49 protein-coding genes (1 of these 49 only partly in view) are annotated in these 56580 nt (G+C 69.1%); 22 read left to right on the forward strand and 27 right to left on the reverse strand.

Annotated elements, in window-relative coordinates; translation table 11 throughout:
* The first annotated feature begins 1615 nt into the window (after window positions 1–1615).
* Window positions 1616–2227, forward strand: coding sequence for a hypothetical protein (locus AB0C19_RS16130; protein ID WP_357185329.1), 612 nt, complete (start codon window positions 1616–1618; stop codon window positions 2225–2227).
* A gap of 105 nt (window positions 2228–2332) precedes the next feature.
* Here AB0C19_RS16130 and AB0C19_RS16135 read toward each other — a convergent pair whose 3' ends face one another.
* The 4 genes from AB0C19_RS16135 to AB0C19_RS16150 form a co-directional block, all read right to left on the reverse strand.
* The gene (locus AB0C19_RS16135) at window positions 2333–2872 is read right to left on the reverse strand and encodes a hypothetical protein (protein WP_357185331.1); all 540 of its coding nucleotides are present in this window, start codon (window positions 2870–2872) and stop codon (window positions 2333–2335) included.
* Window positions 2873–3264: 392 nt separating this feature from the next.
* Window positions 3265–4758 carry a glucose-6-phosphate dehydrogenase gene (gene zwf / locus AB0C19_RS16140; RefSeq protein WP_357185334.1) on the reverse strand — a complete coding sequence of 498 codons (1494 nt, stop codon included), beginning with the start codon at window positions 4756–4758 and terminating at the stop codon, window positions 3265–3267.
* Window positions 4759–5451: 693 nt separating this feature from the next.
* Window positions 5452–5586 carry a hypothetical protein gene (locus AB0C19_RS16145; protein WP_258395732.1) on the reverse strand — a complete coding sequence of 45 codons (135 nt, stop codon included), beginning with the start codon at window positions 5584–5586 and terminating at the stop codon, window positions 5452–5454.
* Window positions 5587–6031: 445 nt separating this feature from the next.
* Window positions 6032–6490 carry a hypothetical protein gene (locus tag AB0C19_RS16150; protein ID WP_357185338.1) on the reverse strand — a complete coding sequence of 153 codons (459 nt, stop codon included), beginning with the start codon at window positions 6488–6490 and terminating at the stop codon, window positions 6032–6034.
* A 328-nt stretch (window positions 6491–6818) separates the two neighbouring features.
* Between AB0C19_RS16150 and AB0C19_RS16155 the strand changes: the two genes are divergently transcribed.
* Window positions 6819–7367, forward strand: coding sequence for a hypothetical protein (locus tag AB0C19_RS16155; RefSeq protein WP_357185341.1), 549 nt, complete (start codon window positions 6819–6821; stop codon window positions 7365–7367).
* 114 nt (window positions 7368–7481) lie between these two features.
* Here the strand turns inward: AB0C19_RS16155 and AB0C19_RS16160 are convergent, their stop codons facing one another.
* The 8 genes from AB0C19_RS16160 to AB0C19_RS16195 form a co-directional block, all read right to left on the reverse strand.
* Window positions 7482–8735, reverse strand: coding sequence for an iron-containing alcohol dehydrogenase (locus tag AB0C19_RS16160; RefSeq protein WP_357185344.1), 1254 nt, complete (start codon window positions 8733–8735; stop codon window positions 7482–7484).
* 1 nt (window position 8736) lies between these two features.
* Window positions 8737–8877 (reverse strand): hypothetical protein, encoded by a 141-nt coding sequence (locus tag AB0C19_RS16165; protein WP_357185347.1) that lies wholly within the window; start codon window positions 8875–8877, stop codon window positions 8737–8739.
* On the reverse strand, window positions 8874–10334 hold the full coding sequence (locus tag AB0C19_RS16170; RefSeq protein ID WP_357185350.1) for an NAD-dependent succinate-semialdehyde dehydrogenase: 1461 nt from the start codon (window positions 10332–10334) through the stop codon (window positions 8874–8876). Before AB0C19_RS16170 ends, AB0C19_RS16165 begins: the two co-directional genes overlap by 4 nt.
* A gap of 245 nt (window positions 10335–10579) precedes the next feature.
* On the reverse strand, window positions 10580–11656 hold the full coding sequence (locus tag AB0C19_RS16175; RefSeq protein ID WP_357185353.1) for an ABC transporter ATP-binding protein: 1077 nt from the start codon (window positions 11654–11656) through the stop codon (window positions 10580–10582).
* Window positions 11656–12723, reverse strand: coding sequence for an ATP-binding cassette domain-containing protein (locus AB0C19_RS16180; RefSeq protein WP_357185356.1), 1068 nt, complete (start codon window positions 12721–12723; stop codon window positions 11656–11658). Before AB0C19_RS16180 ends, AB0C19_RS16175 begins: the two co-directional genes overlap by 1 nt.
* Window positions 12723–13634 carry a carbohydrate ABC transporter permease gene (locus AB0C19_RS16185; protein WP_357185361.1) on the reverse strand — a complete coding sequence of 304 codons (912 nt, stop codon included), beginning with the start codon at window positions 13632–13634 and terminating at the stop codon, window positions 12723–12725. Before AB0C19_RS16185 ends, AB0C19_RS16180 begins: the two co-directional genes overlap by 1 nt.
* Window positions 13634–14584, reverse strand: a complete 951-nt coding sequence (locus AB0C19_RS16190; RefSeq protein WP_357185364.1) for a sugar ABC transporter permease — start codon at window positions 14582–14584, stop codon at window positions 13634–13636. The genes AB0C19_RS16185 and AB0C19_RS16190 overlap by 1 nt, the downstream gene beginning before the upstream one ends.
* Window positions 14581–16014, reverse strand: coding sequence for an extracellular solute-binding protein (locus AB0C19_RS16195; protein WP_357185367.1), 1434 nt, complete (start codon window positions 16012–16014; stop codon window positions 14581–14583). Before AB0C19_RS16195 ends, AB0C19_RS16190 begins: the two co-directional genes overlap by 4 nt.
* A gap of 378 nt (window positions 16015–16392) precedes the next feature.
* On the opposite strand from AB0C19_RS16195, the gene AB0C19_RS16200 reads away from it, so the two are divergent.
* The 3 genes from AB0C19_RS16200 to AB0C19_RS16210 all read left to right on the forward strand — a co-directional run bounded on the left by AB0C19_RS16200 (window position 16393) and on the right by AB0C19_RS16210 (window position 18636).
* Window positions 16393–17136 carry a GntR family transcriptional regulator gene (locus tag AB0C19_RS16200; protein ID WP_357185370.1) on the forward strand — a complete coding sequence of 248 codons (744 nt, stop codon included), beginning with the start codon at window positions 16393–16395 and terminating at the stop codon, window positions 17134–17136.
* Window positions 17137–17225: 89 nt separating this feature from the next.
* Window positions 17226–17795, forward strand: coding sequence for a DJ-1/PfpI family protein (locus AB0C19_RS16205; RefSeq protein WP_210781253.1), 570 nt, complete (start codon window positions 17226–17228; stop codon window positions 17793–17795).
* Window positions 17796–17814: 19 nt separating this feature from the next.
* Entirely contained in the window at window positions 17815–18636 is an 822-nt protein-coding gene (locus AB0C19_RS16210; RefSeq protein WP_357185374.1) for an alpha/beta hydrolase, read from the forward strand.
* 144 nt (window positions 18637–18780) lie between these two features.
* Here AB0C19_RS16210 and AB0C19_RS16215 read toward each other — a convergent pair whose 3' ends face one another.
* Window positions 18781–20352, reverse strand: coding sequence for an LPXTG cell wall anchor domain-containing protein (locus tag AB0C19_RS16215; RefSeq protein WP_357185377.1), 1572 nt, complete (start codon window positions 20350–20352; stop codon window positions 18781–18783).
* A 195-nt stretch (window positions 20353–20547) separates the two neighbouring features.
* On the opposite strand from AB0C19_RS16215, the gene AB0C19_RS16220 reads away from it, so the two are divergent.
* Entirely contained in the window at window positions 20548–20889 is a 342-nt protein-coding gene (locus tag AB0C19_RS16220; protein WP_357185380.1) for a VOC family protein, read from the forward strand.
* 37 nt (window positions 20890–20926) lie between these two features.
* Here the strand turns inward: AB0C19_RS16220 and AB0C19_RS16225 are convergent, their stop codons facing one another.
* Together AB0C19_RS16225 and AB0C19_RS16230 are read right to left on the reverse strand one after the other, a co-directional pair.
* Complete coding sequence (locus tag AB0C19_RS16225; protein ID WP_357185383.1) at window positions 20927–21436, reverse strand: DUF2199 domain-containing protein; 510 nt, start codon at window positions 21434–21436, stop codon at window positions 20927–20929.
* Between the two features lie 284 nt (window positions 21437–21720).
* Window positions 21721–22965 carry a PQQ-dependent sugar dehydrogenase gene (locus tag AB0C19_RS16230; RefSeq protein ID WP_357185386.1) on the reverse strand — a complete coding sequence of 415 codons (1245 nt, stop codon included), beginning with the start codon at window positions 22963–22965 and terminating at the stop codon, window positions 21721–21723.
* A gap of 180 nt (window positions 22966–23145) precedes the next feature.
* Between AB0C19_RS16230 and AB0C19_RS16235 the strand changes: the two genes are divergently transcribed.
* On the forward strand, window positions 23146–23655 hold the full coding sequence (locus AB0C19_RS16235; RefSeq protein WP_357185389.1) for a hypothetical protein: 510 nt from the start codon (window positions 23146–23148) through the stop codon (window positions 23653–23655).
* 44 nt (window positions 23656–23699) lie between these two features.
* On the opposite strand, the gene AB0C19_RS16240 is transcribed toward AB0C19_RS16235, so the two are convergent.
* Window positions 23700–24116, reverse strand: a complete 417-nt coding sequence (locus AB0C19_RS16240) for a hypothetical protein (RefSeq protein ID WP_357185392.1) — start codon at window positions 24114–24116, stop codon at window positions 23700–23702.
* 237 nt (window positions 24117–24353) lie between these two features.
* Here AB0C19_RS16240 and AB0C19_RS16245 point away from each other — a divergent pair, with 237 nt between their 5' ends.
* The 4 genes from AB0C19_RS16245 (at window position 24354) to AB0C19_RS16260 (ending at window position 28188) form a co-directional block, all read left to right on the forward strand.
* Window positions 24354–25589: a low temperature requirement protein A gene (locus AB0C19_RS16245; RefSeq protein ID WP_357185395.1), complete on the forward strand. Its 1236-nt coding sequence runs from the start codon at window positions 24354–24356 to the stop codon at window positions 25587–25589.
* 193 nt (window positions 25590–25782) lie between these two features.
* Window positions 25783–26112 carry a hypothetical protein gene (locus AB0C19_RS16250; protein WP_357185398.1) on the forward strand — a complete coding sequence of 110 codons (330 nt, stop codon included), beginning with the start codon at window positions 25783–25785 and terminating at the stop codon, window positions 26110–26112.
* 77 nt (window positions 26113–26189) lie between these two features.
* On the forward strand, window positions 26190–26747 hold the full coding sequence (locus AB0C19_RS16255) for a hypothetical protein (protein WP_357185401.1): 558 nt from the start codon (window positions 26190–26192) through the stop codon (window positions 26745–26747).
* A gap of 1 nt (window position 26748) precedes the next feature.
* On the forward strand, window positions 26749–28188 hold the full coding sequence (locus tag AB0C19_RS16260; RefSeq protein ID WP_357185404.1) for an NAD(P)/FAD-dependent oxidoreductase: 1440 nt from the start codon (window positions 26749–26751) through the stop codon (window positions 28186–28188).
* A 97-nt stretch (window positions 28189–28285) separates the two neighbouring features.
* Here the strand turns inward: AB0C19_RS16260 and AB0C19_RS16265 are convergent, their stop codons facing one another.
* A complete protein-coding gene (locus AB0C19_RS16265; RefSeq protein WP_357185407.1) occupies window positions 28286–28894 on the reverse strand; it encodes a helix-turn-helix domain-containing protein in 609 nt (202 codons plus the stop codon).
* Between the two features lie 181 nt (window positions 28895–29075).
* Here AB0C19_RS16265 and AB0C19_RS16270 point away from each other — a divergent pair, with 181 nt between their 5' ends.
* Window positions 29076–29849 (forward strand): alpha/beta hydrolase, encoded by a 774-nt coding sequence (locus tag AB0C19_RS16270; protein WP_238685057.1) that lies wholly within the window; start codon window positions 29076–29078, stop codon window positions 29847–29849.
* A gap of 93 nt (window positions 29850–29942) precedes the next feature.
* Here the strand turns inward: AB0C19_RS16270 and AB0C19_RS16275 are convergent, their stop codons facing one another.
* The 5 genes from AB0C19_RS16275 to AB0C19_RS16295 all read right to left on the reverse strand — a co-directional run bounded on the left by AB0C19_RS16275 (window position 29943) and on the right by AB0C19_RS16295 (window position 37184).
* Window positions 29943–30935 (reverse strand): DUF1152 domain-containing protein, encoded by a 993-nt coding sequence (locus AB0C19_RS16275; protein WP_357185411.1) that lies wholly within the window; start codon window positions 30933–30935, stop codon window positions 29943–29945.
* Between the two features lie 57 nt (window positions 30936–30992).
* Complete coding sequence (locus AB0C19_RS16280; protein WP_357185414.1) at window positions 30993–33185, reverse strand: UvrD-helicase domain-containing protein; 2193 nt, start codon at window positions 33183–33185, stop codon at window positions 30993–30995.
* A 318-nt stretch (window positions 33186–33503) separates the two neighbouring features.
* Complete coding sequence (locus AB0C19_RS16285) at window positions 33504–34058, reverse strand: hypothetical protein (protein WP_357185417.1); 555 nt, start codon at window positions 34056–34058, stop codon at window positions 33504–33506.
* 128 nt (window positions 34059–34186) lie between these two features.
* Window positions 34187–36034 (reverse strand): glycoside hydrolase family 15 protein, encoded by a 1848-nt coding sequence (locus tag AB0C19_RS16290; protein ID WP_357185420.1) that lies wholly within the window; start codon window positions 36032–36034, stop codon window positions 34187–34189.
* 145 nt (window positions 36035–36179) lie between these two features.
* The gene (locus AB0C19_RS16295; RefSeq protein WP_357185423.1) at window positions 36180–37184 is read right to left on the reverse strand and encodes a LacI family DNA-binding transcriptional regulator; all 1005 of its coding nucleotides are present in this window, start codon (window positions 37182–37184) and stop codon (window positions 36180–36182) included.
* 139 nt (window positions 37185–37323) lie between these two features.
* On the opposite strand from AB0C19_RS16295, the gene AB0C19_RS16300 reads away from it, so the two are divergent.
* Genes AB0C19_RS16300 through AB0C19_RS16315 form a run of 4 tightly spaced genes read left to right on the forward strand, consistent with a single transcriptional unit; the run spans window position 37324 to window position 42852 of the window.
* Window positions 37324–38631, forward strand: coding sequence for an extracellular solute-binding protein (locus tag AB0C19_RS16300; RefSeq protein ID WP_357185426.1), 1308 nt, complete (start codon window positions 37324–37326; stop codon window positions 38629–38631).
* Window positions 38628–39626, forward strand: a complete 999-nt coding sequence (locus AB0C19_RS16305) for a sugar ABC transporter permease (protein ID WP_357185429.1) — start codon at window positions 38628–38630, stop codon at window positions 39624–39626. The genes AB0C19_RS16300 and AB0C19_RS16305 overlap by 4 nt, the downstream gene beginning before the upstream one ends.
* 2 nt (window positions 39627–39628) lie before the next feature.
* Window positions 39629–40489, forward strand: coding sequence for a carbohydrate ABC transporter permease (locus tag AB0C19_RS16310; RefSeq protein WP_181539431.1), 861 nt, complete (start codon window positions 39629–39631; stop codon window positions 40487–40489).
* A 38-nt stretch (window positions 40490–40527) separates the two neighbouring features.
* A complete protein-coding gene (locus tag AB0C19_RS16315) occupies window positions 40528–42852 on the forward strand; it encodes a glycoside hydrolase family 3 N-terminal domain-containing protein (RefSeq protein WP_357185434.1) in 2325 nt (774 codons plus the stop codon).
* An 89-nt stretch (window positions 42853–42941) separates the two neighbouring features.
* On the opposite strand, the gene AB0C19_RS16320 is transcribed toward AB0C19_RS16315, so the two are convergent.
* From AB0C19_RS16320 to AB0C19_RS16335, 4 genes are all read right to left on the reverse strand, one after another.
* Complete coding sequence (locus AB0C19_RS16320; protein WP_357185437.1) at window positions 42942–43244, reverse strand: transcriptional regulator; 303 nt, start codon at window positions 43242–43244, stop codon at window positions 42942–42944.
* Window positions 43241–43702 carry a hypothetical protein gene (locus AB0C19_RS16325; RefSeq protein WP_357185440.1) on the reverse strand — a complete coding sequence of 154 codons (462 nt, stop codon included), beginning with the start codon at window positions 43700–43702 and terminating at the stop codon, window positions 43241–43243. Before AB0C19_RS16325 ends, AB0C19_RS16320 begins: the two co-directional genes overlap by 4 nt.
* Before the next feature lie 136 nt (window positions 43703–43838).
* The gene (locus AB0C19_RS16330; protein ID WP_357185443.1) at window positions 43839–44699 is read right to left on the reverse strand and encodes an oxygenase MpaB family protein; all 861 of its coding nucleotides are present in this window, start codon (window positions 44697–44699) and stop codon (window positions 43839–43841) included.
* A 101-nt stretch (window positions 44700–44800) separates the two neighbouring features.
* Entirely contained in the window at window positions 44801–48883 is a 4083-nt protein-coding gene (locus AB0C19_RS16335) for a tetratricopeptide repeat protein (RefSeq protein WP_357185446.1), read from the reverse strand.
* Window positions 48884–48957: 74 nt separating this feature from the next.
* Here AB0C19_RS16335 and AB0C19_RS16340 point away from each other — a divergent pair, with 74 nt between their 5' ends.
* Both AB0C19_RS16340 and AB0C19_RS16345 read left to right on the forward strand, forming a co-directional pair.
* Complete coding sequence (locus tag AB0C19_RS16340; RefSeq protein WP_357185449.1) at window positions 48958–49119, forward strand: hypothetical protein; 162 nt, start codon at window positions 48958–48960, stop codon at window positions 49117–49119.
* The gene (locus AB0C19_RS16345) at window positions 49116–49754 is read left to right on the forward strand and encodes a hypothetical protein (RefSeq protein WP_357185452.1); all 639 of its coding nucleotides are present in this window, start codon (window positions 49116–49118) and stop codon (window positions 49752–49754) included. The genes AB0C19_RS16340 and AB0C19_RS16345 overlap by 4 nt, the downstream gene beginning before the upstream one ends.
* A gap of 52 nt (window positions 49755–49806) precedes the next feature.
* Here AB0C19_RS16345 and AB0C19_RS16350 read toward each other — a convergent pair whose 3' ends face one another.
* Window positions 49807–50853 (reverse strand): SMP-30/gluconolactonase/LRE family protein, encoded by a 1047-nt coding sequence (locus AB0C19_RS16350; protein ID WP_357185454.1) that lies wholly within the window; start codon window positions 50851–50853, stop codon window positions 49807–49809.
* A gap of 321 nt (window positions 50854–51174) precedes the next feature.
* Here AB0C19_RS16350 and AB0C19_RS16355 point away from each other — a divergent pair, with 321 nt between their 5' ends.
* From AB0C19_RS16355 to AB0C19_RS16370, 4 genes are all read left to right on the forward strand, one after another.
* Window positions 51175–52500, forward strand: a complete 1326-nt coding sequence (locus AB0C19_RS16355) for an SWIM zinc finger family protein (protein WP_357185457.1) — start codon at window positions 51175–51177, stop codon at window positions 52498–52500.
* A gap of 50 nt (window positions 52501–52550) precedes the next feature.
* Window positions 52551–55043, forward strand: coding sequence for a DUF6493 family protein (locus AB0C19_RS16360; RefSeq protein WP_357185459.1), 2493 nt, complete (start codon window positions 52551–52553; stop codon window positions 55041–55043).
* 113 nt (window positions 55044–55156) lie between these two features.
* Complete coding sequence (locus tag AB0C19_RS16365) at window positions 55157–55672, forward strand: SigE family RNA polymerase sigma factor (RefSeq protein WP_357185462.1); 516 nt, start codon at window positions 55157–55159, stop codon at window positions 55670–55672.
* Window positions 55669–56580, forward strand: the 5' portion of a protein-coding gene (locus AB0C19_RS16370; protein WP_357185465.1) for a hypothetical protein. It continues 258 nt past the right edge of the window; only the first 912 of its 1170 coding nucleotides appear in the window; the start codon lies at window positions 55669–55671; its stop codon lies beyond the right edge, outside the window. Before AB0C19_RS16365 ends, AB0C19_RS16370 begins: the two co-directional genes overlap by 4 nt.

Genomic DNA, 56580 nt, shown 5'->3' on the forward strand with positions numbered 1-56580 from the left:
TCTTAGAGTGACCACCCTCTATACCGGAGCTCCGCTGCTTTACGCCTCAGACACGCCTTGACGATCCGCCCAACCGCTTAACTGAACGGCGTTGGTACTAGACGCCGTCGTCTTGGCCCACCGAGCGGCTCCTGCTTATTCGCAGCTCACGGACTGCGTCCTGCGACTCAGGTCGATTCCATAGAGGAAGCGGGTCCGATTCGATCATTCTTTGTCCCCGCTCGACCGAAATAGAGTCATGCGAAGTGGAGCTGCGAGGCGCACGGATGAAAATTCCCAATGTCGTGCACCTGGCATGAGCCGACGTCGTTGACCGTGACGGCGGGGCCCTCAGCCGTCCGGCGTATTGCGGCGCCGGGGTAAGACGTCTAGCGTCACGTCCAGCGGGTACCCATGTTCAGCCTAAAGGAGCACTCGGTCACCGGAAGTCTCATCGTGCCCGTCGCGCACAATGGATCCGAGCGAGAGGTGCTACATGGACTGTGTTCTCACGGGCCCTGGCCATCGGCTGCAGGATACGCATTTCATTTGGCTTGAGATAACGAGCAACTGCCAGCTCGAATGTCGGAAACTGCAACCCCGTCGTAAACCCGCCGCCCTGTAATCCTACTGCTGGCTCCCTCCACGGCCAGAGCCTGAGCCTCGACCGCCAGGACCCGTCTGTGGTCCATACTCGAGATAGTAAACGGTTTCCGGTCCCCTTCTTGCCTAAGCGTTTGAGTGGGGAAGGGGCCGGGAGGCACGATACTGCCCGGTGTGTGACCCCGATCCTCGCAGGCATCTGGAAGCTCCCAAGGGCGGCCACCAACCGAAGACGATAGTCATCTGCGCGGACTGCCCGATCGACCGCCGCTCGAGGGTGTGGGCGCGGCTGAGGTGATCCTCGACATCTCCGCTGAGCCTGCCCCCGGTTACGCCTAGCAGAAATGCAAGAGGTGTCTCATGGACCACCAGCTTTCCGAAAGTCAGAAAAATGAGTATCTAAATGAGATTCGAAAATTCTTGGCATGGGCGGCTAGCGATGGCCTTGGCCGTATGTCAATGATCCTTCGCATGACTCTTCCATCTGTGCACACTGATGCCCAAGGGCTAGTAGAAATGCGTGAGTATCTGGACGTTGTTCGCAGAGAGGGGTTGACCCCCGACGTCGGCATACCAGTGATTAAATTGCTCATTCAGACGGGGAAGCATGTGGAGGAGTTCGGCGCCCCGATGCCGTCCCATGAAGCGGTCTCCCATCTATCGGCAGGCAGGCTTGGTCATGGTGGCGGATCGTTGCTCTAGCTGCACAGTGCCGCTATCGAAGCGCAGGTGCACCAATACTTTGACCTGCGAGCCAGTCAGCGATGGCCCGTGGGCGTTGTTGACCATCAGGTAGTCAATGAGGTCGTGACCGCCGTCACCGGGCGTCTCGACCTAACGCTGAAGATCCGCGGCAGTCAGCCCGTTCAGACGGCCGATGTAACTCGAGCGATCCCGCGTCGGAGGTGCATGTGCCGTCATCGGCAAGAGGCGGCCAGTGATCGGGCCGTAACGACGGCCCGCATGAGGTACGAGCCAGTCGCGCTCCCGTCCCGCGTGGCTGAGGCAGCGCCTGACGTTGTGGGAGGAACCGTTGCCTGACAAGAAGACCTACGAAGCCACCACCCCGGACTGGGCGCGCATCCGGGCCTATGCCAAGCGCGTCGCCGGGGAGACCCGCAAGGCGAGGGAAAGCGCCATCTCCTACACCACGACCGAATACCAGACGCAGACAAAGCAGGTGGAGGTCAGATACGGCCTCTTCGATTTGTTCACCAGGGTCGAGAACAGGTCGGAGCGGGTCGCGGTGGCCCGACGGGTGGACGTCGTCGGATCCCACTGGCTGCTCGATCGACGTCACCATCACATCCAGCGCAACACCAAGCACCGGAACGTCACGCAACAAGAAACCACCCACGAGCAGCACTACGTGGTCCTGCTGCCGGACGGTGGGTTGAAGAAGATAGTGGTATGGGAAGAGGAGTTCCTCCGCACCGAGAACGGCAAATCGACCTTTTTTACCACCCGCAAGCACTTGGTGGCCGACCTCGACGATCGCGACGTGCGAGCGATGGATTTCGAGAAACGCCACACTTCGTACAGTGCCGACCGCATCCAGACCTGGGGCGACCACGAACTCGGCAAGCGGTTACTTACCCACGCTAAGGGCGTCGGACTTACCCAGGCCTTGAAACGCCTGCTCTGATGCGGCCGGAATCGGTCACAAAAGGCGTCGCTCTGAGCTGGCGACAAGATCCGGAACCTTTGTCGGCCGGGAACGCCCCGTAGCCGGACGGCACAGGCCGGATGCCTACCGCCCGGCCGTTGCGCGGGCGATCAGGGGAAGCCCGTGGTCGGGCAGGACAACGATGAACTGCCACGGTCCGTGCTCGACCCTGGCAAGCCCGACCCTTCTGTTGACGCTAAGCGCCGCGACCATGGCGGGGCCGCCTTCGACGGAATGCTCCAGTTGGACGTAGTGCTTGGCCAGGCTGACGGCGGGGCCGTTGATCCACAGCTTGATCTCGGCACCTCGGTGCAGAGCGTCGAGCAGTTCGTCGCGCGTTGGTCCCGCCGCAGCCGCCAGGACCCGGTCGTAAAGGCGTTCCTGATCGCAGGGGCGGGTAGGGGCGACGGCGGCCTGCTGCCGGCAGGTCGGGCAGGCTGCGGCGTCCTCGCGGTCGAAGAGGTGCCGGCACAACTCGATCTGGTCCTCGACGAGGCCGCACAGGGTTTCCTCGCTGTTCCAAGCGTGCTCCACGCCTGGTCTGAGCAGGTGGACCGCAGCCGCGAACTCGGCCGGTACGCGTGCGATGGCGAACGACCAGCCTTCTTGATCAGCAGACATCACGGCGCGAGGTTACCGAACCAGGGTTGAGGCGGGGCACCTCTGCCGCCAGGACCCAAGGAGCACGCTGGAAAAAAAGCCTCCCGGGGCGCAGCCGAGTGACCAATCCGGTGATCTGACACCTGCACCACCCGGCCCCGATGCCGAACGGCCCCATCGACGCCGCCCGCCGGTCCGAAACCCCGGCTCTGCCGCCCGTCGACGTCGCTACATCGTTCAGGCGCAGGCTGGCCCTTGTGGTGCCGTTGGACGCAAATCGCAGCCAGAGTCACTGACCCGTCCGCAAGGCCGGCCATCGACTCCGATGACCGGCTCACTGAGAGGACCGCGCTGCGCGTCGGTGGTGAGACCAAGCGATAGGGCTCAGCAGCGCGGTCACACTCGTTGTGGCAGGGTCACGCGGAGTTGCGCCACTTGCGGCCGTGCCGGCCGATGAGTCGGTCGGCGTCGGTCGGGCCCCAGGAGGCGGCCTCGTAGGTGGGGATCGGCGAGTTGTCCTTCTCCCAGTTGTCGATGATCGGGTCGACGATCCGCCAGCACTGCTGCACCTCGTCGCTGCGGATGAACAGCGACGCGTCACCGATCAGCGCGTCCAGGAGCAGACGCTCGTACGCCTCCGGGGACTCCTCGGCGAACGTCTGGTCGTAGGAGAATTCCATTGTGGCGGTGCGGACCCGGAAGGAGTGGCCCGGCACTTTGGCACCGAAGCGCAGCGAGATGCCCTCGTTCGGCTGAATCCGCAGGATCAGCGCGTCAGCATCGAGACCGGTGAGCTGGTCGGTCGGGATCGGCAGGTGCGGCGGCCGCTGGAACTGTAGCGCCACCTCGGTGAGCCGGGCCGGTAGGCGCTTGCCGGTGCGGACGTAGAACGGCACTCCCGCCCAGCGCCAGTTGTCCACGTTGAGCCGCATCGCGGCGTAGGTCTCGGTCCGCGACAGGGGGTCGACGCCGGCCTCCTCGCGGTAGCCGGCCATCAGCTCCTCGCGGGTGCCGCCCCGGGTGTACTGTCCCCGGACCGCCGCCTCGGCGATGTCCCGGTCGGTGGGGAGCCGGATCGCCTGCAGCAGCTTCACCTTCTCGTTGCGCAGGCCCTCAGCCTCGAATGAGGCCGGCGGCTCCATCAGTGCCAGCGCGAGCACCTGGAGCACGTGGTTCTGCACGATGTCCCGCATCGCGCCGGCGTCCTCGTAGAAGCCGCCGCGGCTGCCGACGCCGAGGGTCTCGGCGACGGTGATCTGCACGTGGTCGACCCAGGAGCGATCCCAGATGGGCTGGAAGATCGAGTTCGCGAAGCGAAGCGCCAGCACGTTCTGGACAGTGTCCTTGCCCAGATAGTGATCGATGCGAAAGACCTGGCGCTCGTCGAACGCGCTGTGCACGACGCCGTCGAGCTCGCGGGCCGTGACCAGGTCGCGCCCGTACGGCTTCTCGATGACCAGGCGGGAGAATGAGCCTTCGCGTGGCTGGTTGAGCCCGACACCGGCCAGTCCGTTGATCACCGGCTCGAAGGCCCCGGCCGGGGTGGACAGGTAGAAGAGCCGGTTGCCGGACGTGCCCCGCTGTGCGTCCAGCTCGTCGAGGGTCTCGACGAGCCGCTTGTAGGTCTCCGGGTCGTCGTAGCCGCCGGCCACGTACCGTACGCCGCCCTGGAGCTGGCGCTTGCTGACGAGGGTGCGTTCGCCGAGGGCGCTCTCGGCGAACTGCTCGTCGGTCATCGACGTACGGGCGACGCCGACCAGCGCGAACTGGTCCGGGAGCCGCTCGTGCCGAGCCAGGCTCTCGATGGCGGGCAGCAGCTTACGCCGGGTCAGGTCACCGGAGGCGCCGAAGATCACCAGCGTGGCCGGCGGGGCACTCCGCTCCTGGATGAGCTGAGATGCGTGGTCCATGGTCTGCGTTCCTCCGGGCACAAGGGGTGTGGGATCGGGGGCGGTGCTGTCCTGCCAGGGATAGCGCGGGCTGTGGCGGTAGTGTCCGGGGCCACGCGGCGTGCCCCGTTGGTCACGGAGCTTGAGCGTCCCATGCTCGGCTGATGGGTAGGCGATCCGGTGCGGTCTGTCGGCGTACGTGATGGTGGTACGAATGATCGTGGCCAGATAGCCCGCGGAGGTCAACGGTCTCGCCGACGGCGGCGCCGCGGACCGCCAGCGGGCGGTTGCGGCGTTGCGCTGGTCTGGTGGTGGTGGCCCATCCTGATGCCGGTCTCATTGAAGGGCTGTTCGTATCCGCCTGTGACCGGAAGATGACCGGCAGAGTGCTCGCCCCGCAGCACCAGGCCGCAGCGGATTCTTGAGGTGCCCAACGCGAGCGGGAGCGGCGTCGGTGGGCAGTGGGGGACCTCATGCTCGCTGCGTCAGCCAGCTCCACCGCAGCGGTTTTGCCTGCGGCTCTCATCTCGGAATGGGGCGTAGCTCATCATCCGCGGTCTGCTGGTCCTCGCTCGGCGTCCCAGCGCCCGCCGGATCCTCTGGGACTCTGCGACTGGCCCGCGGTTCTACGGCAGCAGCGGCAGGTGGGGACGTGACGATTGTCAGTCCCCACCGTCATTGCCGTACTCGGAGAATGGAGCGATTCTGCCGGCGTCAGCGCCCGGTGGACACGATGTTTGAGGATTGCCCGTTCTGCTCGTCGCGCTTCAGGCGCTTCGCAGTCTGCTTCTCCTTGATCGTCTTGCCCTTCTTCTTGACGTTCGCCTTGCTCGTCGAGTCCTTGGACATGATCGAACCTCCTGGAGCAGGTCGGTGAACGTGCAGCGTGGTACTCGCCTGATCGCGGCGGCAGGTGACAGGAGACCCGCGGCGGGCGCGAAGTCCTTCTCTGCACGCCGACCCTACGCTGTTCCAGCTCTTGCCGACGTTGGGAAGCGCATCGACGATCGTGGGGCGATAGTTCGTGCCGCCTCACCGCTGCGGTAGGCGGGTCGCGATAGCGCGGCCGGCGCGGCGGTCCTCGCCCACAGGGGCGTATTCCCAGGCCGCCTCCGGCGGGGCGCTCAGGCTGCGGGGATGGGTGGCCACCCCGTCGACCCTCGACCAGGCAGTAGCAGAGCAGACCTGCCTGCGGTGACAAGCGCATTCGTCCGGTAAGGGGCGCTCCAGCTTGTCATCGGAGGGCGTGCCCGCTCCACCGTGTGCGGGTCAGCGGCGGACGGGCGGCACGGCCTCAGCCTGCGGCCGCAGCGGTGATGTAGGTGTGGAACGCCGCTACTTGTTCATCAGTGACAACTGGTTCGAAGTCCAGGTGCTCGCTCGGAACGATGCTGGTACCGGTACCGGTGACTGTTACGAACCAGGCGCCTTCGTGGCCGAACCAGCGCGCCTGCGCCAGGACACCGATGTCGGCGCTCTCGGAGGGGTCATCCCGATCCGCCACGAAGACGATGCGAACCCACTGCCCGTCCTGGCCGTAGGGCGGCTGGGGAACGTGCAGGGTGAGATTGTCCGCGCCGAGGCTTTCACCGAATAGGCGAGCTGCACCGGCCTGGGCCAGTGCCCAGAGATCCGCTGTCTTATCAGTGCGGCCTACCTCCACCTCGCCGTCCGGACCCTCGACCAGTACGGCGTATGAGCGGTCAGGCTCGTGCCGCACCCGTGCTCGCACCTGCATCCTGGGGTCGCTCATCAGTCAATGATGCGGCAGCCGCCCTAACGGCAGCGCCGCCGTACAGCTTCTTTCCAGTCATGCCGGTCGACGCTTGCCGGCGGAGGGCGCTATCGGCCGACGACCGAGCCGCCCAGGAGCACCCGGCCGTAGTTGGTGCCGGTGGACGCTCTCGGTCACGATCGTGCCGGCGTGTCCGCAGTGGTCTTACGTGGTGCCGGTGGACATCCACCCCCTCGCCGCGGGGTATGCCTTGCGCGCGTCTGCGATCGTTGGCGGCGGATGTGCGGCAGAGGTTGAGTGACGATCGTGGCGGGTCTTGCGGGTCCGCGCCAGGTTTGGATGGTCGATGGTTGTCTTTGCCCAGCAGCTTCCGGCGCTGATCGGCGTGATCGTGGGAGCCCTCGCCTCTTACCTTGTCAGCAGCGCGGGGGAGCGAGCACGTTGGCGACGCAGCCAGGCGGTCCGTTGGGATGAGAGCCGCATGCGGGTGTATGCCGAATATGGCGGCTCCGTCAAGCGGTGGGCCTACCTGTCGTGTCGCATCGCGGCAGCACGAGGGTTCGACCACTCCGCAGCCCACCTGACCCCGGAAGAGGGACTCCCGCTCCTGGCCGCAGCGGAGGACGATCGTGGAGCGCGGTGGGAATCGATGCTGCTATTGGGCAGCCCGGAGACTGTTGCTGCTGCCCGTGATTGGCATCAAGCTGTCCACCGTCTCGATTGGTACGCACGTGGACGATTGACGGATGCCGAGCAGTGGCTGCCGGCGATTCGGGAGATGGAGAAGTACCGCGACAGGTACTACGAATGCGCGCGGAACGATCTCGGTGTAGGTGGCGGGTCGCTACCGCCGCCGGCATGGCCTCCTTCATGGGTTCCCGAGACCGGGACATGATCCAGCATCCCTGGGCTGGATTGCCGGGGACGCTCTACCGAGGGGGCAGCTACGTCCGGCGCGATGACGTGGCCGAGCACGCCGAGCCCCAGGGTGGGGGCAGTCAACTCGTCGTCATGTGGAGGGCCGGTCACTGTCTCCACTGGAAGTCAGGGCGTGTCGGTTCCGGTCCCCGGTCCAGGCCGCTTCGAGGATCGCGGTCAGGCTGGCGGTGTCGGTCGGGCCCGGATGGTTCTGGATCAGGCGGGTGACGCCACTGGCCATCTCCGCGAAGCGCGGGAGGTCGGCGCGTGCCACGCCGATGTCCGCCAAGGTGCGAGGGATGCCGATGTCGGCAAGGAGCCTGTCGAGCCAGGTGAGGAACGTGTCTGCGGCCTCGGCGTCGGAGGCGTCGGTCACGTCGAGCCCGCACACCCGGGCGAGGATGGCCAGCCGGTCGCTGATCGCATCCCTGGCCGCGTCCAGCGCGTAGGGCAGGAGCAGCCCGACGCCCACGCCGTGCGGCGTGTGCGTGGCTGCGCCGATGGGGTACTGGAGAGCGTGCGGGGCCGCGTTGCCCGCATGGGAGAAGGCGAGCCCGGCGAGCATGGACCCATAGGACATGTCAGCGCGCGCGTCCGTGTCGCCTCCGTCAGTGACAGCACGGCGCAAGCTACGGGCGATTCGCTCCGCGGCGCGGAGCGCGTAGTGGTCGGTGATCGGGTTGCGGCCGAGGAACACCTGCTCCACTGGGTCGCGCGGGCCGTGGGCCCGGGGTTGCGCGGTGTAGCTCTCCACGGCGTGACAGAACGCGTCGATGCCCGAGTGGGCGGTGACGGTCGCCGGGCAGCTGTAGGTGAGTTCGGGGTCGACGATGGCGAAGTCGGGCACGATGTGGACGCTGGAAACCCCCACCTTCAGCTCGCGGTCCGGGTCGGTCAACACCGAGACGGGTGTGAGCTCGGAGCCGGTGCCTGACGTCGTCGGGACCGCGACGAGAGGCATCGTCGGCCCCGGCACCTTCGACTCACCGTAGAAGTCGCGTGGGCTCCCACCGTGGCGCCGGATGACGCCGACGATTTTGGCGAGGTCGATCACCGTGCCACCCCCGACGGCGAGGATCACGTTGGCGTCCACCTCGGCGGCGGCCGAGACGGCCACTGCGACATCGGAGAGTGGCACGTCTGGAGTCGCGTCGGAGAACACCTCGACGGCCTTGACCCTCTCCCGCACGGCGGCCACGATCTCGGCCACGCCCGGCTGCCCCAGGAGAATCTGGTCGGTCACGATGAGGACTCGCGAGCCACTCTCGGCCACCACTCGTGGGATGTTCTGCGCGACCCCTTCGCCCACTATCAGCTGGCGTGGTCCGCGGACGGTCTCAAGCATGTCAGTGCCTCTCCGGAACGTCGGCGGCGATGAGCGGGGCGGACGTCCAGGTCATCTGCGAGACCGGGACGGCGTCGGCGAGGTTGGCCGCCCGGGTGGCGCAGGCGCGCGCGGCGGGCGCCCGGAGCGGCAGGCCGTTCACGGGAGGTCGATCGCCACGTAGGTGAGGTCGAGGTATTCGAGGATGCCCTCGTGCGACCCCTCCTTGCCGATCCCGGACTGCTTCACGCCTCCGAACGGAGCTGACGGATCCGATATCAGGCCACGGTTGATGCCGAGCATCCCCGTGTCCAGCCCTTCGGCGAACCGGAGCGCCCGCTGGAGGTCACGGGTGAAGACGTACCCGGCCAGGCCGTGCTCGGTGTCGTTGGCCTTCGCCATCACCTCGTCGTCGGACGTGAACGAGATGATCGGCGCCACCGGGCCGAAGATCTCCGCCTTCAGCATCCGGGCGTCCTCGGGCACGTCGACGAGGACCGTAGGCGGGTAGAAGTGGCCCGGGCCATCGGGACGCTCGCCGCCCACCAGGACCCGGGCGCCGCGATCGACCGCGTCGGCGACCAGCTCGTCGATCTTGGTGACCGATGCCTCGTCGATCAACGCCCCGACGTTCACGCCGTCGTCGAGACCGTGGCCCACCGAAAGCGCGCCCATCCGCTCGGCGAAGCGCGCCGCGAACTCCTCGCGTACGGGCTCCTCGACGTAGATCCGGTTGGCCGCGATGCAGGACTCCCCGATGTTGCGCATCTTGGCCACCATGGCACCGTCGAGCGCGACGTCCAGGTCAGCGTCGGCACACACGATCAGGGCCGCGTTGCCGCCCAGTTCCATGGACGTGCGCAGCACGTTGTCCGCAGCCTGCCGTAGCAGTACGCGCCCGACCTCGGTCGACCCGGTGAACGAGAGCTTGCGGGTCCGACCGTCGGCCAGCAGTGCGGAGACCACATCGCCGGAACGCTTGGTGGTCACCACGTTGACGACGCCCGGAGGAACGCCGACCTCCTCCATGATGCGGGCCAGGAACAGCATGGTGAGCGGCGTCTGGCCCGCTGGCTTGGTGATCGTCGTGCAGCCCGCGGCCAACGCTGGAGCGATCTTGCGGGCACCCATGGCCAACGGGAAGTTCCAGGGCGTCACGAAGACGCACGGTCCGACCGGCTTCGGCACGGTGAGGATGCGATATCCACCCGCGGGAGCGATGCTGTAGCGACCCTCGACGCGCACCGCCTCCTCGGCGAACCAACGGAAGAACTCGGCGCCGTACGCCACCTCTCCCCGGGCCTCGGCGAGCGGCTTGCCCATCTCGAGCGTTATCAGCCGGGCAACCTCCTCGGATCGCTCGGTCAGTGCCCGGTACGTAGCGGTCAACAACTCTGATCGTTTGCGCGGCGGGGTCGCCGCCCACTCCGCCATCGCCTTGCTCGCCGCACCCAAGGCGGCGAGCCCGTCGACGACGTCGGCGTCCGCCACCTCGGCGATGGTCTTGCCGGTGGCCGGGTCCTCGACGGCAAAGGTGGCTCCGCTTGCGGCGTCGCGCCAGGCGTCGCCGATCCGCAGCCGCCGATGCTCGGGGGCCAGCACGTTCATCGGGTCACTCATCGCGTCGCCTCCTGTGATCTTCTTCGTGATGTCCGGCGTGCCTCAGCGATCGCGCTGTGCGCGGAGACGGACGGGTCACACGCCCTCGTCGGGGGAGAGGTTGCTGGGCGGGGCGAAGCCCGCGCCGCCGATCGCCTTCGCGGGCCACTGTCGTCTCAGCGTCGTCACGCCGTGCTCGCTGGTGACGGTCCACAGAGGCTCGATCACCGGGTGCGGGCGCATGTCGCCGTCGCCGCCGGGCGCCGTTACCGTCCCGCCTCGGACAGCGACAGCCCGGTGCCCGCATCGAACAGGTGCGCACGATCCAGGTCGACAGTGACGAGCAGCCGCTCGCCCGGCGTACCGGTGACTGTGGGTCGTGCCTTGACCTTGAGGATCTCCGTCCCCACTCGGACGTCGACCACCGTTCGGTCACCGAGTGGCTCGAGCCCGTAGAGCTCACCCGACAACGACGCGTGCCCACGTTGCTCGACGGACAGGTCCTCCGCCCGCAGGCCCAGCAGCAGCTCACGACCGTCCTCGGCCGTGGTCCAGCGGGGCCGCGGTAGCGTCCAGCCTGCCGCACCGACCAGACGATCTCCCTCGGCGTGGCAGGCCAGCAGGCTGATCGGCGGGCTCCCGACGAATCCCGCGACCCACTGGTTGGCGGGACGCTCGTACACCTCGGTCGGCGTTCCGACCTGTTGCACCTTCCCCTCCTTGAGGACCGCGACCTGGTCGGCCATGGACAGGGCCTCGACCTGGTCGTTCGTCACGTAGACGAAGGTCGCTCCGAGGCTCCGGTGGATGCGGGTGAGTTCGGTGCGCATCTCGACGCGGAGCTTGAGGTCGAGGTTCGTCAGCGGTTCGTCCATGAGGAACGCGCGGGGGCGACGGACCAGCGCCCGGGCCAGGGCGACACGCTGCATCTCACCGCCCGACAACTGGGCGGGACGACGCTGCAGCAGACGTTCGATGTGCAGCAGGCTCGACATCTGCTCGACGGCAGCGGCGATCTCACGTGAGGAGCAGCGGCGTGCCCGTAGCGGCGAAGCGATGTTCTCGTACACAGTGTGTCGCGGGTAGAGGGCGTAGCTCTGGAAGACCATGGCCAGGTCGCGTGCGGCCGGGGTGTCACCGGTGGCGTCCCTGCCGTCCAGATGCACCGACCCGGCGTCAAGCTTGTCGAGGCCGGCCATCGCTCGCAGGGTCGTCGTCTTGCCTGCCCCGGAGGGCCCGAGTACGACGAAGAACGAGCCGTCCGGCACGTCCAGCGTCACCCCGTCGAGGGCCTGGACTTTTCCGAAGGACTTGCGCAGCCCGTGCACTGCCACGGTTCCCATCAGGCCACCAGCTCTTCCGTGCTCACGTCGTAGACCGCCGGGGTCCCGCCGGTGTGCCGCAACCCGACCGTTGCGTCAGCCGCGAAACGGACAGTCGGTGGCATGCGAACCCGTACGTCGCGCTGGCCGCCGTGGTCGACCACGTAGATGATTTCGTCGCCCAGCCACTCCGCCGAGACCACGCGGGCCGGGACCGACTGTTCCGCCCCTGGTGCGGTGACTTCCAGCGCCTCCGGCCGGACGCCTGCGACCAGGCGACGGTCGCGCGGCAGGCCTGGCGGTGGCGCGAGGGCCAGTCCGCCCTCACCGCGCAGCTTCCCGTCGGCCACCTCCACCTCGATCAGGTTCATCGGTGGGGAGCCGATGAAAGCGGCGCAGAAGAGACTCGCGGGACGGTCGTAGACCTCCAGCGGCGTGCCGATCTGCTCGACGCGGCCCTTGTTGAGGATGGCGATTCGGTGACCGAGCGACATCGCCTCGACCTGGTCGTGGGTGACGTAGACCATCGTCGCCCCCAGCTCCCCCTGCAGGTGCTTGATCTCGGTACGCATGTCCGCCCTCAGCTCCGCGTCCAGATTGGTGAGAGGTTCGTCCATGAGGAATGCGCGCGGCCGCCGCACCAGGGCGCGAGCCAGCGCGACGCGCTGCTGCTCCCCGCCGGACAACTGGCGCGGTCGCCGGTCCAGGAGCGGACCAAGCCTCATCAGCCGGGCAGCCTCGGTGACCCGCTCGTGCACCTCCGGCTTGGGCAGTCCCTCTGCCCGCAGCGGGAACGCCAGGTTGTCGCGGGTCTTCAGATGCGGGTAGAGGGCGTAGAACTGGAACACCATGGCGATGTCGCGCTCGGCGGGCGGCATGTCGTTGACCAACGTGTCGCCGATGCGGATGTCGCCCGTCGTCTGCCGCTCCAGGCCGGCTATGGCCCGCAACGTGGTCGTCTTGCCGCAACCCGAAGGGCCGAGCATCACGAACAGCTCGCCGTGACCGATGGACAGGTCCACGTGTTCGACCGCTACCGTCCCGTCGGGGTAGCGCTTGTGCAGTGCTGTCACCTCGATGCCTGCCATCAGCGTCGCACCGCCCCGAGCGTCACACCGGCGATGAGGTGCTTGCGCACCAGGTACGCGAAGACGAGCACCGGCAGGGCGAACACCACGGAGGCGGCGGCCACGAGACCCCAGTCCGTCGTGGTGCCGCCGATGAGGCCGGCGATGGCGGGTGGGGCCGTCCGGACGTCGTCGCTGGAGGTGAGGAATGTGGCGAACACGAACTCGTTCCACGAGAAGATGAGTGCGAAGACCGCCGTCGCGGCGATGCCGGGCACGAGCAGGGGAAGGGTGAATCGCCGGAACGCCTGTAAACGGGTGTAGCCGTCGAGCATGGCGGCATCCTCGTACTCCGCGGGCACCTCGTCGACGAAGCCCTTCATCATCCAGATCGTGAACGGGACGTTGAACGCGCTGTAGATGAGGATCAAGCCGAGCTTGTTGTCGATGAGTCCGACTTGGCGGTACATGAGGAAGATCGGGATCACGACCACCACGGGCGGCATGAAACGCGTGGACAGGATGAAGAACAGTTGGTCCTTCTTGGCCTTCACGGCGAAGCGTGAGTAGGCCCAGGCCGCCGGGACTCCCAGCACGGTGGCCAGCACCGTGGAAGCTCCGGCGACCACGACGGAGTTGAGGAACGAGACGGACAAGGCCGAGCGACCGCCGTCGGGGGAGACGAACACGTCCTTGTAATGGTCCAGAGTGACTGTGAAGTCGAACAGCTTCGCCGGGATGGCGTAGACGTCCCGGTTCTCCTTGATGGACGTCTCGATCATCCACAGCACCGGGAAGAGCATCACGACGGCCAGCACGGTCAGCAGCGTGACCTCCAGCACGGAGCGGCCTCGGCTGCCAAGGCGGCGCGCGGGGGGCGTGTGATCCCGGGCAGGACCTGTGGACACGGCCTCGTCGACGGAGACGGCCATCAGCCCTCCTTGAGCTTGTTCAGGTAGCGCAGGTAGAACTGCGTGAGGACGATGACGACGAGGACCATGAGGATCCCGTACGCCGAAGCGGTTCCGGTGTTGAAGCCCAGGAACGCGACCTTGTAGATGTGGAACGACAACGTCTCGGTGGAGACACCCGGGCCACCGTTGGTGAGGATGTAGACGAGGTCGAACAGCCGGAACGCCTCGATGGCCCTGAACATCACGGCAATGAGAAGCAGTGGCCATACCAGCGGAAGAGTGATGGTGCGGAACCGGAACCATTCGGACGCCCGGTCGATCGAGGCGGCCTCGTACAGGTACTTGGGAACCGCGGTGAGGCCCGCGAGTGCGATGAGCATGATGAACGGCGTCCATTGCCAGGTGTCGACCACGATCAGGGACAGCAGTGCCGTCCGCTGCCGGGTGAGCCACTCCACCTGCCCCAGGCCGATCGAGCCGAGCATGCTGTTGACCACGCCGAACTGCGCGTCGAGCATGAAGCGCCAGAACAGCCCGACCACGACCGGCGACAGCATCATCGGGACCAGGAACAGAGTGGTCAGCGCTCCTCGCCCATGTGTGCGCCGCGAGATCAGGTAGGCGATGCCGAATCCGAGCACGGTCTGTAGGCCGACCGCACCGACCACGTAGATCAACGTCGTCAGGGCCCTCGTGTGGACCTGCGCCGACGTCAGGATGGCGGTGTAGTTCCCGAATCCGATGAAATTGGCGGGCCCTCCGCGGGTGGCCGAGTAGTCGGTGAAAGACAGGTACAACGCCCACAGCAACGGGAACACCGACATGGCGAGCAACAGCAGCATCGCGGGGGAGATGAAGGTGACGGCGAGCCAGCGGTCGCTCAGCCGAGGGGACCGACCCCGGGCAGGTGGGCTCGCGGACGCCACCTGCCCGGGATCGTCGGTCGTCAGAGGGACGGGGTCACTCACAGTCCGCCGCCACCCTTGCGGTTGCCGGAGTCGAGGACGCTCTGCTGCTCCTTGGCGATGTCGTCGAGCGCATCCTTCGGCTTCTTCGCACCGTTGAGAGCCGCGTTCACGTTGGTGTTCTCGATGTCGACGAGGCGCGCGTACTCGGGCACGTTCCACATGTCCCGCATCCGCGGAACCGAGTCGGTGTACACCTGGTTGAACGGCCCGGCGTTGAGGAACTCGGGCGACTCCAGGGCGTCCGTACGCGATGGCACGCCACCTGCCGCGGCCCACTTCTTCTGGACGTCAGCCCGCTCGAACCACTTCATGAAGTTCAGGGCCTCGGTCTGGTTCGCCGTGGCCGAGTAGGCCGACACGTGCATCCCCATGCCGCCGAGAGGGACCAAATTCGTCTTCTGGCTCGGCAGGGTGGCAAAACCCAGCTTGTCGAGGATCTGCTCCCGGGTGGTGCCGAGCGTCGACTGCTTCGGATCGAGCAGGCCGCCGCTCGCGGCGATCCAGTTGAACGCGATGCAGGCCTTGCCCTGGGCGACAGCCGCGTTCACCTCGTCGATGAACCAGTTGCCGGAGCCCTTGGCGGTCAACGGCTTCATCTTGTTGACCAGGACGTCCATCGCCTCCTGGCCCGCTGCGTCGTTGATGACGCCATCGATCTTGCGAGTCTTGGAGTCCCAAAGGTTGCCGCCGTAGACACCGTTGACAGTGTTGTAGGTGACGGCCGCGGCATCGGAGCCGTTGGCCTGGTGGAAAGCCAGCCCGCTGACGCCAGGGTTGTCCGCCTGGCACTTCTCGGCGGCTGCGATCATCTGGTCCCAGGTCTGCGGCGGCTTGTCGCCGATCAGGTCCTTGCGGTAGATCATCGTCCAGGTGTCGCCGAGCAGCGGCAGTCCGTACAGGCTGGCGTTCTCGTCGCGCTTGCCGGTCTCCGCCTGGGGAAACTGGCCGTAGGCCGCCAGGAGGTACGGGTTGTAGGCCGCGACGTCGATGTTCTCCTTGACGAAGTCGGTGAGGTCGAGGATGTTGCCGTTCGTCACGGCCTCGCCGATGTGTTGCGAGTCCAGGATCGCGATGTCGAAGTCGGTCTTGCGCGCCGCGAACTGGGTGAACATGGCGTCGTGCCAGTTCGCGTTCGGCACGGTGTTGACCTTGATGGTCGCGTTCGGTCGTTCCTTCTTGTACTCCGCGTTCGCGAAGGCTTCCAGTGCCTTGGCGGGCGGCCAGTCGAACCAGATGAAGCTGAGGGTCAGCGGATCCTTGGTGAGCTCCGGGATGGTCGCCGGCGCCTTGGGGGCGCTCGCCTTCTCGCCGTCGTCCTTGCCCTCGCCGCAAGCCGTCATGGTCGTGGCCACCAACAGCATGGCCGCCGTCGCCAGCTGCACCTTCCGGCCGGGATCGGACAATCGTCCTATTCGCTTCGGATACCGCATCTTCTTGCCTGCTTTCTGGATGGGGACTTCTAAGGCCTCGCTATGTGCTTCGCCGAGCAGTTGCTGGGTTGTTCAGGCGTGTTGCCGGGCCGTCGCGGGGACCGGCGTCACGAGTACACCGCGATGTACTGGGTCTCCCTGCCGTCGAGAAGTCCGTCGGTCCAGCTGCGACCCGGTGACGACCCGAGCAGGACGTCGAGCATGCTCATGGGAGTTCCAGGTGATCGAAGTAGAGCGGTGGCGGGCGGTGCCGCGATGTGCAGGATGGCGGGCGTTCGTCACTTTTCCTATACGATCGCGTGGGGGCGTCAGCATGCCGCAGCGTTGTGACTGATGTCAATAGGTTCGCGAAGGCGCAGGAAGGGACCTCACGTCACGATGGACGACGAAGCGATGATCGTGCGGGGCCGCAGGGCCGTGACGGGCGCAACGCCGCCGGGAAGATCTGGCGGCCGGCTTGCCGACGAGGTGTACGACACGCTGCTCGGACAGCTGATGTCGCTACGGATCGAGCCTGGCTCCCGCGTCACGATCGACGTCCTGGCTCGGGAGCTGGGGGTCTCACAGACGCCGATCCGAGACGCTCTGAACCGCATGGAGGCCGAGGGTCTGGTAGTGCGCGTACCCCATGCCGGCTACCGCATCCCTCCCCAAATCACCCGTCACCGATTCGAGGACATGCTCGAGGTCCGCCTGCTCCTCGAGCCGGCGGCGGCGCGCAGGTCCGCCGAACGCGCATCCTCGGAGCAGGTGGCCGGCCTGCGACGGATGCTGGAGGAGATGGCGGAGCTGGAGGGGGGCAACGGGCCCACGGCCTATGGCGCCTTCGGGCTACGCGACGCCGCCTTTCACGATCTCGTCGCCCTGAGCGCGGAGAACCAGGTCATCCGTGAAGCGCTCGCTCGCCTGCACAGCCACGTGCACCTCTTCCGGCTTCACCACGACACCCAGGTCACTCACCTGGCGATGGCCGAGCACGAGGAGGTGGTGGCCGCGATCGCCGCGCGTGACCCGGACGCCGCCGCGTACGCGATGCGTCGGCACATCTTGCGGTCCGGCGAGCGTTTTCGACGGTTGTTCGACGAGATCGAGGGCGCGGGCGCAATGGCGGTAGAGGCTTGACGAGCGCGCTGGGCCCAGGAATGCTAACTCAATCCTGATCGGATCGGATTGGATCCACCTCACCCGCCCCTAGATGCGAGGAGAAGCAGGTGCCCAGAGCGCTGCTCCTGACCGGCGATGCCGCCGAGGAGCTCGACACCATGTATCCCTACTACCGCGTGCAGGAGGGCGGCTGGGACGTCGACGTCTCGTCACGGACGATGCGCGACGTGCAACTGGTCATCCACGAGTTCGACCCCAACTCCGATGCCTACGTGGAGAAGAACGGCCGCAAGCTGCCGGTCGACGTGCCCTGGGCCCAGGTCGACGTCGAACGCTACGACGCCCTCATCATTCCCGGGGGACGCGCCCCCGAGTGGATCCGGGTCGACGCCGACGTCAGGCGCATCACCGAGCACTTCTTCGCGCGCAACCTACCCATCGCACTGGTCTGCCACGGCGCGCAGGTACCAGCGGTGTACGGGCTGCTGAAGGGTCGAAAGACGGCGTGCTTTCCCCCCATCACCGGGGACATGGAGAACGCGGGCGCGACGGTCATCGACGCTCCCGACGTCGTGGACGGCAACCTCGTCTCCTGCCGGGGGTGGCCCGACATGCCGCAATTCGGCAGGGCGATGATGGAGCTCTTCTCGAAGTCCGTCGACCCCGCATCGGCATGAGCGCACCGGGCCTGCCCTGGTGACCGCACTTCGGACCGTCACAGTCGACGGTTGCCCCGTCCACGTCCTGGATAGCGGCTCGGGGCACGCGGTGCTGATGCTGCACGGCTCCGGACCCGGCACGACCGGGTCCGGCGCCTGGGCAACGACGGCGCAGGCGCTGGGCACGTCCTGGCACCTGGTCGCTCCCGACCAGGCGGGGTTCGGACGTACACCCCTCCCGGCGGGCTCCAGGGCTGGGCTCCGGCTGTGGACGGAGCAGGCCGCGGGCCTGATGGATGCTCTCGGTATCGAGTACTACGACGTGGTGGGTCACTCGATGGGCGGTGCTGTGGCGCTGGCGTTGGCGGCCGCGCGCCCTGAGCAGGTCACCCGTGTCGTGGCTGTCTCGACGATGGGCGCCCCCGGGGCGCCGCTGTCCGCCGAGCTCGACGCGGTCTGGGCCGCCCCCGCCGGCCCGATCGGGGCCCGAGACATGCTGGGTCGCCTCGTTCTCGACCAAGTACTCGTGACCGATTCGGCCGTCGACGCCCGTGCAGCCGCGATGCGAGCGGGGGCGGCCGCATTCGCGTCGTTGTTCCCGCCGCCCAGGGCACGATGGGTCGACGAGCTCACCCTCTCGGCGCAAACGCTGGCAGCGGTGCGCGCGCCCGTGCTGCTCGTTCACGGCGCCGAGGACCGGGTCACCCCGCTCGAGACGGCAGCCCAGCCACTGCTCGACCACCTGGCCGACGTCCGTCTGCACGTGTTCGGCCGATGCGGGCACGTGCCGTCGATCGAGCACCCGCAGGAGTTCAGGCAGCTGCTGTCGTGCTTCCTCCGCCCGGACCGAGGTCACTAACCGCTGCGGCAGGCTGCGCGACCTCAGGGCCGAGTGCTCTTGAGCGCCAGGGCGACGACCGTGCGGAGTCACGGCAGGTGCCGAGGGCGAGCCCGTGCCCCGCCGACCTGAGGTCGACGGGGCACGGTTGGTGCAGGGAGTGGATCAGGCGACGAAGCGGGTCTTGCGGCGGCGGGCAGCCACGAAGCCCGCAGCGCCGGCGGCGAGCAGTACGCCACCGATGCCGGCGGTCAGGCCGGCCTTGGCACCGGTGATCGGCAGCGGGCCATCGGTGTCCCCGCCTCCCTGGCCGTCATCCCCACCGGGACTCTCGCTCCCGCCGTCAGCGCTCGCGATGATGGTGATCTTCGCGCTGTCGTTGGCTGGGTTGAGATCCACGCCCGTGTCGAAGGTCAGCTGCACCTGGGCGGCCCGGGTGCCGGCCTCGTCGAGGCGCAGCTCGAACTCGTACTCGATCTTCTCGCCCTGCGCCAGGCGTCTGTGCTCGACGCAGCGGTACTCCTTGGCGCCGAGCTTCCCAGGCACCCAGTCGCCGCGGCTCGAGCAGGTCATCGGAACGCGTACGGCCGTGACGCCACTCGGCAGCGAGAGCACGGTACGGGCCCGGAGGTCCTTGGCTCCGTCGACGTTGACAGCCGCCGGGCCGTTGTTGACGTAGCCGACCTTCAACGGCACCGTGGCGCCGACCTTTCCGGTCGCGGTCGCCGGCGTCCCGAGCGCCGCCACCTCAGCCCCCTGGTCACCGCTGACGAGAAGTCTCATCACCGTATTGTCGTCTCGGTCGTTGATGTCTGTCTGCCGCGACCTACTTTGCAGACCAACCGGCTCAAGCCTCAGCTCCTCCTCGGTGCCCTGCTGCCCAAGTCGCGTTGGGTTGTGGGACTGGAACTCCTCCCAGTCTGCCGGCGTGTGCCAGCGCGCCGAGCCGGTGTGACCGTTCGGGGCCGAGTCGTCGGCCGGCACTGTGAAACCGAAGCTGGAGTCCAGTCGTGCGGCGCCGCCCGGCTCGATGGTGTTGGGGAACCGGCAGGCGAAGGCGTGGCGGAAGGCGTCGGCGGGGCTGTACTCGCAGTTCTTGTACCGCTTCGACGGGCCGAAACCGTAGCCGCCTTCGAAGTACAGCACCACGCTGTGGACGGCCTTCTCGCCGCGGTTCGCCACCGTGAGCGGGACGTCGAGCGTGCCGCCGAGGACGCCTGTCAGCTGGAGCCCCTGCTCGACGCCGGCGAGATCCACGCCCTCACCGATGCTGACTCTCGAGCGGTGGGTGGCCGAACCGCCGTCACTATCGGTGATGGTGAACTTGATTTCGCCCTGCTGGTCGGGCTTGGCGCTCTTCTTCGCTCGCACGACCAGGTTGACCATGGTGATGTACGTGTAGTAGTCGTTTTCTTCTGCCACCACCTTGCAGGTGAGGATCGCACCAGACTCGGTGCAGGAGTCAGCACCGCCGTCGTTCCTCACGTCGGCGAAGCCAGCGACCTTGCTCCGGTCCACCTTGACGGTGTATTCGCCCCACTCCATGGTGCTGGTGCGGGTGCGGGCAGAGAGGTTCGATCCTTTTGCAGGGCCGCCGGGGGCGACAACCACATCTCTGGCGTAGAAATCGAGGTCCTCGGCGGCAGGGGCGGCGAAGGCGGGGATGGCGGAGGCCGCGATGAGCGCGCCTACGACCCCGAACCCGGCAAGCCAGCGCCGGGCGAGTTGCTTGGGCATTACCGGGTTCCTCCGTGGGATTGATCAGTGGAGCCCGTGGAGCTTATGAGGCCGTTAGGGCTGGTGCTGCCCCGCTCAAGCGCCAACGGCGGAGATGGGCCGAACGGAGGGCCAGCATCGCCGTAAGGTCGGGTGCCGCATCAGGGCGATTGTCATTTTTCTGATCCTCCGGGGTCGAGCCCCTAGCATGGCGTCATGACCGTAGATCTGTTCGCGGGCATCCCCGTTCGCGACTACGCCGCCGCGGCGGCCTGGTACGAGCGACTCCTCGGGGCCCCGCCGTCGTTCCTACCGAACGACACCGAGGCGGTGTGGGAACTCGCCGAGCACCGGTACGTGTTCATCGAGGTGCGGCCCGACCACGCCGGGCACGCCATGCACACCGTCTTCGTCAGCGACTTCGACGCCCGCATCGCCCAGATCGTCGAGCGCGGCCTGGAGCCGGCCGTGCGCGAGACCTACGACAACGGCGTCCGCAAGGCGACTTTCCGCGACCCGGACGGCAACGAGATCGGCATCGGCGGCGAGCCGGTCTGACGCAGGCCGGCGGCGTGGAGGAACCCGGACATGGAAGCTATCCCCGTGGGTGGAGGAGCAGCTCCGCGATCTCCTGTACGCGTTTCATAGTGATACCGCTGCGTTGTTCCACTGCCAGCGGGTGGTCGGTTGGTTCGAGTACGACATGTGGACGAGTGCCGACTGGCCCGGAGTGCACCTCTGTCTTCAGGTTCAGCGTTCCCACGGGGTACACCGGAAGCTCGGTGGACAGCCAACCGAAATATGCCGGTTCCTGCTCCCGGCCTGGGGTGGTCCACAGGTCCAGAGTGCGACGGAAGCTGTCCCTGCTGAGCGACACCCATACGCCCCAGTCGAAGTCGTCTTCGGCGTCGAGGACGGGGATGACCAGCCGGGCCCGGACGAAGTAGTGCTGCGCCTGGATGACGCAGGTCTCGTCTTCGAGAACGCTGCCCTCGTCGCTGGCGAGATCGTCGCGCCAGTACGCCGGCGCTTCGGCCCCGTAGGAGAATGGGAGGCCTTCGTGGCGCCGGCCGCAGCGGCGGCAAGAGAACTCTTGATCAACCATGGCGCGACGGTACAGCCCTCCTACCGGGCCGGAAAGCGGGTGGGCGGCCGCCCCTTGAGCCGCCGCACCCTGATCCCGACCGTACGAGCTGGTGGGGCGCGACCAGCTCCGAGCGGGGGCGGCGTCAGCCTGATCACGGCTGCGACGATCCGTCACAACCGACCCTCTTCTAAGCCAGGATGGGTGTCCTGCAAACAGAGGTGCCCGAGTCTGCATCGGAGTGAGCCTGGGGACGGCCGCCGAACGCGGCCGTCCCCAGAGGTAGCGCGGGTGTCACCCGAGGTTCAGCGGATCGCCGCCCCGCCGGTGGGGGTCGGCTGGACCCGCTCGAACCGCACCTTGCTCAGCCACCCCGGGAGGTCACTGAGCACGTACAGCTCGCCGTTCACATCGGCGCCGAACGCCGTCGGCTGGGTGGGGAAGGTGCCGATCTCGGCGGTCTCGTAGCCGCCCGTGGACTTGGGACGCACGGCGAAAGCGCGGGTCGAGCAGTAGTCGCTGGCGATGTAGGTGCCCCGCGCCTCGGGGGTGACGGACCCCCGGTACACCAGGCCGCCGATGATGGAGCAGTTCTCCGTCATGTAGTGGTCGTACTCGACGATCGGGTCGGTGAGCCGCACGCCCGGCCGGCACTGCGTCTCGTCGAAGACCGGCGTGCCCTCTCGGCAGGACCAGCCGAGGTTCGCGCCACGCTGCGACGGGCGGACGTGGTTGATCTCCTCGATCAGGCCCTGACCGACATCACCGATCCACAGCGAGTTGTCGGCCGGGTCGATGGAGAACTTCCACGGGTTGCGCAGCCCGTATACCCAGATTTCCGGCCGCGCGCCCGCCGTGCGGACGAACGGGTTGTCGTAGGGCACGCAGTAGGGCTTTCCCCCGCAGCTGCGGTTGACGTCGATTCGCAGGATCTTGCCGAGCAGGGTGCCGAGGTTCTGGCCGCTCTTGAACGGGTCGTTCGCGAAGCCACCGTCGCCGAGGGACCAGTAGAGGTAGCCGTCGCGGCCGAAGGCCACCTGTCCGCCGTTGTGGTTGCCGTACTCGGCGTGCTCCTGGGTGAGTAGCACCTGCACCCGGTCAGGAGCGTTGATGGGCACTCGCGCCAGGGTCAGCGCGCCGGCCGGCAGGCTGGTGTAGGCCACGTAGAGCATCCCGGTCCGCGCGAAGTTCGGCGCCGGAGTGATGCCGAGAAGGCCGCGCTCGTTGTCCGACGTGTCGATCCGGGCGGTCAGGTCGATCACCGGGTCGGGTGCGAGGCCGGTGTCGGGGTGGTAGGCGCGGACGGTGCCGTTCTTCTCCGCGATCAGCATCCGGCCGTCCGGCAGCCCCGTGATCGCGATGGGACGCTGCAGACCGAAGGCCACCCGTTCGGAGACCACTGTCAGCTCAGCGAGTGGCACAGCACGGGGTTTGGATGGGCCGGCCGCGGCGGTGCCGGCCACCGGCGATGGTGGCGACAGAGACGCAGCCAGGGCCAGAACGAGCAACCCGGCCAGCATGGCGGCCGGGCGACGACGTCGTCGTGACATGTTCAGCTCCTCGAGCAGGTGGGTGGTGGACGCGGTCTGGGAGCGTTCCCACGATACATTGGCCTAATTCAATATCCAACCGGTGTCTGGGTGTTGCGGAGCCGGGCCGTCGCGCGACTCCCGGAGCGGGTGACAACGGACGGTAGTGTGAGTCATCGATCAATACGAACGGTGGTGCCGGTGAGTCTGATCCAGGCGGGTGTCACAGCGGCGACGACGATGCTGGCCGTCCTGATCGGTGGATGGCTCACCGTCCGGGCTCAGGATCGGCTGTGGCGGCGCGACCAGGATCGACAGTGGCGAGACATCCGGCTGAACGCGTACACCGACTTCATCGGCGCGGTCCGGGAGTACGTGGCCCACGTCCTCAACCCGGCGGCGCGCATCACCGCCGTGCCGCGCCCGCGTGAACCGGGTGATCTCATGCCGTTCTTCGACGACGAGGGCAGCCGCTACCGGGAGCGACTGGAGAGCACCAAGACCGCGCTTCGACTGGTGGCCGGCAACGTCGAGGTGGTGAGCGGCTCGTCGGAGCTGGTGCGCCAGGCCCGGCTCCTGGCGGCCACACGAGCGGGTAGCGAGGCCCAGGCGTTGCCCGCGGATCGGTTCGACGCCCTGTGGGAGGCCGAGCGCCGATTCATCGAGGTGGCCCGGGCCGAACTCGGGCTGCCCTCCGCGTTCGTGCCATGACCGGTCAACGCCCGCCCGTCACGGTCACGCCAGACGCGCCGCCGTCATTCCAGGCCGAAGTCGACGGGGCTGTCAGCAGCTCTGGCTCTGAACGCCGTCGCCACGGGCTCGCCTCGGGGGCCGAGGAGGGTCTCCAGGTCGTCGTCCCGGGAATCGGCGTGGTCACCGTCCAGGTCGTGCTCGATGACGTCTGCTAGCAGCTCGGCGAGTTCCGCCAAACCGAAGTACCGCATCGCGTCCACGGCTCGTCTCAGCCGGAAGGGCTCGTTCACCTCGACCGCGAAGCCCAGGCCACCACCCATCACCGAGTTGTAGACACGTAGCAGGTACGACAGCTGCACGATCCCGGGTGGAGTGCCGTCGGGAGCCTCGCCGTCAGCGCCGTAATCAGCGGCCTGGTTCCAGATGATGTTCAGGTCATCCATATCGGCGGGCGTCCACCCCTCCTCTACCTCATCCACTGTGCACCTGGGGCCCATGCGGGCGGGTTGTGTCATGAGGTGGAGGTCGGAGCACCGACGCAGGGTATCCAACCAGTAACCCCTCCCGGCGGCAGGCACACGTCAACGGCGCTCAGCCGCACGATCTGCACCTCAGAGACACCGGCGTGCGGTGCCACGCCAGACGCCAGGTGAAGCGCTGACGCAACTCCGCTGGTGGCCGGCTCGTTGGTAGTCAGGGGCGGACGGAGGCGGACGATGGCGGCGGGGCGGGGTGCCGAGCTGCTGCGCCCTCCACGGAGTTCGGGTCGGGCGACGTTCCTGGAGCTGTTCTTCGATCTGGCCTTCGTTGTGGCCCTCACCCGGGTCTCGCAACGATTCGCGGGATTGGGCGACGACACTGGCTGGGCGCTCGTCACGGGGGTCGGGCGTACCCTGCTGCTCTTTCTGGCGCTCTGGTTGATCTGGTCGCACACCGCCTGGATCACCAGCCGGTACGAACCGGAGCAGCCGATCATCCAGGCCGTCGTGGTCGGCACCATGTTCGCCGGCCTGGTCATGGCGGTGACGCTGCCCCGCGCCATGGAGGAGCGAGCGCTGCCGTTCGCTGTCGCGTACCTCTTGGTGATGGTGGTGCGGCCGCTCGTGGTCGCCGTCGCGCTGCGTGGCCATCCGCGACGGCTGGTGCCCTTCCGGCTTGTCGTGTGGGCTCTGGCGAGCGCTCCGCTGTGGCTGGCCGGCGCGTTGGGCCCGGATCACCTCCGCCTGCCGCTGTGGGTTGTCGCCCTCGCTGTCGACTACGTCGCCTGGACACTGGGCTGGCCGCTGCCGTGGCTCGGGGTCTCGAAGGTGGGTCGGTGGCGGATCGCGGGCACCCATCTCGCGGACCGTTACCAGCAGATGGTCCTCATCGCGCTCGGTGAGTCGATTCTGGTTATCGGCGTGGTCTTCAGCGGCGCGGACTACTCCGCGGAGCGGGCAGCCGCCTTCGCGGTCGCGTTCGCCACCAGCGCGCTGCTCTGGCGGATCTACTTCCACCGCGCCGGTCTGCTGCTGACTGAGGCGTTCGACCGGGCGGGTATGCCCGGCCGGCTGGGCGCGGTGTCGGAACGGACGCATCTGTTGATCGTGCTCAGCGTGCTCGTCACGGCGGTCGGCTACGAGCTGGTGATCGATCATCCGTTCGGGCAGCCTCGACCCAGTTGGCTGCTGTTCGTGGTGGGCGGTCCGATGCTCTTCCTCGTCGCCCGTATACGGCTGCAATACGAGATCTTCGGCCGTGTATCCCGATCCCAGATCATCGGCTTGGCCGCCCTGCTGCTGTTCACGCCGTTGTTGGCCCGTTGGACGCCGATGGCCGGGCTGAGCGTGGTGGCCGGTGTGCTGGCGGTGGTCGCGCTCCTGGACGCGTTGCGAAGGCGGGGCCGGCCGCTGGAGGTTTCCGCCTCGCCGATCGGTCGGGAGACGTCCGGAGATCGCGACTCCGAGGCGTGACGCGGGTCGGTCGCCGCGATAGGCCGTTTCGTCGCGTAACCGCACGGCCGGGCACACACCGCGCGTGATGTCGGATCTGTAGCGCGCTACCACCGATCGGATTGTCAAGATAGAACGGTCGGTCTTGAGGGCGCGGGTCCAGGTCGGTATGGTTCTCACAGACAGAACGTTCGTTCTATCTGACGGTAGTCAGATGGAACGGCTGTACCTGAAGGAGAGCACCGTGCCCACCAAGATCACGCTCGTCATCGGTAACCCCGCAGAACCCGACGAGTTCGAGAAGGTCTTCGCCGACGTACGCCGGGCCGCCGAGACGTTCCCGAAGCTCCAGCGGGTCGAGTCGGCCAAGGTGTGGCCGAAGGAGGACGGCACGCCGACTCCCGCGTACCGGACGCTCGACCTGTACTTCGCCAGCTACGAGGACGCCTCTGCCGCAGTCGCGACGCCCGCCGCCGGTGCCGTCTTCGGTGGGCTCCAGGGCACCCAGGTGGAGATCACGGGGCTGTTCTCGAACATCGAGTAGCACCGCCCTTCCCCTCCCGGCGGCGGCCTCCACCCCGCTGGGCGTCCCTTCGCACCGGAATCACCGAGAGGATGACCATGACCACCCTCGCCGTCCCCGGCATCTCGACGACGGCCGCTGCCCTACGGCGGTTGTACTTCGGTCGCTTCGCCTTCGCCATCGTCTGGGCTGCCGTGACGTTCCCACTCGCCACGCACCTCAACCCCCTCACCGCCGCACTGCTCGTGCTCTACCCGCTGTTCGACGTGGCCGCGGCCATCGTCGACGTCCGCGCGTCGCGGGCCACCGGATCGCCCACCCTGCTGTACGTGAACGTCGCGATCAGCCTGCTCGCCGCGGTGGGCCTGGGCGTCGCCGGCGCGTCCGGTATTCCTGCGGTCCTGCGCGTCTGGGGCGCCTGGGCGGTCGTGGCCGGACTGGTCCAGCTGATCGTGGCCGTCAGCCGCCGCGCGATGGGTGGCCAATGGCCGATGATCATCAGCGGTGGCATCTCCGTCATCGCCGGTGGGTCGTTCGTCGCGGCCGCCTCCGCGGACAACCCGGCACTGACCAACGCGATCGGCTACGCCATTCCCGGCGCCATATTCTTCCTCATCGCGGCCATCCGCCTCGGCCGCGCCGCGAAGGGAAACTGACGTGGACAACGCCACGTACGACGTCATTGTCATCGGCGCGGGGCCGGTGGGGGAGAACGTCGCCGACCGCGTCGTGCAGGGCGGCCTGACCGCCGCGATCGTCGAGCGGGAACTGGTGGGTGGTGAGTGTTCGTACTGGGCCTGCATGCCGACGAAGGCGTTGCTGCGCAGCCAGACCGCGCTCCGGGCAGCTCGTCAGCTGCCCGGAGCGCGCGAGGCGGTGACCGGCGAGTTGGACGCGGCGGCCGTGCTGCGCCGCCGGGACGACTTTGCCTCGCACTGGAAGGACGACGGTCAGGTGTCCTGGCTGAACTCCGCGGGCATCGCCCTGTATCGGGGCCAGGGGCGGATCGGCGCCGACCGAATCGTCGAGGTGACCGGCGCGAACGGCGTCACCACCTCGCTCACCGCCCGACACGCGGTCGTCATCGCGACCGGAAGTAGCGCATTGGTGCCGGACATCGCCGGTCTGCGCGAGGCGGCACCGTGGACCAGCCGTGAGGCAGCCGCCGCGAGCGAGGTTCCCGGCCGGCTCGCCATCATCGGTGGTGGCGTGGTGGCCACGGAGATGGCGACCGCGTACGCCGGTCTCGGATCGGCGGTGACGGTGCTCGTGCGCGACGGAGTGCTCACGGCGGCCGAGCCGTTCGTCGGCGAGCGGGTCACGCAGTCCCTGCGAGAAGCTGGCGTGTCGGTGCATCTCGGTGCCGAGGTCACCTCGGTGAACCGTGACGGGGACGGCACGGTGCACATCACGCTCACCGACGGCGAACAGGTCGAGGCCGACGAGATCCTCGTCGCGATCGGCCGTACGCCGAACACGCACGACGTCGGCCTCGACCGGATCGGCCTGAAGCCGGGCGCCTGGCTCACTGTCGACGACACCCTGCGGGTGGTCGACGGTGCCGGCGGGTTGACCGGCGACGGATGGCTGTACGCGGCCGGGGACGTCAACCGGCGTGTGCTCCTGACCCACCAGGGCAAGTACCAGGCTCGCGCCGTGGGCGACGTGATCGTGGCGCGGGCCCGGGGCGAAGCGGCAGACGACCGCCCGTGGGGTCGGCACGTCGCCACGGCCGACGAGCGTGCTGTGCCGCAGGTCGTCTTCACCGACCCGGAGGTCGCGTCGGTGGGGCTGACCGCAGCCGCCGCCGAGGCCGCTGGACTGCGGATCCGGGTCGTCGACTACGACCTGGCCGCCGTCGCCGGGGCCGCGCTGCACGCCGACGGCTACCAGGGGCAGGCCCGGATGGTCGTGGACGAGGACCGGCGGGTGATCGTCGGCCTCACCCTCGTGGGCCCGGACGTCGCGGAGCTGATCCACGCCGCGACGATCGCCATCGTCGGTGAGGTCCCACTGGAGCGGCTGTGGCACGCCGTGCCCGCGTACCCGACCGTCAGCGAGGTCTGGCTGCGCCTGCTGGAGGCGTACGGCCGCTGACCTGAGCCGTGCCGCCGTCCGCGCCATCGCCGATGAGCTGGGTCATCCCTCACCCGGGGTGGCCCAGCTCTTGTCGTGTGGGCTGGTCGCGCGGGGGCTAACCGGCTGACTCCGCCGACTGACGCTCCGAGTTGATTCTGAGGAGCCCTTCCACACCGCGCAGGAAGGTCTCGGACACCAATGTGGGGTCGGAGAGACATCCGGCCGCCATGGCGCCGTCGCGGAGCATGACGAAGTGGCGCGCTGCCGGATCCGCCGTTCCTTCGTGGACCTGTGCCATGAGCGTGGTGATGGTTTCCAGGAACCATTGCCGGTGGGCCATGAGTTCTTGGTGTACGGGATGGTTCGTGTCCGGATATTCCGCCGCGGCGTTCAGGAACGCGCACCCACGGAACCCGGGGGACTGGATGTTCTGGGCGATGGAAGTGGTGATGGCGAGGAGCGGATCGACCGGCGATCGGTTGGCGGCGAGGGCCTCGTCGACCATGCCGCGCTCCAGCTGATGCACCTCCCGCAGGTAGGCCAGGATGAGGTCGTCCTTGCTGGGGAAGTGACGGTAGAAAGTAGCCCTGGTCACCTTCGCCTCGGCAATGATCCGGTCGACGCCGACGGCGTGAATGCCCTCCGCGTAGAAGATCCTGGTCGCCGTCCGGAGAAGCTTGAGGCGTGCCTCGGAGGGCCGGGCAGTGGGTTCAGCGCTCGCCATCCCACCATCTTAGCGACAGAACGTTCGGTCTGATTGGTGCCTGCCAGGCATTTCGCTCCGACGTTCGGCGCGGCGCTTCCTTCTCGATCTCGCTGACAGTGGCCTGATCAGTGCTGGATTCTGGGTGCTGCCAGTCACCGGAGCCGGGATCGCCGGCGAGGCCACTCGAAAGGAACTCCAGATGAGCGCTGCTTCTGACATGTCTGCCCAGGAGATGCCGACAGTTGTGCTGATCCACGGAGCATTCGCCGGCTCGTCGAGTTGGAATGGGGTGATTGCCGACCTCAAACGTCGCGGGTACCCGGTCATCGCCGTCGCCAACCCGCTGCGCGGTGTGCAGAAGGACGCCGCGTACGTTCGGGCTCTTCTGGACAGCTTGCCCGGACCGGTCGTGATGGCCGCCCATTCCTACGGCGGGCTGGTCATGACCGAGGCCGCGGCCGGTGCCGCCAACGTCAAGGCCCTGGTGTACGTCGCCAGCGTGAGCCCGGACGTAGGCGAAAGTGTGATCGGGTTGCTCACCAAGTACCCCGGAAGTCAGCTCGCCACCAGCATCAACATGGTGCCGATTCCCTCCGACGACGGCGGCACGACAATGGATCAGTACATCTTCCAGGACAAGTTCCCCGAGGTGTTCGCCGCCGACGTCGACCCCGAAACCGCCAAGATCATGGCGGCGACGCAGCGACCCGCTTCGGCGAGCGCCCAGGAGGAGGGCGTGACCAAGGCCGCCTGGAAGACGATTCCCTCCTGGACCTTGATCACCACCCAGGACCAGGGCATTCCGCCGGACCTGCAGCGCTTCCTGGCCGACCGGGCGGGGTCCACGGCAGTGGAGATCGCCGCCTCCCACGCTGTGGCGGTCTCGCAACCCGGCCCGGTCGCAGACCTCATCGACACTGCCGCCCGCGCCACCGCCCGCTCGATGCAGATGTCCAAGAGTCGTCAAGGTTGACGAGGGTTGCCGAAACTGCGATGAGCCCTCGGTGAGTCAGTCAGCAGGATTGACGGTGGCGGGCATGCCCGGCCGGCTGGGCGCGGTGTCGGATCAGTGCGGGAAGGCGCGGGGGAGGCGTGCGCCGAGAAGCTCGTCGCGGAACGCTTGGATGCGTGTGATGACCTGGCGTCTGCCGATGGTGTTCTCGATGCGGTCGAGGTAGAGGCATCGGGCCGCGAGTTGGTCGAGATCGACGGTGAAGTAGATCGCCATCAGCGGGTTGACGAACAGGTCCCCGCCGCCGGTGCGTCGGGTGAATCGGACGTCGCCGAACCCGCCGCTGGTGGCGGCGGCGATCTGCCCCTGAACGATGCTCGGCCGCTGCGGGGTAGCCGCCTGGGCGTCAGCGACGGCAGCGCGGTAGAGCTCCGCCTCCCGGCTCGAACCGGGGATGGACAGAGCGCCGAGGTAACCACCGTCGCGGTCGAGCGCGGCGAGGTTCTCCAGCACCTCGACATGGTTGACGCCGTCGTAGGCGTCGATGCCGAAGCCCAGGCTGGTCACGAGCTTGACCGGTACGTCCAGCGCGGCCACGGCGGCCAGGCTGGTCATGTCCTCCACCGGAGTGCCGAGATTGCTTTCATCGCCGCGCAGCAGCACGTCGGTGCCGCCGTCGACCAGCACCACGGCGTCGATGTCGAGGTGTTCCACCAGGTGCCGGTACGCCGTTCGCAGCGGTTGGACACCGAGCGGCGGAAACGCGTACACCGTCGATGGCAGTTCTTGCGCCGCCAGCCATCGGGCGAGCGTCCGCTCCGGGAAGTACCAGTCGGTGCTGGTGGTGTCCGGCCGAACCGCTGCGACGTGCTCCACCATCCACGCGTCCCGGTCGATCAACTCGAGTTCCGAGAAGGAGAGGCTGGCCAGGTGCACCTGCGCGCCAGCGCCCCACAAGGCGAACGCCAAGGGCAGGCCCGCGTACACGTCGAAACCCCCGCCCGCTCCGGCGATGAGGATGTTCCGCGCCGGAGCCAACGCGGCGAACAGTGGCGGAACTGCCAACGAGAACGCACCGGAGTCGGCCGGCGGCGCCGCAGGGGTCATCACCGCTCAATGATCACCGAGGCGTGGTGGACACGGCCAACCCTTCTGCCTACGCGGTTAAGCCGCACAGCCTGATCGCTGCGTGAGTGTGAGCTGTCCGAGTTCCTGGGTGCATCGGGTGAGCGCGACGTAGAGGCCGTTCCAGCCGCGCGGTTCGGCGGCGATGCCCTGAGGGTCGATGAGGAGCGTCGCGTCCCATTCCAGTCCCTTGGACTGGGTCGCGGTGAGCACTGGCACATCACTCAAAACCGCTTGGAGTGTGGCGATGCGGTCCGCGGGGGCGATGACGCCGACAGTGCCGCCGTGCCACCGTTGCCGCAACTGCCGCACTGCTTCCACGGCGGCGTCGGCGAGCTCAGCCGGTGTGATCGTGCGCTCCCAGGGGGCGATGCCGGAGGAGCGTACCGCTCGTGGCGGGGTGTTGTGGCTGCCAGCCTTCGTCAAGACCGGTTCGGTGAGGTCCATGACCTCGCGGGGGGTCCGGTAGCAGATGGTGAGTTCCGCGGCGGTCCAACGGTCGCCGAAGGCAGCCCGTACCGCTTGTGCCCAACTGGTGTGCCGGTGGGCTGCCTCGGCCTGGTCGATGTCGCCGACGGCGGTGATGGAGCGACTGGGACAGCGCCGGAGGACCATCTGCCACTGCATTTCGGACAGTTCCTGCGCTTCATCGACGACGACGTGGCCGTACACCCAGGCGCGCTGGCGGCGAGCGCGTTCGGCGAGGAACTCGCCCTGTGGTTGCGGGGTGTCGACCTCGCCGAGCAGGTCGGCGAGCGCGTCGAGCAGAGGGATGTCGCTTGATGCCCATGGGGTGGGCTCGGCCGCGACGGCGGTGATCTCGTCGGGGGACAGTTGCGGGGCGAACCTGGCCAGCAGGGTGCGGTCGGTCAGGAGGTCACCCAGCAGGGCTTCGGCGTCGAGGGTGGGCCACCATGCCTCGATGAACCGGGCGATGGTGGCGTTCTCGGCGATACGACAACGAAGCTGCTCGACTTCCTCCTCGGAGAGCAACCCGTCGATGTCGCTGCCGGTGGACGTCCGGGTGGAGGCGTGGTCATGCCCCATGCCCTTGTCGACGCGGGCGAGGATGTCCTCGAAGCCTTCCTCCATCTCCGCCATCAGCGCCTCGCGCTGCTCGGCGACGACATCGGCAAGGAGGTGGTGCACCTGCTCGGCGAACGCCGCGCGGGCGCGGTGGTACGGGCGTCCCTGCACCGCCGAGGCGAGCGCCTGCGCCACGGTCGCGGCTGGAACGACGTAGAACTCGCCCTCCCAGCGCAGCTTCAGCTCGCGCGGTCGGGGGAGCAGCGACGCGACGTAGCCTTCGAGCGTGGGCTGCCAGAGAGCGCGACCCTTGATTTCGGCGAGAAGTCGGCTCTCGTCGCGGCCCACCTGAACGTCGGCCAGCAGGGTGTCGCAGGTCGCCGAGACGACGGCGGTCTCACCGAGCGCGGGCAGCACCTGGGCGATGTACTGCAGGAACCGCGGCGAGGGGCCCAGGACCAGGACCGCCTGGTCGGCCATCTTTCGGTGGGTGAACAGCAGGTACGCGACGCGGTGCAGGGCAACCACTGTCTTGCCCGTGCCGGGACCACCCTGGACGATCAGCGGGCCGGTCGCCTCCGCCCGGACGATGTCGTCCTGCTCGCGTTGCAGGGTGGAGATCGCTGTCGACATGCGACCGGTGCGCCGCTGGTCGAGGGCGGCCAGGAGAGCGCCTTCGCCGACGAGTTCCGCCGTTGCGCTCCCGTCCAGAGGCTCGTCGTCCACGCCGACGACGGCCGATCCCGTCGTACGGATGTGCCGGCGCCGCGCCTGACCCTGTGGGTCGACAGCCGTCGCGGTGTAGAACGGCCGAGCCGCGGGAGCGCGCCAGTCCACCAGCAGTGGCTCAGTGTCGTCGCCGTCATCACGGAGACCGACACGGCCCACGTGGCGCACTGTGCCGTCGAGGCCGTCGAGGCGGCCGAAGACCAACCCCTCATCTGCTCGCCGTAGCTCGTCGTACTGCTGCCGGAGCATGCGCTGCCGGGCCCGCTCCAACGCGTCCATGGGCTCCGACGAAAGTTCGACCTGTAGGTGATCGGCCAGCCTGTCGCGCCGGGCCGTGGCCAAGTCCAGAAACGCCTGTTCCTCGGCGACCGCGGACCGGCGCGCGGCACCCTCTGCGGTAGAGGCCGGCAGTTGGCCGTCAGGTGCTACTTCGCCAACGCCGGCGGTGCCGTTGCTCGGGGCAGACTTCCGGTGCATTCGCAAATCCTTGTATCGGGGTAACCCTCGGCCCGGATGAGCCGCAGCGCATTCGGCGGCAAGCATAGAGTTGGTTCCCCTCAACGGCCACGAAATCCGCCGGCAGAGATCGGAATCTCAATGCCTTGCAGTTCCGGGGATGCTTATGGCCTCACCGGTGCCATTTTCTTATTGACAGTCGAGTCTTTTTCTGTTCTGCGGATGCTTTCCGAGCAGTGAGGCGCTCTTCGGCCTCAGGCGGGGGTTGGGTTGTTCTCAGCCGGACTCCGGGCGGAGTCGGCTGTCGCATCAGGGGCGGTGAGGGCCGTTCCGCGCAGGTCAGCTCAATGTGAAGGACACGTCGTCGACGTCGAAGGCGGTAGCGCCGTTGCCAGCCGTCTCGCTGGCGAGGAAGCTGGCCGTCGCGGTGCGCTCGATAGTGCCCGTTCCGCTCGACATGACGTACTGCCGCCACTGCGCCCCGCCGTCGAAGGCCAGCGAGAACCTCGTCTTCGGGGGTATCCCGGTGACCGCCAGTCCGACGTTCAGGTAGTCGCCGCGGCTGGTCTCCGTGGTGGTGGTCCGCACCCAGAAGCGGACCGTCAGGTCGCAGTTGGTCGGCACTGTGACGGTGGTGCGCAGCAGGTCGGCACGCGTCACGTCCAGCCCGGCGAAGGTGGCGTACGCGCGGCCGGTGTGTGCGGGTCGGGCCGCGTCGCCGAGCACGACGATGCGGGGGCCGGCCGTCCAGTCGGCGGTGCCGCGCTCGAACCCCGGGTTCGGGTGGATCTGCCCGCTGCAGGGCGGGTCGGCCGCTGGCTGGCCGTGGGATGCGCCGCCCGTGGCCAGGAGCAGCACTGCCGCAACCGAGATGGTGGTGACGAATGCCTTCATCGGTTCCCCCAGCGTCCATACATTCGAAATGGTCTATGTCTGTCGACCATGCGCGATGGACGTGGGCGCGTCAAGCCCTTCCCGCCGTCGGCTCCGCGCCGGCGGCGGCTGACCGGAACATGCTGGCGCTACCGGCGGCGGCGGGCGTCGGCCTCGGTGTCGAGAAGGTCGTTGAGCGTCAGCGCCGAGTTGATCAGTGAGAGATGGCTGAACGCCTGGGGATAGTTTCCGATCTGCTCCCCGGTCGCGGCGATCTCCTCGGCATAGAGGCCGAGGTGGTTGCTGAAGGTGAACATCTTCTCGAACGTGAGTCGGGCGTCGTCGAGGCGGCCGGAACGGGCCAGCGCCTCGACGTACCAGAAGGTGCACATGTTGAAGGTGCCCTCGTGGCCCGGGAGGCCGTCGGGGGAGTGGACCGGGTCGTACCGGTGGACCAGGCTGTCGGAGACCAGCTCGCGTTCGATCGCCTGCAGGGTGGACTGCCACAGCGGGTCGCTCGGCGTGACGAAACCGACCGCCGGCATCGCGAGCAGCGCCGCGTCCAGCACGTTCTCGTCGTACGCCTGCACGAAGGTGCCGCGGGCCCGGTCGTATCCGCGCTCCATGACCTGGTTGTAGATGCGGTTGCGTTGCTCGGTCCAGCAGGTCATGTCCCCGGGGCGGCCGGTGCGGGTGGCCAGCCGGATGGCCCGGTCCAGCGCGACCCAGGACATCACCCGACCGAATGTGTAGTTGCGGGGGTGGTGGCGGCTCTCCCAGATGCCGGCGTCGGGCTGGTCCCAGTTGTGGCAGAGCCAGTCGACCAGCCGGACGGTGCTCTTCCACACCTGGTGTGAGACGCGGATGCCCTGCTCGTCGGCGAGGTGCATGGCGTAGAGGGCCTCGCCGTGGATGTCGAGCTGGAGTTGGTCGGCGGCGCCGTTGCCGATCCGCACCGGCCGGGAGCCTCGGTAGCCCTCCAGGTGGTCCAGCACCTCCTCGTGCAGGTCGGAGGAGCCGTCCACCCGGTACATGATCTTCAACGGGTCCTGGTGGTCGCCGGCCTCGCGGATCCGCTCGTCGAGCCAGTTCATGTACCGGCTGACCTCCTCGGTGAAGCCGAGGCCGAGCAGCGCGTGCACCGAGAACGACGTGTCGCGTACCCAGGTGTAGCGGTAGTCCCAGTTGCGGGTTCCGCCGACCAGTTCGGGCAGCGCTGTGGTGGGTGCGGCGATCATCGCGCCGGTCGGCGCGTACGTCATGAGTTTGAGCGTGATGGCCGAACGCTCGACCATCTCCCGCCAGCGGCCGGTGTAGCGGGAACGTTCGAGCCAGCGCCGCCAGTAGTCCCGGGTCCACTCGAACATGCCCTGGATCTCTTCCGGCGCGAAAATGCGCGGCTCGGTTCCGCCCGTCTCCAGGACCACCCCGCCGGTGTCGCCCTCGTTCAGCGTGCCGTACGCGACAAGGTCGCCGCCCTCAAGGTGGACGTCACCCTGTTCGGAGATCAACCGCCGCACCGGGTCGACCGGGTTGAACGTCAGCGTCGCCGACCGGCTGCGGAAGACGAAACCGTTGTGGTGGCGCTCAAGCTGATGCTCTTCGCGGGCGTAGTTGAACCGCGGCCGGCACTCCACCCGGAAGCGCATGCTGCCCCGGACCATGGTGACGGTGCGGACCAGCCGATGCGCGTCGGTGGCCCGCTCGCCGGTGACCGGCATGAAGTCCATCACCTCGGCCACCCCGTCGGCGCTGATGAACCGGGTGATCAGGATGGGTGTGCCGGGGAGGTAGAGCTGCTTGGTCACGTACCGCACGTCGTGCGGCGCGATCTGGAAGTAGCCGCCCTTCTCCTTGTCCAGCAGGGCCGCGAAGATGCTCGGCGAGTCGAACCGCGGCGCGCAGAACCAGTCGACAGTCCCGTCGCACGTCACCAGCGCGGCGGTCTGCAGGTCGCCGATGAGCCCGTGATCCTCGATCGCCGGATAGCTGTCCACGTCTCTCCCCGGTTCGGCTGCGTCCTGCGCACCGAACCTAGGGGAGGAATTGTCGACTTAGGTGAGATTCACGTTCCGCCACCCTGTCGCGTGCCCCCACGTGTCACGGCGACGGCCGGGGTCCTGCGCTGCCTGGACCCGGACGTCAGTGCAGCGGGCGGCAGGAGGAACGGATGACCAGCTCGGTGGGGAGCCGGATGTGGGTGTCGCGCTCGACGCCAGCGATCAGGTCGATGAGCAGGCGCAACGCCTCGGCGCCCATCCGTTGCAGCGGCTGCATGATGGTCGTCAGCGGCGGGTTGACCAGCGCGGACTCCGGTACGTTGTCGAAGCCGATCACCGACAGGTCGTCGGGCACCGACAGGCCCATGTCGCGGGCCACTGTCATCGTGGAGATCGCGGAGAGGTCATTGCCCGCGAAGATCGCGCTCGGCCGGTCGGTACGGGCGAGGAGCTCCGCGGCGGTGCCGGCGGCGCTCTCGATCCGGAACCCGCCGACGCGGACGAGCCGCTCGTCCACGGGCACGCCGGCGTCGGCCATCGCACTGCGGAAGCCGGCCTCGCGCAGCTGCGCGGACTTCAGGTCGGTGCGTCCACTGATGTGCCCGATCCGCGTGTGGCCGAGGGACAGCAGGTAGTTGGTCGCCAGCACGGCGCCGGCGAAGTTGTCCGAGTCGACGGTGGGCAGGTCGGACGGCCCGGTGTGGGGGTCGACGGCCACGACGTGGAAGCTGTGTTCGGTCTCGACCACCGTCGGTGTGACGATCACGGCGCCGTCGATGAGTGTGCCGGAGAGCCGGGCGAGCGAGCGCCGCTCCCACCCCACGGCGGCGCCCTCGCCGTCCCCGCTGGAGTAGGCAAGCAATTGGTATCCGCTCCCGGCGACCTCCTGCGACGCCCCCTTGAGTAGTTCGGTGGAGAAGGGCTCGAACTCGGCGACCAGGATGCCGAGCACGTTGGTGCGGTGGCTGCGCAGGCTCTGCGCCCCCAGGCTCGCCTCGTAGCCGAGCTCATGGATGACCTGCTGGACGCGCTCCACGGTTGCCTGGGCCACGCCGTAGCGGCCGTTGACGACCTTCGACACGGTCGCGACCGAGACGCCGGCAGTACGTGCCACATCCGACATCTTGACGCGCTGCTGAAACACCACGTCGATGATGATAGGGCCCCGTCGGGGGCACGTCGCCACCGACTCGAAAACGTTATCGATACCGATTGACATCAAGTTACATGACTGTAAAACTTCGCCGCAGGCCGAGTACCGCGACTGACTAGTCGAGGAGACATCGATGGCAACGAAGCGGCGTGCGAGTGCCGTCCTGGCACTGTTAATGACAAGTGTTGTCGTCCTCGCCGGGTGTTCCGGCGGCGGCGAAGAGGCAGCCCCTCAGAGCGAGCTGTACAAGGACCCGGTAACCCTGAGCTGGTGGCACAACGCCTCACAGGACGGGCCCGGCAAGACCTACTGGGAGAAGGTCGCCAAGGACTTCTCCGCACTTCACCCCACCGTCAAGATCGAGATTGAGGCGATCGAGACGAACCAGCTCCAGCGCACCCGGCTCCCTGCCGCGCTGCTGAGCAGCGACCCGCCGGACATCTTCCAGGCCTGGGGCGGCGGCGAGATGAGCGAGCAGGTGGAGGCCGACTACCTCAAGGAGATCACCGACCAGACCAAGACCGAGGTCGGCGACATCGGCAGCGCCGCGGAGATCTGGCAGGTCAAGGGCAAGCAGTACGGCCTGCCGTTCCGGATGGGCATCGAGGGCGTCTGGTACAACAAGGAGATGTTCGCCAGGGCGGGCATCGCGGCGCCGCCGACCACCTTCGAGGAGCTCAACACCGCGGTCACCAAGCTCAAGGCGATCAACGTCATCCCGATCGCCGTGGGTGCCGGTGACAAGTGGCCGGCCGCGCACTGGTGGTACAACATGGCGCTGCGCGCCTGCTCGGTCGACGCCCTCAAGAAGGCCTCCGCGGAGAAGAACTTCGACGATCCGTGCTTCGTGAAGGCCGGCCAGGACCTGAAGACGTTCATCGACACCAAGCCGTTCCAGCCCAACTTCATCGCCACGCCGGGCCAGAACGACCCGACCAGCGCCAACGGCATGCTCGCCAACGGCAAGGCCGCGATGGAGCTCATGGGCGACTGGAACCGCGGGACGCTGGACACCGTCACCACGGACAAGGCGAAGCTCGCGTCGTTCCTCGGCTGGTTCCCGGTGCCGGCGATCTCCGGTTCCCCGGGTGACCCGAAGGCGGCTCTCGGCGGTGGCGACGGGTTCTCCTGCGCCAAGAACGCCCCGGCCGAGTGCGTCGAGTTCCTCAAGTACATCGTGAGCCCCGAGGTGCAGAAGGGCTACGCCGAGACCGGCACCGGCCTGCCTGTCGCCAAGGGCGCGGCGGACGCCGTGAAGGACCCCGCGCTGAAGTCCATCCTGGAGGCCACCTCCGGGGCGAGCTACGTCCAGCTCTGGCTGGACACGGCGTACGGCAGCACGGTCGGCAACGCGATGAACGACGCGATCGTCGCCATCTTCGCCGGCAACGGGACGCCTGAGAAGGTCGTCTCGGCAATGAAGGCGGCCGCAAGCAAGTGACCTCCGCCAACCAGATCCGTATTCCCGCCGGCGACGCTCCCGCGTCGCCGGCGGGCCCCCACAAGGCCGGGCGCGAGTCCGCCCGCCGAGCCGACAACCGCCGCAAGTGGTACGAGATCATCGGGCTCACCACGCCGGCCGTCCTGATCTACGTGATGTTCGTACTGGTGCCGATGGGCTTCGCGGTCTACTACAGCCTGTTCCGGTGGCGTGGGGTCGGCCCTCCCACCGAGTTCGTCGGTCTGCGGAACTACACCCTCGCCTTCCAGGACCCGATCTTCCTCGACGCGTTGCGCAACAACGCGATAATCGTCTTCGGGTCGCTGCTGATCCAGGGCCCGATCGCCTTGGGCGTCGCCCTGCTGCTCAACCGTCGCTTCCGTGGGCGGGCCGTGTTCCGCCTGCTGGTGTTCGTGCCCTACGTGCTGGCCGAGGTCACCGTCGGCATCATGTGGAAGCTGCTGCTGACCGGTGACGGCACCGTCGACGCACTGCTGCGGTCCCTGGGCATGGGCGGCCTGGTGCAAGCCTGGCTGGCGGACCTGGATGTGGTCATCTGGACCCTGCTGGCCATCCTCACCTGGAAATACGTCGGCTTCGCCATCATCCTGCTCCTCGCTGGACTCTCCAATGTGCCCGACGAGCTGACCGAGGCGGCGGCCATCGACGGCGCGAGCTGGTGGCAGATCCAACGGCATGTCACGATCCCGCTGCTCGGCCCGACGATCCGGATCTGGATGTTCCTGTCCATGATCGGGTCACTGCAGATCTTCGACATGATCTGGGTGACCTCGGTGCCCGCGGTGCGGTCCCTCGGCGCTTCGGCCACCATGGCGACATACATGGTGGACAACGGGTTCTTCGCCCGGCTGTGGGGCTACGGCAACGCTGTGGCGGTAATCCTGTTCGTCATCTCCTTCGTGGCGGCGCTGCTGTTCCAGCGGTTCCTGCTCCGCCGCGACATCGAGGGCGCCATCACCGGAAGGGCGAAGTGACGATGGCCGTGAACTCGGTTCTCCCCCCGTCCACCGGACGCCGTCAGGTCTCCTGGGGCACGCCGCTCACCTACGCGCTCGCCCTCGCGATCGCGGCGGTGTCGATCGCCCCGGTCATCTACGTGGTCATCGGCGGGTTCCGCACCACCCCGCAGATCGTCGCGGACCCGGCCGGCCTGCCCGACCCGTTCGTCTGGGACAACTACGCCAGGGTGCTGACCCAGAGCAACTTCTGGCAACAGGCGTTCAACAGCGCGGTCATCGCCCTCGGCACCACGCTGGCCGTGGTCGTACTCGGACTGGCCGCCGCGTTCGTGCTCGCCCGCTACAGCTTCCGCGGGCGGGAAGGGCTCTACACCTTCTTCACCCTCGGTCTGCTGTTTCCGGCCGGGGCGGCGATCCTGCCGCTCTACCTCATGCTGCGTGACCTGAACCTGATCAACTCCTACTACGCGGTGATCCTGCCGCAGGTCGCCTTCTCACTGCCACTGACGATCGTGATCCTGCGCCCCTTCCTCTCGGCCATCCCGAGAGAGTTGGAGGACGCGGCCGCCATCGATGGCGCGAGTCGGCTCGGCTTCCTCTGGCGCGTCGCGATGCCGTTGTCGCGGCCCGCGCTCGTCACCGTTGGCGTCCTGGCGTTCGTGGCGAGCTGGAACTCGTTCCTGCTGCCGCTGCTCGTCCTCAGCGACGTCAACCTGCACACCCTGCCGCTGGGCGTGCAGAACTTCTCCAGCCAGTACACCACCGACACGGCAGGCGTACTCGCCTTCACCTCGCTGGCGATGCTGCCGGCACTGCTCTTCTTCACGCTCGCGGAGAAGCAGATCGTCGGTGGCCTGCAGGGCGCGGTCAAGGGCTGAGCCGCAGCGGTACGAGCACAACCACAGGAAGGCAGAGCATGACTGAGGTCCACGCGGTGGTGGGCGGGCCGGCACCGGCCCAGGCAGGCCCGGAACACGGACGACCGGACGGGCACGACGATGAGACCCGCCTGCGCGATCTCCTCGGCCGAATGACGATCGAGGAGAAGATCGCCCAGCTCGTCGGCTTCTGGGAGAAGGAGGACGGCGAGGCGGTCGCACCGTTGCAGGGTGAGTTCGGCGACGCCTTCAAGCTCGAGGAATTCTCCCGGCACGGGCTCGGTCACCTCACCCGCACCTACGGCACCCGCCCCGTGGACGCGGCGGAACACGCGGCCTGGTTGTGGAAGTTCCAGCGCGACCTGGTCACCGGGACCCGGCTCGGTATCCCGGCGATCGTCCACGAGGAGTGCCTCACCGGGCTGTCCGCGTGGAAGGCGGCCACGTTTCCCACCCCGCTGGCCTGGGGCGCCGCGTTCGACCCCGAACTGGTCACCGAGATGGCTGCGGCGATCGGCGCCTCGATGCGGGCCCTGGGCATCCACCAGGGGCTCTCTCCGGTGCTCGACGTGATCCGTGACCCCCGCTGGGGCCGGGTGGACGAGTGCATCGCCGAAGATCCGTACCTGGTCGGCACCATCGGCACGTCGTACGTGCGCGGCCTCCAGTCGCAGGGAGTGCACGCCACCCTCAAGCACTTCGCTGGTTACTCCGCCTCGCGCGCCGGACGTAACTTCGGCCCGGTGCACATCGGCCGCCGGGAACTGGCCGACGTACTGCTCCCCCCGTTCGAGATGGCGATCATCGACGGTGACGCCCGCAGTGTCATGCACTCGTACGCCGAGATCGACGGCATGCCCGTCGCCGCCGACCCGACGATGCTGACCGGCATCCTGCGCGACCAGTGGGGCTTCGACGGCACGGTGGTGGCCGACTACTACGGAGTCGCGTTCCTGAACCTGCTGCACCACGTGGCGAGTGACCACGCGGCCGCGGCCGGGCAGGCGCTGGCCGCCGGTCTCGACGTCGAACTGCCCACCGGAGACGCCTATCTGACCCTGCGGGAGTCGGTGCGGGCGGGCACGCTCGACGAGGCGCTCGTCGACCGCGCGGTGCTGCGGGTGCTGCGCCAGAAGCGGGACCTGGGTCTGCTCGACGCGACCTTCAGCGACGAGCCGCCTGAGGCGATCGACCTCGACTCGCCCGAGCACCGGTCGATCGCCCGCCGGCTCGCCGAGGAATCGATAGTGCTGGTCGCCAACCGCGACGCGCTGCCGCTGCCAGCGGGACGACGGGTGGCCCTCATCGGCCCGAACGCCGACCGGCAGAGTGCGCTCTTCGGGTGCTACTCGTTCCTCAACCACGTCCTCGTCCAGCACCCCGGCGTGGAGACCGGCATCGAGGTGTCCACAGTGCTCGACGCCGTGCGGGCCGAGTTCGGCGGCGATCTCGTCACCTGGGCACGCGGCTGCGACGTGGACACCGACGACCGGTCCGGCTTCGACGAGGCTGTCGCCACGGCCTCTGACGCGGACGTTGCGGTCCTGGTCGTCGGCGACCACGCCGGCCTCTTCGGGCGCGGCACCGTCGGCGAAGGCTGCGACCGGGACGACCTGGAACTGCCCGGCGTCCAGCGCGAACTGGTCGAGTCGGTGCTGGCGACCGGCACACCTGTCGTCCTCGTGTTGCTCACCGGCCGGCCGTACGCCATCGGCTGGGCGCTCTCACGCTGCGCGGCTGTGGTGCAGGCGTTCTTCCCGGGTGAGGAGGGTGCCGGGGCGATCGCGGGCGTGCTCTCCGGGCGGGTCAACCCTTCGGGCCGGCTTCCGGTCACCCTGCCCGGGTCGGCCGGCGCGCAGCCGTACTCCTACCTGCACCCCACCCTCGGCGCGGGGAACGCGGGGACCAACCTGCTGGCGACGCCCGTGGCGCCGTTCGGCCACGGCCTGTCCTACACGACGTTCGCGTACGACGAACTCACAGTGCCCAGCACGGTGCCCACCGACGGGACGGTAGGGGTGAGCGTGCGGGTGACGAACACCGGCACGGTCGCCGGCGACGACGTGGTCCAGCTCTACGGTCGCGACCTGGTCGCCTCGGTGACCCGGCCGGTGGCGCAGCTGCTCGGCTACCGGCGGGTCCACCTGGAACCGGGCCGGTCCGTCACTGTCGAGCTGGCGGTGCCCGCCACCCGCCTGGCCTTCTCCGACCGCACGTTCACCCGCGTCGTGGAGCCCGGCGACGTCGAGATCTGGGTCGGCACCAGCGCGCGGCGGGACACCGAGGCGGTGACCACGCTCGTCGGTGACACGGTCCCGGTCACCACCGCCTCCCCACGCTGGACTATCACAGACGTCCGCTGAGAGCCGGCTCACCGACCATCCCCGTGGGACGGTCGGTGAGCCGGCCCCACTCGTGTGCCGGCACGCGGTGCTGCTGATCTGGCCCGGCCTCAATGCTGCCGACCGGCGCGGGTGGCGATGTCGTGCAAGGCCGCGATGTGAGCGCTCAGCGCGGCGCGGCCGGCGGTGGACAGATTGATCCAGGTCCGCGGGCGCTTGCCGACGTAGCCCTTGCGTGTCTCGACGTAGCCGCCCGCGCCCAGGGCCGAGATCTGCTTGGACAGGGCCGAGTCACTGAGCTCCACGGAGTCGCGGACGAACGCGAACTCGGCCCACTCCGTCCCTGCCAGGAGTGCCACTATGGCCAGTCGGGTGGGATCGAGCAGGGCCCGGTCCAGCGTCGAATCCGTCACCGTGAGAGCGCTCTGGCGAGCACGCGGCGCTGCCACCACGGACCGGCCGCGGCCAGCAGCACACCGACGGCAAGTCCGCTCCACACGGCGACGTGCGGGATGTCCATGGCCGCAGCGACCGTCGTGACGCCGACCACGAGGGCCAGCACCAGCGCCAACCACAGGATGCTCGCCTGGTCGGGTGCCATGCGGGGCCGCACCGGCCGGCGCATCAGGGCACCACCCCGCCGGGTGTTGCCGACAGCGGCGACGAGCAACAGCAGGACGACGATGGCGACGCCCCAGGTGCGAACGAACTGCGGCGCCTGGTCGCTGAGGATGCCGTACGCCGCGATCAGGATGCCGGCCGCGATCCAGGCCCACCGTGAGCGGCCTGCCGCTGCCGCGGTCTGGGTCCGGCGTCGGTCGACGTCCTGCAGCGCCGCTCGTGCCTCGTCGGGTGTCGGGGTGGTGTCCATCGGGCAGCTCCTACACGTAGGAAAGTACTTGCTCACCAGGAAAGCTATCAAGCACTTTCCTCAACGGCAAGTGCTTGCCAGAGAGGCAGAGGAGTTGGCGCGCGGCTGAGCCGACGACGCCAGCAGGGCCGAGGTGCTACTCGGGCACGCGGTCCTGGTGCGGCCCGAGCTGGCTGATCTCGTACCCGTCGGGGTAGCTCTTGGTCTTGATCCCGTCGGCGAACAACGCCGTCGTCCGCGGCGCCCCGAACCATCGCTGCAACCGTGAGCGCGTCCGCAAGGCCAGGTGCAACCCCGCCCGGACCGGCCAGACCGGCGTGTCGACCCGCGTTGCGCGCCGCAGTGGCGCGTCGTACAGGGCGCTGACCAGCGCGTTTCCCAGTGGGGCGAGCATCCGGGGGATCCGGGTGAGCATCAGCATGCGGGTGGCGCGTTCGATGGCCGCCGCGTCGTCGTTGGGTCGCAGGTGAGCCGCGTCGTACGCGTCGAACCAGGTCTCGAACTCGTCGTACGACCCGGGGATGTCGGTGATGCCCATCCGACGGCCGAGCTCCCGATAGAACAGGTACGTGGCGTGACGTTCGTGGCAGCAGGGTGGGCGCCAGCCGTACTCCTGCAACCACCTGGTGGGGATCACTACCAGGCAGCCCAGCACGTAGCGGAAGTCGTCGTTGCTGATGTCGTATCGGCGGTGGATCTGGTTGACGCGCCGCAACGCCTCGCGGCCCCGAGGCTGGTCGAAGCCGTTGAGCACCATCTCGTACATCAGCAGGCCGGTGTCGTCGATCCGCTTCTGGGTGCGTTCGGTCAGCTCGCCAGTGGCGGTGTGCACAGTGGCGATGGCGGGAATGGAGAATGACCGGTTGAAGGCGAGGTTGAGCCCGAGCTTCATGTCCCACGGAAACTCGTAGCGCAGCATGGTCTGGTAGATGACCAGGTAGTCGCGCTCCGGGTCGAGAGCACGGGTGCGGGTCAGGTTGTCGTAGCGGTCTTTCATCGGCGGACCCCCGGGTTCTGGCCACCCGACCAGGTGACGGTCCTCAGCCGGGCTGCCACGGGCGGTGCGCCATCAACCGAGTGTACGGGTGGCGGCGTGGGTCAGGTCGGCTCGGCCGTGGTCGGTAGCACCGCGATCAGGTCGAGCACCTCGACGGCGTGGGCCGGGCCGACGGTGTCGGTGAGGATGGCCGCGAACGCCTCGTCGCCGAGCCCGGCCCGCAGTTCGCGCAGCGCGTTGAGATCGAGCGCCGCGTTCGTCGACCCGATCTGCCGGTCGATGCTCAGTGCCTCGACGATCAGCGGGATGCCCTCCGCCGGGCGGCCCTGCTCGACGCGCAGCTGCCCGATCGCCACCTGGTCCAGTGCCACCTCCTCCCAGTTGCCCTGCTCGCGGTCGATCCGCAGGCAGGTCCGGTAGCACCGTTCGGCCAGGGCCTGGTCGCCGCGCAGACCGGCCACCCGGCCGAGGTGGAAGGTGCTGTTGGAGACGCCCGACAGGTTGCCGAGCCGCTTCTTGATCGCGATGGACCCGCGATAGAACTTGTCCGCGCTGGCGAGATCCTCCTGCTCCTCACAGACCCGGCCGAGCTGGTGCAGGACGATGGCCTGGTTGGGCTCGTGGCGCAGCACGCGGTAGACCTGCAACGCCTGCTCGTAGCGGGACCGGGCCTCGACCAGCCGGCGGGTCTCCAGGCCCACGCGGCCAAGGTCCTCGTGGCACTTGGCGACCCCCGCCTGATAGCCGGCGGCGGCGCAGATCGGCAACGCCCGCAGCAGGCACATCCGGGCGGTGCCGAACTCACCCGCCTGGGCAGCGGCGATGGCGAGCAGGACGTAGCCACTGCCCAGCGGCGTCGGGTGGGAGCCGTCGAACCGGAACCGCAGGTACGCCTCGACCCACTCGGCCCGCTGCGCCGCCTGCCGCCGGTCGAGGTGCCGGGCCAGCAGGTCGGAGAAGGGTCGCGCGCCCAGTTCCAGGCGCTGCACGGCCAGCCAATCCAGTGCCGCCTGGAGCGGCGGCTGGTCGTCCCCGCCGATCGCGTTCAGGGTGTGCGGCACCGCCTCGGCGGCCCGGCCGAGGACTGTTCGGACGCCGCCGAGCAGTTCGTCGCAGCGGCGCAGCAGCGGGTCCTCGCCGAGGGCCGCGACGATCGTCCGGGCGCGGGCGAAACAGCTCTCGGCGAATTCGAGATCGTCGAGGTCGCGGGAGAGGTGACCGAGCAGCAGCGAGCACTCCGCGATGTGACCGTTGCTGCCGACCTCCTCGAAGATCTTCAGGGCGGCGCGGACCCGCTCCTCGGCGGTCTCGTACGCGAACCGGGCGAGGGCGATCCGCCCGAGCATCACCAGCCCGCTGCCCTGCTGGACCCGGACGCCCAACCGTCCGTAGGTGGTGATCGCCACCTGGATGCACTGCTCCGCCTTCACCAGGTCCCGGGCCTCGAAGGCGAGTACGCCGATCTGGTGGTGGCTCGCCGCGATCCCCTCCAGGTCGTCGAGGTCCCGGGCGATCGCCAGTTCCTCCAGGTAACGCGACATGGCCAGCTCGGCGTCGCCGTTGCCACGGGCGATGCCGGCGAGCTGGTGCAGGGTGCGGGAGACAGCCGAGCGGTCGTCGAGCCGACTCAGGATCGTCAACGCCTCCTGGAACAGCCGGCCCGCGGTCGCCCGGTCACCCCGGTTGTCGGCGACCAGACCCAACTGGTGCAGGAGCTTGCCGACCCCGCTGTCGTCGCCGAGATCCCGGTAGACGGCAAGCGCCGCTTCGTAGCGCTTAGTCGCCTGCGGGTACTCGCCCCGGCTGAGGTGCACGTCGCCGAGTCCCTTCAGGAAGCTCGCCCCGCGCGCCGAGCCCGGGGGCGCCATCGGCAGCAGCTCCCGCCAGATCTTCTCCTCCCAGGCCCAGTGCCCGGCCGCGTGCAACTCCTGGCAGGCCAGTTCGGAGTAGGTGACGACCTCGTCGGTGTCACCCGCCGCCAGGTGGTGGTACCGCGCCTCGACGGCCCGGCGGATGTAGTCGTGCTGGTCGGTGCTGGACCGGGCCCGCCAGCCCCAGTAGCGGCCCGCCCGGCGATGCGCGTCGACCACCGCGTCGCGGCCGGCGATCCGCAGCAGACTCGCCGCTGTCCACCGGTGCACCAGGTGGCCCCCGGTTACCGGGGCGAGCAGCCCCAGCTGCGCCAGCGTCTCGACCGACTCGTCCAGCCCCGCCGGTTCCGGCGGTGGGTCGTCGCCGTCCGTCGGGTCGGCGAGCTGCCAGGCGAGGCCGGTCCGGTCCGCCGGGGTGCGATACACCGCCGCGCCGAGCAGCAACCGACGGGCCGTCGGGACGGCCTCCAGGCGGGCGAGCAGTCGGGGCAGCAGCACATCCTCGGCGGCCAGGGCGCCGGCCTCGGCCAGCGGCGTGCCGACCTCGGCCGACCCGGCCTCCCGGCCACCGCCGGCCGCTGCCAGTCGGCTGGCCACCTCGTCGGATCGGGCGTTGCCGCCGCGCAGCAGGCCGTCGAGGTATTCCAGCGCGCGCGGGTGACCACCCAGCCGGTGCCACATCCGTTGCTGTTCCGCCGGCGCCAGCTGGCCCACGCCCGGCAGCCGCCAGAGCAGCTTGCGGGTCTCCTGCCAGGAGAGCGGACCGAGGTGACAGGTTTCCAGACCGGCGACCGGGAACGGGTGCCGGCTGGTCACTACCAGCTCGTGGCGGGACGCCCAGGCGGCGAGAAACGTGGCCAGGTCCGCGTCGGCCAACCGGTGCTCGGCGTCCAGGGCGTCCTCGGCGTTGTCGAGGACGAGCAGCAGCGGTGGGCCGTCGACGCCGATCGCGTCCAACCGTCGCCGCCAGTCCTGGCCCGGCGCGGCGAGAGCGACGAGCCATCGCCGCAGCGGATCGTCCGGAGCCGCTGCGGCGCACCGGCTCTCCACCTGGCGGCGCAACTCGTCGAGGATCCCGTCGACTGTGGCGTCGCCGTGGGTCGCCACCACGATGCCACCGGCGTCGCGGAACCGCCGTGCGAGTTCCGCGGCGAGACTCGTCTTGCCGATCCCACCGATGCCGTGGACGAGCACCCGAAGCTTTCCCCGCGACAGCCGACGCAGGATCTCCCGGCGGCCCACGAAGTCCGTTGGTGCGCGCACCACGCCGTCCCCGACGATCGACTGGCCGGGCGACGCGGCGACGGCAGCGCCGCCCTGTCCACCGGCCAGCCGCAGCCCGGGGTCGGCCAGGAACAGTGTCGGCATCCACCACTCGGCGGCGGTCGGTGCCAGCTCGCGGCGTACGGCGGAGACCTCCGCCAACAGCTCCGGCTCGCTGCGGGCGGCCAACCGCTCGTAGAGCCGAGCGCAGAACTCGATGGTGTACCCGTCGCTGACCGTCCCGTTCATCGCCAACACCGCCGGCGCGCCCTGGGCCAGCAGCGCGCCGGCCAGCCCGGGCAGCTCCCGTTGATCCTGTCGCGCGGTGGAGCAGCCGGCCAGCACGATCAACGGAACGGTCCGGCCCGGCGGCAGCACCTCGGCCAGGAACCGCGCGGCGTCCACGCGGTCCTCCGTGCCGGTGGAGGTCTCCAGCAGCAGCGCGCCGGGACGCGCGTGACTGGAGACGTGCAGGACGTGGAAGGGCTCCTCGGCGAGGGCGGCCCGGATCGCGGCGGCGCTGCCCCACTCCAGGACGCGCACCCGCACCCCGTGTCGATGCCCGGGTTCCACAGCGCCGAGGATCCGCCCGAGTTCCCGTTCGTGGTCCAGCAGCGGGTGGGTCGAGTCGTCCGGGCTCGCGATCGCCGCGAGCATCCGCAGGGGGCCGTCCACCCGGACCGTGGGTGCCGGTGTGTCGGGGCCGATCCGGCAGACGTCGACGTCGGGGTGCAGCGCCAGCGGCAGTTCCTCGCCGGGCAGCACCAGGGTCTCCCAGGGCAGGTCGGCCAGGGTCGGGTCGACGACCTCGATGCCGAGCCGGTGCCGGCCGGGGCGGGCCAGTTCGGCGCGCAGGGCCGGGGCGGAGGCGTCGAGGACGCGGCGGCCGAGCGCGCCGCCGACCTCGTACGACAGCTCCACGGAGGGGCCGCCGCGCAGCCGCCAGAGCAGGTCGGCGGTACGTTGATCGGCGGGGCCCACCGGGTCCCGGCGCCGGTCGCCCCGGACGGCCAGGACCACGTCGGTCGCGCTGACTGTCAACCGGATCACGAAGGCCCCCCTGCGGTCGCCCGGCGGACGACCCGACGCCGGAGTGGATTGCCGGACTGACCGATACTGTATCCATGGCTGACAATCCTGAGGAGCTCGCGCAGGTCAACGCCGTGCGGATCAACGACAGCGGCGAGCTGGAGTTCTTCGACGGCCAGCGCTGGGTGCCGTACACCGATCTGCCCGACGACGAGAACGGTCCGCTGGGTGTCGTCTTCCGCGACGACAGCCGATGACCGGGGAGTCGCCGACGAGCGGCGCGGGGTTGGACGCGCTGCCGTCCCCGTTGGACTCCGTGGCCGACAGTCGGGCGGCGGCTCGGTGGATCATCTCCTCGGCCGGCGCGGTGGGCGCGCTGCTGCTCGGCGGCGGCCCGCTGATCGCCGCCGGCAAGGTCACCGACTGGGCTCACGCGGCGTGGGCGGGCGGCGGTCTGCTGGTGACGCTGCTCGGCGTGGCCTGGGCGATCTGGCGGACCAGCGAGGTGCTCGTCCCGCCGATGACCACGCCGGCGACGCTCAGCGGGCCGGAGCTGCGCGGCCTGCGCGAGCGGCTGGAGGCCGAGCTCTGGTACCACTTCGGCGGGTACGCCGCTGACGTCGACGGTCTGCTGCGTCATCGCCGGATCGCTGCGGAGATCACCCGCCGCCTGTCGACGGCCCCACCGCAGGAGCGCGCCGCACTCCGGGCGGGGCTCGCCACCGCGCGCCGCAACATCGCCCGGACCGATCCGTACCTGCGCTGGCTGCTCGCCACTGCGCACGCCTGGCAGGTCCGGGAGGCGTTGCGCCGGGCCCGACGGCAGACCTTCCTGGCCGCCGCGCTGGTGGTGGTCGGGGCGGTGGTGTTCATCGCCGCGACCGCCGGATAACGCGCCGCTTTCGTCGGGCTACGACGACAGCGGCGCGTTATCCAGCCGTCGGTCAGTACGGATATCCGGGAACGTTCAGTCGCACGCTGTACAGCCCGGAGTCGCCCCACCGGCCCGACGTGACGAAGAGGGTCTGCCGGTCGGGGCCACCGAACGCCACATTGGTGGTGCCGGAGTTGCCGGACCGGATCGTGCCGAGCTGGTTGCCCGCGGGGGAGTAGACGTGGACCAGGGAGTCCCCGCCCGAGGTCCAGTACACGTTGCCGGCGCAGTCGATAGTGCCGCCGTCCGGGCCGCCGATGTAGTTCACGAAGACGCTGCGGGCGCCGATGCTGCCGTCGGGCTGGACCGCGTACTTGTAGATCTTGTTCTCGGAGTAGGCGCCCACGTACAGCGCCGTCCCGTCCGGTGAGAGCGAGATGCCGTTGGGTTGACGCAACCGGTCGTCGACCAGCGACACCTGCCCGTTCGAGACGCGGAAGACGCTGGTGCGCCCACTCATCTGGTCGGAGCGGTTACCGCGCTGGAAGTTGGGGTCGGTGAAGTAGACGACGCCGTCGGAACGGACCGCGACGTCGTTCGGCGAGTTGAAGGCCCGGCCCTGGTAGTTCGGCGCGACGGTGCTGCGGGCCCTGTCGCTCAGCCGGTACGCGGACACGCTGCGCTGGTCGTGGGTGGCCGCGACGAGCTGCTGGCCGTCGGCGCTGAGGGCCAGGCCGTTGCTGCCGGCGTCGGCGATGAACGTGTCGAAGCTCGCCGGCGGGGTGAACCGGCGGATCGTCGACGGCTGGACGTTGTAGGGCCCGGTGCCGGCGGTCATGTCGGAGAACAGCAGGTAGCCGCCGTCGGCGACCCAGACCGGCCCTTCGAGGAACGTGAACCCGCCCTGGATTCGCGCGGCCGTCACGGTGCTGGCCGGCAGCGGCGGGCCGTAACTGCCCCCCGTCGGGCAGGCCCCCGGCGGTGCGCCGGGCGGACCGGCGAGCGCGGCGTGAGCGCTAACATGCGCAGGGTCGGCGGCAGCACCGGCGGGCAGGGGGGTGGCGCTGACCGCCAGGCACAGGCCGGCCAGTGCGGCAATGGTGGGACGCCAGGTCATCGAATTCTCCAATCGGCGTCGAGGTGGCGATGGCCGGCGTGCGAGGTCGGTGGCTGGCACGGCGTGAGGGCGGGCCGTCGATATGGGCATTCGGGAGCCTAGGTCATGATCCGGCAGCCCGCAGCAATCTTTCGCCGTTGTTTCCGAGCGCGACGAGGATCTGAAGCACAAAGACGCTGGTCAATGCCAAAGCCGTCTCCGGAAATCATTCCGGTACGACCACAGTGGACCGATCGGTGGCGCCCTAGGCGGTCCACCGGATGACCAGCGCCGTCGACTGAGACCGGCACGGGTGTCGGTCGGTGGCTCTACGGTGTGCCAGTGAACGCCGTCCAGACGTACCGATATCTCCAGCCGTCCACTCTGCGTTCCGCCGGTCTCGACCTCCAGACCAGCGGCGGCCCGGCGGCCAACCCGCGCTTCTTCTCCGGGTTTCTCACCACCCCGGCGGCCGCGGCGGCCGGGCTGCTCGCCGTGGCCGAGGTGGCCCGCACCCGCTACCACCAGCCGGTCAGCCCGGCGAGCCTCGATCCGGTGGTGACCGGCAGCCGGCAGCGGCTGCGCTTCGAGTCCTTCTCCGGCTGTTGCGGGGTGTACGCCCGGATGGACGTGGTCCCGGCCGGCTTCGACGGGGAGATCGCCGCGCACGGCACCACAAACGTCGACGTCAACCCGCCGCTGCGCGAAGCCCTGGCCCGGGTCGGTGGGATCGAGCCACTGCACCTCGCCGTCGGCCCGGACGACCTCACCGTCTCCACCATGGAGGGTGCCGTGGTGGAACGCAAGGTCCCGCTGCCGGGGCGCTGGATGCGCGGTTTCGCCGAGGTGCACGTGCTCACCGCCGGGTTCGAGCCGCGCGCCGAGGTGCCGGCCGCCGAGGCCACAGCCTTTCTGCGTCGGCTGCCCGGGAGCAGCGATCGCTCGGTGCTCTGGGCGGTGCCGGCCGGTCGGACCCTCCGGCTGACCTCGCGCCCGACGCCGGGGGCGGTCTGTCTGGCCGGCGCGGGGCGGCTCGCCGCGCTGCGCGGGTTGCTCCGGCACGCCCGCACCCTGCGGGTGTACGGGCCAGCGGTGCGCGCCGGCTCACCGGCCGTGCCGAGCACGTGGGAATTGGACACCGGGTCGGTGCGGCTGTCGCTGACCCTCTCGCCCGAGCCGTACCGGGGCTTCTCCGGCGAGGGAGCCGCGTTGCTCGCGCTCGCCGGTGACGAGGTGATCGACGACGCGGAGCTGGCCGGTGCCCTGCTCTCCTGGGATCCGACCATCGACGTCGCCGCACTGGCCGACGCGACCGGCCTGTCCGACGACCGCGTTCGCGCCGCCCTGGCCCAGCTCGGCACCGCCGGGCGGGTCGGCTACGACGTCGCCGACGGCGGATACTTCCACCGGGTCATGCCGCACGACGCCAGCCGGGCCGAGCGGGACAATCCCCGGCTGGTCGGCGCGCGCACGCTGCTCGAGCAGGGCGCGGTCCGCCGGGACGGCGACATCGCCACGGTACGCGGTGACGACGACGAGTACCGCGTTCGCCGGCTTCCCGACGGCAACCTCACCTGCACCTGTCGGTGGTGGGCGAAGTACCGGGGGCAGCGCGGCCCGTGCAAGCATGCCCTCGCGGTGTCCATGCTCACGGAGGTGACGGTGTGACGGACTTCTTCAGGGCACTGGGCCGCGGTGATGTGACGACCGTCGGATCGATGCTGCACACCCTGGACGATCCGGCCCGACGGGCGCTCGGTGACGAGCTGACCGACCACGTCCGTCGGCGGGACGACGTGTGGTGGGCAAGCACGGCGACCGCGCTGGCGGTGGCCGCCGTGGGCACGTTGAGCACCGCGACGAAGGCAGCGGCCCTCCTCGGTCGGCGGTCGATCCTGTTGGCGGATGCCGACCCCGAGCAGGTGGTCGCCGCAGCACGGCAGCGGGGCGTGCCCTGGCTGGCCGACCTGGCGTACCGGCTGGCCGAGCGACTGCCGCGCAGTCGAGCGTGGGACGGTTGGCACTTCATCGCCGAGCTGCTACTTGCAGAGAAGGTGCCGCCACCGACCGGGGACGCGTTCGTCGTCGGCTGGGCGCAGTCGATGTGGTCGCAACGGTCGACCGACGGGCACCGCCAGACATCGCTGCTCGACCGGCTGCGCGCCGACCCGTTCCTGGACGTGCTGTTGCCGCGCCTGTTCGAGGTCGACGGCGTCGGCATCGACCTGGCGTTCAGCGGCACCGGGCGGGCGGTGCCCGCGACGTTGGCCGCGCTGGCGACGGAGGGGCGCCTCGACCGGGCCGTGCTGGTGGACGGGGTGCTGGGCCGGCTGCTGCGCGGCGACCGGCCGGGCGCGCTGCGTCCGTTCCTCGCCCTGCACGAAGAGCTTCGACCCGACCCGGACGAGGTGGCCGCGCGGGCCAGCGGCTACCTGCGGTTGCTCGCCGACGGGCCTGGGCCGGTGGCCGGCGTCGCGCAGCGAGCACTGCGCGACGCTGGCGGGCAGGTGGAGTTCGAGTCGTTGCTGGACACCTCACGGGTCGTGGTGAGTCGGCCGGAGAAGGCGCTGGTGCGGGCGCAACTGTCCTGGCTGGACCGACTGGCCCGGCAGCACCCCGAGCGGGCTGCCGACATCGCCGAGGTCCTCGCCTCGGGCGCCGAGCACCCGGCCGCCGACCTGCGCGACCGCGCGACGGCGTTGGCGCAGCGGCACGGCCACCGACCGGTCGCCACGCTCACAGTGAAGGTGGCCGGCGACGAGCTGCCCCCGCCGGTGTCGCCAGCCCTCGCTGCGCCGCCGATCACCGAGGTGGACGAGCTGGTCGAGGAGGTCTTCGGGCTGCTCACCCCGCGCTGGCCCGCAGCGACCCTGGAACGGGTCCTCGACGGGCTGGTCCGGCTGACCACCACAGAACGGGACCGGGTGGGAGCCGCCCTGCTGCCGGTGCTGCAGCGGGGCCAGGTCGGTTCCTGGGACCACATGTGGTCCCAGTTCAACGTCACCGTCCAACTCAACGGTGTCCTGCTGGCCGCCGCCGCGCCATCCGAGGCGGCCAGCCGCCGCGACCAGTGGTCCAGCATCCTCAGCCAGTTGCTGACCCGGACGTTGCGCCCGTTCCGCGGCCGGTCGGCAGTCGAGCCGCCCCGCCAGTCCGCGCTCACGCTGGTCTACAGTGCCCGGCTCGCGGAGATCGGGCAGCGCCTGGACGGGCGGGACGACCCCGGGCTGTTGGCCGCCCCGACCTGCGCCACCGGGGCCCTCGACCCCAGCGCGCTCTACGAACGGCTGGCCGCCCTCGGTGACCGTCCGGTCTGGCGATGGGATCTCACCCAGGCCCTGCTGCGACTGCCCGTCGGCGTGGACGAGGCACTGGCGAACCGCGCCGCCGCGCTCGGCACCCCCGCCGGCGACGAACTGGCCGGCTGGCTGCGCGGCGACGCCCTACCGGCAACGGTCCAGCAGGTGATCACGGTCGGCCGGCGCGAGCGCAGGCACACGTACGACTACGGCTACGACCAACTACCCGTGCGGCGCACTCTCGTCACCACCGCCCCGCCCGAGGGCTCGGCGGACCCGCTCGGGCTGCTCACCGTCCGCGCGCGACCCATCGGACGAGGGCCGGACGACTCGAGCAACCTGTGGCCGGCGCTGCTGCCAGGGCACCGGGGGCTGGTTGCCGCTCACCTGATGCCCGGGTTCGCCAACGCGGCGCAGCAGGACGCCCAGGATGCCGCAACGATCCTGCCGGTACTCGCCGAGTGCGCTGGCGCGGGCGGCCCGGCGCTCGACCTGGCGCTGGCCTACGGGCTGTGCGCCCGGCACGAGGTGGACCGGGTGGCCACCCTCGACGCCCTGCTGATGTTGGCGGCCGCGGGTGACCTCGATCCTCCGGGCGTCGGCGGCCAGTTGGGCGCGCTGGCGGCTGACCGCCAGGTGACAGTGAGCAGGGTGGTCACACCGCTGCGCGACGCGATCGCTGCCGGTGCCCGGCTGAGCGTATGGCGGTTGCTCGCCGCCGCGCTGCCACCGATGCTGGCGGCACCGACCCCGCCTCGCGGCACGCCCGACCTGTTGGCACTGGGAGCCGAGACGGCCGGGGCCACCGGCGTGCCCATCCAGGTGCCGGGGCTGGCCGACGTGGTCGCCCGCGGCGGCACGAGTCGGCTGGCGACCGAGGCCCGCCGACTCGCTGCCGCACTGGCCGCCTGATCCGCTACCCGTCCGCCGCCGCGGCCGGGCGGTAGGGCTTCCGACCGTTCTTCGTCAGGGACGCAACCTGATGGTCGTCCGGTCCCGTCGAGCTTGCGGAGGAGGGAGCCTCGATGGTGGAAGCCGAGGGTGAGTTCGTGGAGTACGTCTCCGCGCGACTGCCGAGCCTGCATCGGACCGCGTTCCTGATGTGCGGCGACGCCCATCTGGCCGACGACGTGGTGCAGCAGACGGTCACGGCGCTCTACGTGAACTGGCGCCGGGTCAGCCGGGCCGACAACGTCGACGCGTACGTACACCGGATGCTGGTGCACAAGCTCGTCGATGAGAAGCGGTTGAGCTGGGCGAAGGTTCGCCTGCTGGGGTCGGTGCCGGAGCCGGAGCGCTCGCCGGTGACGCCGCACGACGACCTGGCCGAGCGGGACAGCCTGCTCGCCGCGCTCGGCCGCCTCCCGCGCGGCCAGCGCACCGTGCTGGTCCTGCGGTTCCTGTGCGACCTGTCGCTGAGCGACACGGCCGCCGCGATGGGCTGCTCCGAAGGCAACGTGAAGTCGCAGACGGCTCGGGCGCTGGCGGCCGTCCGCCAGGTGCTCGACGTCACCGAGATGTCAGTGAGGAGTCCGAGATGACCACCGTGGACGAGCAGCGGATCGCCGAGCTGCTGCAGTCGGCGCCGGTGCCGGAGCCGCGGGTCGACCTGAGCCGGGCGGTCCGCGACGGCCGGCGGCGCCGCCAGCGTCGCCGAGTCGGCGGGGTCGCCGCGCTGGTGGTGCTGGCCGGGGTCGGTGTCGTGGGCGCCGTTCAGGTCGGTGCGACCACCGGCCCGCCGGCTCCTACCGCGCCGACGCTCGCGGTGACACCGGAGAACACCGGGTCGATCGCCCCGCGCCGGCCGGTCACCTGCCAGGCGTCGTGGTTGCCGCAGCCGGTCAAGGGTCCGGTCGCGGTGGCCAACAGAGTCGATCCCACCGGACGGCACATCGTCGGCGACATCGGCACCGGGCAGGAGGACGGACGGGTAGTGCTGTGGACCGACGGCCGGCCGGTCGTCCTGCCGGCGACCGCGCGGCACGCGGCCGCGGTCAACACCCGTGGCTATGTGGTGGGCACCAACGGAGACGGCACCGGCTGGCTGTACCGGGACGGGAAGCTGCGTTTCCTGGCCACCCCGCCCGGCTACGACGCGGTGCTCGTGCACGCCATCAACGGCCGGGGCGACATCGTCGGCACCGCCCGCAGGTCCGACGACTCGCACCAGGCTGTGCGCTGGTCGACGGACCACCCCCAGAAGCACAGGCTGGTCGGCCAGCGGGGGTCGTCAGCGACCGGGATCACCGAGGACGGCACGATCGTCGGGGCGGTGGGCGAACAGCCCTACCGGTGGACGCCGCAGGGCGTCGGGGCGGCGCTGGCAGTGCCCGACGGCTACCCGCGGGCGTCGGTCGAGTCGGCGCGGGGCGAATGGGCGATCGGCATGGTTCCCGGCGGCCAACAGGGCGGCGCCGTGCAGATGCTGCCGGTGCTGTGGAACCTCGCC

Origin of the sequence: Micromonospora sp. NPDC048842 (assembly GCF_040649935.1) — a bacterium.
In the GTDB taxonomy this organism is placed as follows: domain Bacteria; phylum Actinomycetota; class Actinomycetes; order Mycobacteriales; family Micromonosporaceae; genus Micromonospora; species Micromonospora hortensis.

Excerpts from the sequence above, each read along its gene's own strand:
- zwf (WP_357185334.1), bottom strand. The coding sequence starts at position 4,758 with ATGGACCACGCATCTCAGCTCATCCAGGAGCGGAGTGCCCCGCCGGCC.
- AB0C19_RS16145 (WP_258395732.1), bottom strand. The coding sequence starts at position 5,586 with ATGTCCAAGGACTCGACGAGCAAGGCGAACGTCAAGAAGAAGGGCAAG.
- AB0C19_RS16150 (WP_357185338.1), bottom strand. The coding sequence starts at position 6,490 with ATGAGCGACCCCAGGATGCAGGTGCGAGCACGGGTGCGGCACGAGCCT.
- AB0C19_RS16155 (WP_357185341.1), top strand. The coding sequence starts at position 6,819 with ATGGTTGTCTTTGCCCAGCAGCTTCCGGCGCTGATCGGCGTGATCGTG.
- AB0C19_RS16160 (WP_357185344.1), bottom strand. The coding sequence starts at position 8,735 with ATGCTTGAGACCGTCCGCGGACCACGCCAGCTGATAGTGGGCGAAGGG.
- AB0C19_RS16170 (WP_357185350.1), bottom strand. The coding sequence starts at position 10,334 with ATGAGTGACCCGATGAACGTGCTGGCCCCCGAGCATCGGCGGCTGCGG.
- AB0C19_RS16175 (WP_357185353.1), bottom strand. The coding sequence starts at position 11,656 with ATGGGAACCGTGGCAGTGCACGGGCTGCGCAAGTCCTTCGGAAAAGTC.
- AB0C19_RS16180 (WP_357185356.1), bottom strand. The coding sequence starts at position 12,723 with ATGGCAGGCATCGAGGTGACAGCACTGCACAAGCGCTACCCCGACGGG.
- AB0C19_RS16185 (WP_357185361.1), bottom strand. The coding sequence starts at position 13,634 with ATGGCCGTCTCCGTCGACGAGGCCGTGTCCACAGGTCCTGCCCGGGAT.
- AB0C19_RS16195 (WP_357185367.1), bottom strand. The coding sequence starts at position 16,014 with ATGCGGTATCCGAAGCGAATAGGACGATTGTCCGATCCCGGCCGGAAG.
- AB0C19_RS16200 (WP_357185370.1), top strand. The coding sequence starts at position 16,393 with ATGGACGACGAAGCGATGATCGTGCGGGGCCGCAGGGCCGTGACGGGC.
- AB0C19_RS16215 (WP_357185377.1), bottom strand. The coding sequence starts at position 20,352 with ATGCCCAAGCAACTCGCCCGGCGCTGGCTTGCCGGGTTCGGGGTCGTA.
- AB0C19_RS16220 (WP_357185380.1), top strand. The coding sequence starts at position 20,548 with ATGACCGTAGATCTGTTCGCGGGCATCCCCGTTCGCGACTACGCCGCC.
- AB0C19_RS16225 (WP_357185383.1), bottom strand. The coding sequence starts at position 21,436 with ATGGTTGATCAAGAGTTCTCTTGCCGCCGCTGCGGCCGGCGCCACGAA.
- AB0C19_RS16230 (WP_357185386.1), bottom strand. The coding sequence starts at position 22,965 with ATGTCACGACGACGTCGTCGCCCGGCCGCCATGCTGGCCGGGTTGCTC.
- AB0C19_RS16245 (WP_357185395.1), top strand. The coding sequence starts at position 24,354 with ATGGCGGCGGGGCGGGGTGCCGAGCTGCTGCGCCCTCCACGGAGTTCG.
- AB0C19_RS16250 (WP_357185398.1), top strand. The coding sequence starts at position 25,783 with ATGGAACGGCTGTACCTGAAGGAGAGCACCGTGCCCACCAAGATCACG.
- AB0C19_RS16255 (WP_357185401.1), top strand. The coding sequence starts at position 26,190 with ATGACCACCCTCGCCGTCCCCGGCATCTCGACGACGGCCGCTGCCCTA.
- AB0C19_RS16265 (WP_357185407.1), bottom strand. The coding sequence starts at position 28,894 with ATGGCGAGCGCTGAACCCACTGCCCGGCCCTCCGAGGCACGCCTCAAG.
- AB0C19_RS16270 (WP_238685057.1), top strand. The coding sequence starts at position 29,076 with ATGAGCGCTGCTTCTGACATGTCTGCCCAGGAGATGCCGACAGTTGTG.
- AB0C19_RS16275 (WP_357185411.1), bottom strand. The coding sequence starts at position 30,935 with ATGACCCCTGCGGCGCCGCCGGCCGACTCCGGTGCGTTCTCGTTGGCA.
- AB0C19_RS16280 (WP_357185414.1), bottom strand. The coding sequence starts at position 33,185 with ATGCACCGGAAGTCTGCCCCGAGCAACGGCACCGCCGGCGTTGGCGAA.
- AB0C19_RS16285 (WP_357185417.1), bottom strand. The coding sequence starts at position 34,058 with ATGAAGGCATTCGTCACCACCATCTCGGTTGCGGCAGTGCTGCTCCTG.
- AB0C19_RS16300 (WP_357185426.1), top strand. The coding sequence starts at position 37,324 with ATGGCAACGAAGCGGCGTGCGAGTGCCGTCCTGGCACTGTTAATGACA.
- AB0C19_RS16310 (WP_181539431.1), top strand. The coding sequence starts at position 39,629 with ATGGCCGTGAACTCGGTTCTCCCCCCGTCCACCGGACGCCGTCAGGTC.
- AB0C19_RS16315 (WP_357185434.1), top strand. The coding sequence starts at position 40,528 with ATGACTGAGGTCCACGCGGTGGTGGGCGGGCCGGCACCGGCCCAGGCA.
- AB0C19_RS16325 (WP_357185440.1), bottom strand. The coding sequence starts at position 43,702 with ATGGACACCACCCCGACACCCGACGAGGCACGAGCGGCGCTGCAGGAC.
- AB0C19_RS16330 (WP_357185443.1), bottom strand. The coding sequence starts at position 44,699 with ATGAAAGACCGCTACGACAACCTGACCCGCACCCGTGCTCTCGACCCG.
- AB0C19_RS16340 (WP_357185449.1), top strand. The coding sequence starts at position 48,958 with ATGGCTGACAATCCTGAGGAGCTCGCGCAGGTCAACGCCGTGCGGATC.
- AB0C19_RS16345 (WP_357185452.1), top strand. The coding sequence starts at position 49,116 with ATGACCGGGGAGTCGCCGACGAGCGGCGCGGGGTTGGACGCGCTGCCG.
- AB0C19_RS16350 (WP_357185454.1), bottom strand. The coding sequence starts at position 50,853 with ATGACCTGGCGTCCCACCATTGCCGCACTGGCCGGCCTGTGCCTGGCG.
- AB0C19_RS16360 (WP_357185459.1), top strand. The coding sequence starts at position 52,551 with ATGCTGCACACCCTGGACGATCCGGCCCGACGGGCGCTCGGTGACGAG.
- AB0C19_RS16365 (WP_357185462.1), top strand. The coding sequence starts at position 55,157 with ATGGTGGAAGCCGAGGGTGAGTTCGTGGAGTACGTCTCCGCGCGACTG.